Origin of the sequence: Desulfurococcus amylolyticus Z-533, assembly GCF_000513855.1 — an archaeon.
GTDB lineage: Archaea > Thermoproteota > Thermoprotei_A > Sulfolobales > Desulfurococcaceae > Desulfurococcus > Desulfurococcus amylolyticus.
This window is the reverse complement of sequence record NZ_KI911318.1, coordinates 225,876-283,046: the sequence shown is the minus strand read 5'-3', so window position 1 is coordinate 283,046 and position 57,171 is coordinate 225,876. Positions and strand designations below refer to the sequence as shown.

Below are 57,171 nucleotides of genomic sequence, written 5' to 3'. Positions count from 1 at the left end.
CTTGTCGTCTCGTTGCCGAGCCCCCGTCTCGGCTGTGGAGGTAACGGGGCAGAAGAGGGTGACCATATCGCTCCGCGGGTAGTACAGGCGTTTCACTCCTACAGCCGACTTCGATAAGTTGAGCCGGGCCCTCAAGTACTTACTCAAGTGTATGCCGGTGGAGGAGCTGAGAGCCCTCCTAAGGGCTGTGGAGGTCGGTGCGAGCGGGAAGGAGTACTACGTCGTGGTCGAGTCCGCTACACTGAGAGAGGTTTGCCGTAGCCTGGCCGGCGTCCTCAGCCCCTTACCCACTCTGTCCACGGTGTAGAGCAGGATGGCCTCCCCCACGAGATGGTGAACGCGAGGAGGGGTATGCTCAGGCACGTCACGGCGTAGCCCGTCACCGTTAGAGCCCACAGCGCGGCCGAGGAGCCTATGTAGGTTGCGAGGAGGCCGCTGAGGAACCTGAGCAACGTCCCCACGAACTCGCCGAGGCCTATCAAGCTGACCATGACCTGCGGCGTCTTCAGCGACTCTAGGAAAGCCCCGCTGACGCTCCTGTCACCCTCATAGACCATGTTGGCCATTGGCGACACTAGGCTCGGCAAGATGAAGACCAGCAGAGTCCTCCTCAAAGCATGCCCTCCCCCCGCTTGTATTGTCCGCCCCAGTAAATAACGGTTAGCCCGGAAGTAAAGGGGGCTACTTGCCCAGGGCGGCCCTGGCCCTTTCTACGAGCTCTCTCATTAACTTACTGAAAAGGAACCCACGCGCTCTCTTGCGGGCGTTTCTCGACATCTCCTTCCACTTCTCCTCGTCTTTCAACAGCGCTTCTATAGCGCTCGCCGCGCCGTTCACGTCGTCGGGGCCGTTGACGTGTACACCGTCTACCCCGTTCCTCACTAACCACTTCTGCCCGTACACCGCCGAGGTCACCACTGGGACCCCGCCGTACATGAACTCGAGCTGTGTGAGACCGAAGTCCTCCATCAGCGACATTATGATGTTCAGGTACGAGGTCTTGACCAGCACCACCTTCTCATCGTCCCTCAACTCCCCTATCAACACAATGTTCCTCAGGCCTCTCACAGCCCTCTTCACCTCCTCCCACTGGTCTCCCAGTCTACCAGCTACCACGAAGAAGACGTCCCGCCTGTCCTTGAAATGCCTCGCGATCTTTGCAACGGCCAGGGGGTTCTTCCTGTACTCGACAGTCCCCAAGTAGGCGACTACTCTGGCGTCCTCGGGTATCCCGTACTTCTCCCTGAAAGACCTCGCATCAGCCCTGTCCACGAGCTCCGCGAAGTCGTCGAGGCCTCCTGGGAACAAGTGCATGAAGTCCGGTGAGGCGCCCATGGTGACCATCTCCTCAGCTTCAAGGGGGGTGAGAACTATGATCATCGAGCTGGCCTTGAAGATGGACGGTAGTGCTGTCGTGCTCCAGGCCATCCTGTAGGTCCTCTCTACGAGGGAGTACCTGAGAGAGTCGGAGGGCTGGTAGTGGCTCATGTGGCCCATGACTGTCGGGGGTATACTCTCGCCTAGGCTCTTCATGAGCTTCTTCCAGAGCTAGTGGAACCTAACTTCAGGATACTGGAGGATGAGAAGAAGCTTGGTTCCGGTCAAGCAGATATATATGGGGTAGATGGAAATGGCCGCCCAGTTATAGTCGAGTTAAAAAGGGTTCCCGCATCGAGGGAAGCTGTTCTCCAGCTATACGGTTACGTGAAATCATATGAGGCAAAATACGGTAGGAGGCCGAGGGGTATACTCGTCGCGCCATCATTCTCACCCTCAGCCATAGAGGCTTTGTAGAGACTACAGCTAGAGTATAAACTCATGGATCTCCGAGAACTATATAGGCTGGCTCTTAAGAAAGGATATAGAAAGAGCATCTTAGATTATGGTAGAAAACAGGTTTGAGGATTATGTGGGAGAAAATAAAGAACGATGCCATGCTACGTGATTCAGATATGAATAGAGGTTTAGATGATGTGGTGAAGTATAATGTAACAGCTTCATCATATGATGAACTATATCGCGGCGAGCAGTATAGTAAGTATAGTGTATTAGTTGAAATAGTTAATGGAAAACTAGATTCATCCCTGGTACTCGATGCAGGATGCGGTACAGGGCTATTACTAGAGTATCTCGGGGAGAATAACATCGATAAATATAGGAGATATATATGTTTAGACCCGAGCACCGGTATGATAGAGAGACTTGCTGAGAAAAACATTGATCACCGTGTAATACCAGTAGTAGGTTACGCTGAGGAGATACCGGTTAGGGATTCAAGCATCGATATAGTTGTCTCGATCACTACATGGGGCAATATAGCTGATAAGGAGAAGGCCGTTAATGAGTTTATTAGGGTGACCAAGGAAAACGGGTTAATAGTGGTCTCTAAACATTTAAAGCATAACACTATTCCTCCCTCATCGATAAACAAATGCTTCAAGGAGGTTGCTGTCCACATAGATGTATTCTACACGTGTAAACCAGTAAATAAGGCAAGCAGTGGATAATGGGCGTTATCTCCACTGGAAAATACTTTTAAAGACTACTAAGTTTATATACACCATTGTATTAAACTAGTAATACATGGTGTATATTCATGAGCAACGTGTCCAAGGGCTATAGACCGCCTTCACCTCTAAAGGTATTGAAGAGTGCTGAAGGACAAGTAGTGCTTGTAAGGATCAAAGGTGGCATCGAGTATGTTGGAACACTGGATTTAATAGATCCCACGATGAATATAGTGTTGAGTGACTGTACAGAGTATGGTGGTGATGGTAGACCAACTTCGAGATATGGTAAGATAATAATAAGAGGCAGTCACGTGGAGTTCATCAGCACCAATTATGGACAAGTGGCACCAGACAAGGTTACTCTGTGATTAAGGAAAGAATATTATGGAGAAATATTACAGCAGGATAGAGATTTTCATCCTAGCTAATGATTATGCTGAAATGACCAAGGGTTTTCTAGCACAGCATGGTGTCTCCTACTTCATCCGATCGTCACCAACACCCCGAGTATCTGGATCGTTGTCTTCTACCCCCACCGAGGACGTGCTACCAAGGGGTCACAGTAAACCCGCCCTCCGGGAACATTGTCACGTTCCCTCCGACTACTACCACGTTCACGGTCACGAAGACGACGACCGCCACAACCACATTGACATCCACGGTGACGTCGACCCTGACGCAGACCATCACGGTCAGGCACAACTCAACGCTCACGCAGACGATGACGGTGACCCAGACAAACACCGTTGAAAACCCTGTCATAGCGCAAGCCAGCAAGGCAGCCTCAACTCTCGTGAGCACCGGCTACATCTTCATCATAGGCTTCCTCGCGCTGACAACAGCTATAGCCGCATCGATGAGTATCCTAGCTCACAGGCCCCTCTTCAACACGATCAAGAGAATTGAGGAGCTAAGAAAGAGGATCCAGGACTTCCTCACAGCCTCGTAGCCGTTTGCCCCTAGATGTTCACTCCAATCATTTTATACGAGTCCGTGATCCCATCTAGGGACATCCGCCTCGCCCACAGGGCTCTGGGTACCCGTGTGGGTTCATTGGCGGCGGTCGAGCCCACCGCCCCGCGGGGCTCTGAGTAGGTTCCACACAGCTACCACGTCCCTGTGCCAGTACTCGCCGCCCCTAGTGCACCTCCCAACCCTAGACCCGTTCTCGTAGGCGATCTCCGAGCCGTGAACCGGGCGGAGCCTAAACGTGTTCCTCGGATTTACCGTGCCGCCTAGAGGCACCTTAATCTAAAATTAGTAATAGGTGCACGGAAATTTGAGACAGAGGTAGAACAATGCTTTTAAGGGGAAAAAGATAGTATGATAGGGGGTCCGCGTTTGAAAAAGCCGGCCGAGCACGTAGCGCTAACAGCAGCGTTGCTGATCTCCGTTCTCGTAATCGCCCCAGTACTTTACGGGTACCACGTTCAAACATTTAGTAGCGCGGTTGCTGGAGGGTCGCGGTCTTACGACTTGTTGGGGATAAACAGCCTAGTTAAGTTCTACGTTGTTGGAAGCATCCCGAGTAGTGTACAGCGACTCTTCAAGTCATTGGGCATACAGCTCACCTATATACCGCTAGAAGAGGGCTTAGCAAGAGCGACTAAGCTTGAGGACAACTCAGTCGTAGTAATCAATACGCGGGATGCGGGACTCAAGCCCCTAAACTACTACTACGTGCTTACAAGGCTGCTCGACAAAGCCTCCAACTACATAATCGTGCTCGTCAACAAGGATACAAAGGCGCGGGACCATTTAGTGCTAGACGCTCACGCCTCAGTCTTCAAAGTACTCTCACAGGTCTACGGCAAGACCTACCAACCGGTAATAGTGTGCGACCCAAGCGACGAGGCTCTATGGCAACCTAGAGAAGGCGAGAAGCCCGGTGGTTGCAGACTGCACCCAGCGGTAGTTAGCGCGGATGCCGTGGCCTACTACACGAGGCCCCCGGGCACTGTAATAATTGAAAACCTGGACGAAAACAACGCAGCCAGCGTGGTGATCTTCGTATTGAAGGCCTACTTACCCGACAGCGTGTTCACCAGGCTCGCGCCTCTCTTGCCTAGAGACCTTGTTCCATCAACGTCGATTAAGGAGGGGCCTAGCGGCATGGTTCCGCTGGGCACCGTTGGCTGGATCACAAACTACACGAGGGGGAGAGTGTGTGGAGAACTCACAGGCTACCAGTCATTTTACATCCGATATTACTACGGGAACTTTACGTCGGCCATCGGCACTCTGTACCACGTGTTTTACGCATATGCTGTTCACTCGGGTAAGGGTTACCAGACCACTTGTGGGCGGTCTACAATCAACCACTACCCAAGAGTATTTGAAACCGTAATACACTGGAAGACTGACGCCTATCCTGGTCAAGTGCTGGACGACTGGGGTAAGAACGTCGGCTCGCAGAGGGTAATAACCTACACCATCTCATCAGGCATAGGCTTTTCTGCTACTATTGAATACTCGACAGGTTTTACAGAGCCAAACGCGCCATACTATACGTGGATGGACTTAACAGACCCGTATTTAGGTATGGTCAGAGTGAGACACATAGTTGAAAGAGGGGGATGGCCTGAGGACCGGCTGAACGATGTGTTATTTACGGTCGTGCCGAGTAGCTTTGGATACTTAGACCCTAACAAGCCTTATGGATACCTGCCAATGGTGGTATATCACTCGATGTACATGGAGCTGAACACCGGCGACAGCACGAACGTCACGATGGCCGTCCTTTTGTGGAGCAATAGCTATAGCTGGTGGATCACGTCTTAGCTTTATCTGCTTTACAACCGAAAGCCCCGCCCTTTAGGGCGGGGAGGAGGTCAGGGAGATGATTTTGTAAGGATTCATATAGCTCTACAGATATCAATATGATGATTGTCCCCGTTGATCCAGTTCTAATTTAAAGCCGCTTAAAAGGTGTTCCGGTAGCGAGCAGCAGGCATCATATAATTCAGATTTATCGCTTATTAACTTGTGCACCGGGTTCGCGATTCTTTCAACCAATTCCTCTTCAACGGCAACTTTATCCAGATTATTTTTAACTGGGTGGGGCCTCATACATCCAAGATATATTTTCCCACCGAATACTTTCCTCGCATAGCGTAAGTTATTTATCAGCGTGTCCGTACTAGGTAGAGCAATATTCCTTGATTCAGGTATGTATACTAGTAGCGTGATCTCCCTTAATCCATACTCCTCAATAACTTTGATTTCCCTGGTGAATATATCTATCGTGAAACCTGGATGCCAGAGATATATATGTGGGACAACGTGTAACCCAGCCTCAATCATTTTATTTAGGGTTTCAATGTAACTGTCGCCACTGAGATTCAGCCCTCTAATGTATTTTATTATGTAATTGCTAAGCGTGAACTCGAAGTCTATTACATCTATTAGTCTCTTGAGTGAATTAAGGAGCTCAATGTTCTTCTGTAGCCCTAGGTGAGCATTATAGATGAAGCCATATTTCCTTTTACCATCCCTCAAATAGTCAACGTATCCCTCGATTGGTAAACGTCCTTCTCTGGTGAATCCCCCGCTTACCAATATACCTCTAACTCCTGACTCAAATAATTCTCTAAGTGTTTTCCCTGGATCGCCTTTACTTAGGTCAACCATGTTTTTAAGGTAGCGGCCCCTACAAAACCTACAGTTTAACATGCAGGCTGGGCCCGTTATAGATACGGTTGTAAATTTTCTTAAATGCATGAAATACTTCAAGCCTTAACACCTATGCTCTCCAACTCTCTCATTATTTCATTTCTGTGTTTTTCAAGGATTTTACGTGAGGGGAAGTTATATATTACTCTGGGTAGGTCTGTGTAAAACGGCCTATTACAACCGGGACATCCCCTTGTATATAATGCCTCATAGACGTCTATTCCTGGCTGTTGTTTAAACCTCATGGAGTCTAGATCAATGTACTCTAATGGGTCTTCCCCGTTTTCAATGAGCTCTACTGCTAACTGGATTATCCTATAGTATCTTTTATCAATACTCTTCATGTTACTTGAGTCAAAGTAGTTGAATAACGCGACCCGAGCCCCCTTCGAGTATATTTTTATAATGGTTTCAAGGGCTTCTCTGAGGCTCTCGCCCAGACCTACGATGATGTGTACATAAACATTCCCCTCTCCAAATACGTCGACGGCTTCCTCAATGAACCTCCAGTAGATCCTCCACGCGTAGGGTTTCCCCCATTTAGTAAACAATTCCTCTGTAACGGTGTCAAGGCCTACTCCAAGCTTATCTACACCTAGCTCCTTGAATTCCCTTAGAATACTCTTGGAGACAGGTGTTATAGCCAGTGATACAGGGAGATCGCTTACTCGGGTTATTTCACGTATAAAGACACGGGCTTCCTCGATAAATCCCTGCTTAATAATTGTCTGGAAGCACACGCGGTCGAAGACGTCCCGCCATGAATCCAATACAGTGGCTAACTCCACGGGTGGCCAAGTCACCTTGCCAAGCCAGTCTTTACCAGCTCTCGAGCTTCTCGACTGATTACAGAACCTGCATTTACCGAGGCATCCGTTTTCAGAGTATTGAAGAAAGTATGCTGTTCTAGGTTCATCAATAATCTTTATATCTGCTAACCCGAGCTTTGCAAGCGTACCTATTGATGCCCTGACCAACATTGCTATTTCACACCTTAAATTTAAAATTAAAATAACACTATAAATACAGATAACCATGTTACAAAGTAATGCCCGGGATAGCTGCCATGAGGCTTAGAGTAATAATCGATCTAGATGGCGGATCGGCATTTTTCAATATGGGAATGGATGAGGCATTGCTTAATCTTAGGATGCGGGAAGAGATACCTGATACGCTGAGGCTCTACGTCTTCGACCCCTCGGCTGTAACCATAGGGTATTTCCAGAAAATAGAGGAATCGGTGGATATGGATTATGCGTCATTACACGGGATAGATGTAACGAGGAGGATCAGTGGTGGGGGCTCGGTATACCATGATAGAAACGGTGAAGTAACATATAGTATTGTAACACCCGCTAGAGGAGTCTTCAGCGATGTACGTGAAAGCTATGAAGTAATATGCAAGGGATTAATCGAGGCATTAAAGCTATTCGGGGTTGAAGCATCATTCATGCCCATCAACGATATCGTGGTTAATGGAAGAAAGATATCGGGCAGCGCCCAGGCAAGGAGAAAAGGATACCTGCTACAACATGGAACACTAATGTATGCAACAGACCTGGACACCGTGTCGAAGGTGTTGAAAGCTCCCCCAGTTAAACTGGTTTCTAAGGGAGTGAAAAGCATTAGAGAAAGAGTCATCACGCTTCAAGAAGCATTATCTAGGAGGGTCAGCAAAGAGGAGGTTGCCGAGGCATTGTTAAAAGGGTTCTCGAAGGCATTAAACGCCGAGATATACATAGATGAATACAGTGAAAACGAGTTGAGGCTTACCGAGGAACTATCCCTTAAGTATAAGAGCAGGGAGTGGGTATTTAAGAGGTGATACCATATGAGGCTGACAAGAGTACTTAGAGGGGAGAAAACAGTAAGCATAGACATCGAGGTTGAAGAATGCGCAATAAGGATGATCATGTTCTCGGGTGATTTCTTCGCCTACCCCGAGGAGAACATAGAGAAACTAGAAGAATCCTTAAAAAACTGCAGAAACCTTGAGTGCGTTGATAACGCTTTCAAAACCGTTGAAAACACATTATTCATTGGTGTCGACTGGGAAACCTTAAAGAATGAAGTAGTAAACATGTGGAGGGCACTGTGTAAGTGAATCAGCCTAAGTAATACTCCAATAACAACGCAGTCACCACACCAAGAAGAACTCCTATGGTTGATTCCGAGAAATGCTCCCTATGGGTTTCAGGGATTACTTCATGGACTACAATAAAAACCATTGCACCACTACTGACACCAGCTAGGATAGTGTCTAAACCCTTGTATAAAGTCCCTATGTAGCCTGAAGCCAGGGCTGCACCTGCTTCTGCAGAGGCGGCGAGAAGTGATAATAGTAGGGCAGACATCCTTCTACCCATTATTATATAGGGTAGTCCAGCCATAAATCCTTCCACAATATCCTGTAATCCTATGGCTATAGTAGTGGAAAACCCGAGTGCTTGATCAATAATTGTTGATGAACCAACAGTCAGCCCCTCTGGTATATTATGGAGTATCATGGAGAACGCGATGAGCCAGGCCATTTTAAGTTTTTGCCTGAAAAAGACTGGCCCCTCATATCCCTTAATCATATGTTCGTGAGGTACTATGGCTTCAAGAATCCACATAACTGTGAACCCAACCCCAAAGAAGAGGGGTTGTAAAATACCCCCACCGGTCTCATAGATCATGTTGAATGAGACTGTTAGCATGACACCACCGGAGAAACCGAGGGTAGCGTCTATGCCACTATCGGTGAATCTAAACCCTACTAGAACTGGAATAATGCCCACTATTGATAAAGCAAAAATTACGAGCGTATTTACTAGTAATACATCACCAATCACTCTGATACCCTCTAAGACTACTTACTGAATCCCTGTGCTAATTCAGCTAGTGTAGCTAGTTTTCCACTTATTCCCTCAAGTAGTTTGGTGCAGGTGTTCCTTGGTTGATTAACGATACAATTCTTCCATATATGCGTGTAAGCGGTGTTTAAATCACTATAATATTTATGTGCCTCCATAGGCTTTGATTCAAGTAAAGTGGTTAACACGTTATCGACTAGGTTCACTAGTGCATATAAGTACCTGTATTCAGTCATGAACCCGGGGTTTTTGACTATGCTAGCCTCCCTAATAGTCCTTATCTTTACTGCAAGCCATATGTCACCATTCATTTCAATGAGTCTCTCCATGAAAAACGCTGATTCAAGTGGTGGCATGTTTTCAAAGGGGCCATCTATAATGTATTCAAGGAGTCTCACATACTGTCCACCCAGGTTCCCAACCTTTATTAACTTCGAGAGCAACTCATCAATAACCCTGTACACCTTATCGGCTAACCCTATCTCGCTCAATGTATCTAGGATCGATATACTGCACTCCAACTCATTGATACCATGTTGCAACCTAGACTTCACTAAGCCCCCTATACTCTCCAATAACTTATCTACCTCTAGTTTTCCCACTACTTTACTGAAGAACTCGTTGAATCCATCCCTATCCACCATCTGTTTCACCGTACACAAAGCATTCAGAATAGTAGATAGTGGCCCAGGATCCTCATCTCGTATAAGGGTTCTTGACAAGGCTTCCACGTATCCTTCCGATTCACATGCATTGATTCTAATACATGCTACAAGTTCCCGGATATTTATGGATTCAATCAAGGATATCCACCATATTATGGTCGATCATGAGATTGCTTTAATTTATACTAGATCCTAACTACTAATATATCTCATAACCTTTAATCTAGCTGTAATTCCGGCTTATAGGCCGTTGGGAGTTCCTCATATAGTGTAAGCATTAGATTCGTTGAGTGAAATAAGGGAACGGCCATATAATTAGCTATGTGTTCTGATCACCGAAAAATTTTTATTCACCTAATACAATCATGTTTATAATAGAGTGTTAGGATGACCTAACAGGTATCGAACATGACTACAACACTGGACAACGTTAAGCCAGGGTCTAGGGCCAGGATCATTAATATATTACATCGGGGAGGCTGGGTTTACAGAATGTACCAGCTCGGGGTATTTCCAGGGGTAGAAGTAGAAGTAGTATATAATGACGGAAGAGGCCCCATAGTGCTTAGGGTAGGCGACTCAGAGATAGCCGTGGGGAGAGGGATAGCTAGGAGAATAATTGTGGAGTATAGTGGGGGATCATGAAGTGAAGACGGTCAAGGTAGTGTTTATAGGGCAACCCAACGTCGGGAAATCATCCCTCTTCAACCTAGTGACTAAATCCCATGTCGAGGTAGGTAACTGGCCCGGGAAGACAGTTGTAGTGCATAAAGGCGAGATCACGTATGGAAGCTACCAGCTCATACTCTACGATCTCCCCGGGATCTATGGTTTCTCAACATTAACGCAGGAGGAGATTGTTGCAAGGGAAGCCATATTAGCTGAGAAACCGGACGTCATAATAGTTATAGCTGATTCAACTATTCCAGAGAGAACTATGAGTATTCTCATTCAGGTGCTGGAGTTAACCGGTAGGGTAGTCCTTGTTTTCTCGAAAACCGACCTCACACACAGTAAGGGCATACATATAGATTACAGAGGGATAGAGAAAGAGCTAGGGATACCTGTAGTTCCAGTATCAATAGCCTCGGACATGGAGATAGAGGACTTACTTAAAGCAATAATTGATGTTGCAGAGGGTAGAAAGGGCCGTAGAGAACCCTTGAGGATCGATTATAATGGATTAAATGAGTACATAGACTCTATCGAGGATGTATTATTGAAGGCCGGGCTACCGATTGATCTCCCATCCAGGTGGATCAGTATCAGGTTAATCGAGGGAGATAAGATACTTGAGGAGCAAGTCAAAGCCGTTATCGGGCCGGCCATGTGGAGTAGAATAGAGGATACGGTGAGAGAGGCCCATAGACTACTAGGTGATCCCGCAGCAAAGATCACGGAAGCCAGGTTCAAGCTTATAAGTGAGATCTCATCAAGACACATAGCCAAGGTAAAGATAAAACATGGCTCAACGGTTTCAATATTCTATAGACCTCTCCTCGGAACCATTATTTCCATAGGAATATACCTACTAGTATTCACACTAGTATTCACCATAAACACAGGTTTCCCGTTAAACATAATTTTTTCAGCACTCGGCTTAGATAGTATCGCATTACTCCTGGAAGAATACTCGTTTAGCAGCCTAGTTGAGAAAGCATTCACATTCGTAACTAGCTTAATACAACCCCTCTCCAGTAGCAACCCTATTCTATACGGTTTCATAGCCGATGGAATTCTAGGTGGCGTCGCATCTATACTAGTGTTTCTTCCATTAATCCTACTCATGGTTTTGATCCAGGTAATAATTGAAGACAGCGGATTAATGTCAAGGCTAGCAGTATCCTCTCATGCATTCCTCTCTAGGCTTGGATTAAGCGGGCATGCGTTCTTCTCATTCATGCTTGGATTCGGGTGTAATGTACCGGCCATACTAAGTACTAGAACCAACCCTAACTCTCTGGAGCGGTTGAGGCTGATACTAACACTCTCATTTATACCATGCCAGGCAAGGCTTGTTATACTCCTTGCATTCACATCAGCTACTACAAGATTCTCCATGGGATTACTCATCGCTCTCTCATACATCATAAGTATAATTGTATTCATGAGTGTCAACTACCTGCTTTACAGGTTCAGCAGTATGGATAAGAAAGAACCCCAGTTATTAATAGAGATTCCGGCTTACCATAGACCTCTAGCCAGGGTAGTGTATTGGAAAACTATTGCAACAGTAAAGCATTTCGTGAAGAAGGCTGGATCAATAATATTTACTGGTAGTATAATCATATGGCTGTTAACATCCTTCACACCAACCCTCTCGTACACCGACAACATTGGAGAAAGCATTGCAGCAGTTGTTTCAAAGAATATGCAATTCATTACTATTCCTCTCGGGATAACCGGTGAAAGTGCATGGATTATCTCTATGGCCATCATAACAGGGTTCATAGCTAAAGAACTAGTTGTATCAACAATCCTAGTAGCCACGGGCTGTGAGACCATGAGTAGCGCCATGAGGCTCCTAGGCCTCAATGATTTACAATTGCTTTCACTAACTGTCTTCACAACACTCTATATCCCATGCCTGGCAACGGTTTCAGCTGTATATGAGGAAACTAAGAGCATTAAGCTGGCTTTCTCAGTATTGCTTCTTACATCATCGACAGCGTATATCGTTGCATCCATGTTGTATCATATAGCCTCATTATTTATAGGATTCCACTAGCTTTCCCTCTTCGCATGCTGACTCCCTTAATTTCCTGCTTACAACTATATCGGTTACTACTTCGATAATATCCCTTAGATACGCTATCATACGTGTAAGGCTTATCAATGGGCCTGCATCAAGGGTCGACGACTTTATTTTCTCCTCAACCATTCTTAGCTCCGACAGTGTTTTCTCGATCGAGGGTATTTTACTCTGGTTCTCGAGTATGGCTAGGTAGCTGTTGAGTATCTTCTCCGTTATCGGTATAACTTCGTCTAGTAGTATAACAACGTTGTCGACTACCTCCTTTTTACCTCTAGCATTATTATACCATCTATGGAGTAACACTATGTGGTCTCCCATCCTCTCAAGTATCTTAAGTAGGTTGGCTATAGAAACCGCCTCTCCCATTGATTTTAAACCTGTTTTATCCAGTAGGAGCTTACCATGCAATACCATGTTTAGCTGCCTGATTGCGTATAGGTATAGCTTATCTATTAAGCTATCTCTCTCCTCCATATCAAGGAGAGTATTTGTCTCCATGTTCCTCTTTAAATCCCTTAGTAAAGCCGGTATCAGCATACTCATTTTTCTCAGAACCTCTGATAAGGGCAGGGATAATATGTCAACAAGACATGCAAGCATGATATAGTCTCTTCCCTCCTCGATGATTTCCAGCCCGATCACGTTTCTTTCGAGCACCCTATAGATACTCTCCTTGAATGTTTCACATTGATCTCCGCATACGACTTTAATGGAGTCAACACCGTTAACATAGAGCGAGATAAGCCTCATAATGGATTCGTTTACTGCTTCACCATCATATCTGAGAATCTGACAATTATAGCCTACATTACCCTTAATGAATGAAGGCCTCACCAGTAGTGTGTAATCCGGCAGTATCTCCACCTCTACTTCATCCCCTTGCTTCAAATTATAGTAGTGCAGCCACTTCTTTGGAAGAGATATACCTAGCGATGTAACACCCATCTTCTGGAGTTTCCGCTTATACATAAGTGCTCACTCTTCTAAATACGTATTAGTAAATACCGTAAATATAGTTTGTACACGCTTCTTACAGTAAGAACTGTAATAATATCCGTGCTTTAACCTGGATACATAGTAATCATTATCAGGGGAATATTATGAAGGAGCCATTACTGCAGTCAATGGCGATTATTATGACTGTTCTCGCGCTCACAATAGCATTATACTTTATAGTTCTAGCACCCGATACACGGTTAGAGGGATATCATGGAACCCTTGTTATAAATGGAGCCGGCTCAACGCTTATAGCCCCACAGATACTTGAATGGAGTAAAGAATTCACCGAGAAAACCGGCATAGTTATCGAGTACTCTCCCACTGGTAGTGGAGCCGGTAGAGCAATGTTCTTCAATAAGACAGTGGTATTCGCGGTTAGCGACCCCCCATTGGATAGGGAGACATATCTTGAATACCGGGGCAGGGTACTCCAGTTGCCCATAGTGTTAAGCGCTATAGTTATCACCTACAATATACCTGGAATACCACGCGATATACAATTAAACCTGACTGGTAGAATTCTCGCGTTGATATACAAGGGTGAGATCACTAGATGGAACGATGAGAGAATTAAGGAGGTCAATCCAGCAATCGCCGATCTACTACCCAATAAAGAAATAGTGGCTGTGCACAGGTCGGATTCTAGTGGGACAACACGTGTCTTCACCGCTTACCTCAACAAGGCTGCACCTGATATATGGGGGAGCGAGCTTGTTGGTTTTTCAATCGAGTGGCCAGTAGATAGAACCGGCAGAGGCCTCGGTGGGAAAGGTAATGAGGGGGTTGCAAACCTTGTAACATCAACTCCCTACTCTATAGGCTATATTGAGGCCAGCTACGCGTTATATGTTGGAATGCCAGTAGCTAGACTAGAGAATAAAGAAGGATATTTTGTTACAGCATCCAGGGAGAATGTTCTCTCAGCTGTAAAACATGTTCTGAATCAATTACCGGGTAGTCCACTGGAAGATTTTAGCATGGTACTTGACGCGTTACTAAACACGCCCGGCCCAGACTCATACCCTATTGTATCATTCTCATACATGTTTATTTACAGTGACTATAAAGATGTATATGTTACTGAGGCATTAAGCAGGTTCATAGAATATATTCTAATAGAGGGGCAGGATAGACTACTCCCCGGCTACTATCAGCTCCCCGATGAAGTCATCGAGATAGGTCTCAAAGCACTTGAAATTATCTCGAGGGGAAGCTATAATGGGTAAGAGCGAGTATACCTTCTACTTACTCCTCATCCCATCCCTACTCTCATTCTCTATTCTCACACTTATCCTCATACATGTTGTCACCCTATCCCTGCCAGCATTTATGAGTCATGGGTTAAGCCTTCTCCTTGAAGCACGGTGGAACCCCGTTCTCCAGAAGTATGGGTTGCTGCCTGCATTATTGGGTACTCTTTTAACAGGCCTTGTATCAATCCTTATAGTTACACCCATATCATTATCCCTCACCTTCTTTATCTGCGACTTACTGCCGGGTAAGGCCTCGAGAATTTTTCACCGCTTGATCGAGGTAATGGGGGCTCTCCCAACCGTGGTCTATGGTTTGTGGGGAGGCTTTATTCTCTCACAGTTTCTATATAGTTCCATATATATACAGCTCCACGATTACCTAGACTATGTACCCTTATTCTCATGTAAACCGCTTAGTGGTCAAAATATTTTGTCCGCCGGCATAGTCTTAGGGTTATCAATGATCCCATATGCATCGTCACTGCTTATAGAAGGGTATAAATCTATTCCATCCAGGTATATTGAGGCTGCATACTCGCTGGGCTTCTATAGGTTTGAAGTCTATAGATTAATAACTGGTATATTGAAGCCCCTGTTAATAGCTGCTATAATGCTCTCCCTAAGCCGGGCACTTGGTGAGACAACTATTGTTGCTTTAACAATTGGTAATGCATATATGGCATCTGCCTGCATGCTGAACCCGGGTACAACGATGTCTGCATGGATTGTAAGCCAGTTTGAGAGCTCTTTCCTATATCCTGGCGTCTCATCTATTCTATACGCTGGTGTATTGATTGTTATGATGCTCTCATTCGTATCCAGCTCTATTGGTATAATGCTGATCAATAGGTGGAGGAGTATAATCCATGGCTAGGGATGTAAGAAAGGTCATCAATATATTAGTGATCCTCATAATAATATTTTTAAGCGGGCTAGGTGTTCTCCCACTTCTCTGGCTTCTCTACAGCACTGTATTAAACGGGCTCCCTCCATTAATTATGAAGGGCCTATCATTCATTACAGGGCTTCCAGGGACACCCATGGATACCGATATAGGCGGCATCGCACCAGCGGTTGTGGGAACCCTTATCTCGTCTACGATAGCTACCTTAATGGCTGTTGCCCTAGCTGTTTTCTCCTCGATGTTTACACGTGAATACCCATACTCGTTGGTAAGCGGGTTCATTGAAACAGTGATTAGGGCTTTCAACGGGATACCCACTATAATAATCTCCATGTTCATCTACAGCATCATGGTTATACGAATGGGGAGGCCGAGTATACTGGCTGGTTCACTAGCCCTCTTCATAGCCGTTCTCCCCACTGCACACTATTATCTCTCATCAGCGTTTAGAAGCGTTGAGGAGAAATACAGGGAGGCAGCTTTCTCACTAGGTTTTAAAAGAGTGCATTTGCTGAGATACGTGTACCTTGGAATAGCGAGGAGGCAGGTCGCCTCAGGCATCTTAATGACCTTCATAAGGTCAGCTGGTGAGACAGCCCCTCTCTTATTCACAATAGGTTTTCTAACAAATTCTGTTTTCCAGGGTATTGATCAACCCGGTAACGCGGTTTCACTATTGATCTTCAACTATGCATTATCCCCTTACAATAACTATCATATGGCTGCCTGGGGGGCGAGCCTCCTATTATTACTATTGATCCTTGTACCCATCTTGTTCATCGAGTGGTTTGTGAAGGAGGTGAGGAAATAGTGTCCCATATAGTGGAGACAAGGGATCTAACTATTAGGCTCGGTGGTAAAACAATATTGAATAAAGTGAATATATCCATTAGATGTAACACAATATCAGTGATCATGGGGCCCAGCGGCTCAGGCAAGTCAACCCTGCTAAGGGTGTTTAACAGGTTAATAGAACTGAATCCAGAAGCAGAGGTATCCGGTGAAATAACCATCATGGGCAAGGATATCTACGAGTGGAATCCATATGAGCTGAGGAGGCATGTAGTACTAGTACAACAAGAGCCAACCCCCTTTCCGAATTTAAGCATATTCGAGAATATAGCGCTACCAGCCAGGCTGAATAAGGTTGCCAGGAGCAGGGAGGAACTTGAAAAACTAGTCAGATGGTCCCTTGAAAAAGTAATGCTATGGGATGAGGTTAAAGACAGGCTCTGGAAACCACCAACTAGTTTAAGTGGTGGACAGAAGCAGAGACTATGTATAGCCAGGGCTCTTGCCCTACGCCCCCACATACTCTTACTGGATGAGCCTACAGCAAACATAGATCCAGTCAATACCTTAAAAATCGAGGAAAGCTTAAAGGAGTTGAAAAACGATATAACAATGATCCTAGTGACCCACATGCCCCATCAAGCAGCGAGAATAGGGGACTATGTATATGTGTTATATAATGGAGGAATAGTTGAAGAAGGACCTGTAAACGACGTATTCATACATCCAAGACACGAGGTAACTATCAAACTACTCGAGAGGGTGTTCTAAGTGAATCCGGATCTACTTAGGTTGAGGAACCAGGTGGCAAAACTATATCTCGAAGCACTAGAAGTAATCAGGGACTTAATGAAGCTACTTGACTCAGATAAGGATAGTAGAGAAGTATTAGAGAAGGAGCTGAATGAAAAGATTGAAGTGATATCTATCTCGCGTATCGAGTTAATAAATAACATACTAGTCTTCATAGCTAGAAACCAGCCGCTAGGCTTAGAACTCGTTGAGGCAAGTAATCTACTATACCTGGTCTACGATATATACCGGTTCGGTAGATATGCTAGAGAGATATTCCTAACCGATAAGAAAGGCGTTAGACTATCAACACCGGAGTTAAGGGATCTAGTAGAGCCAGGGCTGAAAATAGCTGTTGAAGCAGTAGAGAAGTCTTACAAAGCATACTTTGAGAACTGTACTTGGTGTATTGAAGAGGTGAGGAGGCTCGGCGTGGAATCAGATAAACTATATATTAAGCAGTTAGAGAAGATATCAGCCAATAAAGTAATCAACAACGTTGATGCGATAGCATTACTTGTTTTAAGACATATAGAGAGAATAGTGGATCACGCTGAAAGAGTCTCAACACTTTCAACGAATATATAGGAATCCACTCTTAACACTTGAAACCGTATACCTTATCAACAGGCAACCGAGCTCCTCCAGGGCTTTACAGTCGATAACACTCGTTGAACTGGTTCGCGGGTACTAGATAGACTTATAGCATCTTAGCCTTAAAATATATTAATATAAGCCGCTAATGACTAACCAAGAATTCTACCATGCGATTAATGCACTATCATGCTGTATGGATAGCACTGCAGAGAAGGTCTGGCAGGAGAGGGAACTCGTGGGAAACCTAGTTAACAGTATCTGTAAAAGAATAAGTTTCCCAGATCAATGGACTACCCCGGTTTCATGGCTCTAGCCGGCTTTAATCCATTTAGTACTCTATATACTTCCCTTATCAGCTTGATTACCTCTTCTGCTTCCGCTTTCACGTAGTTTTCAATCTCTTCATATTTATTCTCAACATAGAGACTAGGTATATCTCTACCAGTTATCTTTGTTTTCTCGTACACTCTGTCTTTAACTGGTTTAGATAGCTCTTTAAACTCAAAATCGTTCATTATTACCAGTATCGGCTTTAAGTCTATGAATGGCTTGTTATATATAAATTCCTCAAATGTAATTTTAACAAGCTCTGGGTTTAGGAGCTTAGTCCTGTAGTATAGAAACATGAGGTCGAAGAATATGTTTAAGCCTATGGGTATAAATTCAAAGGTTTCTATTAATAACCTGCTATAACTTAGGAAATTCCTTATAATACCCTCCTCTCCATTAACCCACTCCCTAAGTATTTCAAGGTCTCCAATTGGAGTTAAATCCGGCTTGCTTAGACACTGATACTGGATTGTTATAATCTTATGTAGGAATGGATTGTTACCGGTTGTCTCAATATCAAAGTAGCATAGAGTCAACAATATCGCCCTTTATCCTTTGAATAGATCCCAGAACTACCTAAACATATCTTTATTGGGGATGGCGCCCCCCTATAATATGGGTCACCGAAACCGTTCTCCATCTTCAGTACTCAAACCTTGAGGGTCATCAAGGATCTTTACAATTGAAAGTCTCGCCTCTTTGATGCGGGGATGAAGATTTGTGGGCTCTGTATCCTTGTATACTGTTTTGGTGATGGGTTTCGTGTTTTTGAGTCTCGGGAACTACTCTCAAGCAATGTGTGATGGGTGTGTGGGATTGAATATCTGTGTTCCCGGGCAATGATACTCAGCATTCATAGCCCCGAGCCCCGCGTTAAGCTGGGTAGGGGTAACGCGCCCGAGACCGGGCGCGGGGCTAAACCAGGTAAGAGCCTGGAATGAAGCCCCAAACCACCCTGCAAGAATCCCCGCCCTTTAGGGCGGGGAGGAGGTTGGACGTCTCCATGAAATATTTTCAGCCAACTGATCCCCGGGATAACTGTTACATCCCTAGCCTGTTAGTCTAACATCAGGAACAGGAATAGGAATAATTTTAAGTTTAAAACTCCCTGCTTTTAATCTATGTATTCTTGAGGGAGCCGGGTCGTCTAGCGGCCAAGGATGCGGGGCTTTGGTCCCACACGGGAGGAAACCCCGTGACCGGGGTTCGAATCCCCGCCCGGCTACCTTTTATTACTCATCATTTAGTAATAATGGTTGGGGTTGATACGTTTTGACTGAGCTTGTGTATCAGGGCGACCCGTATTTGAAAGAATATATGGCCACTATTAAAGCCATTAAGGGAAGCAGGGTATTCCTTGATAAGACAATATTCCATCCACGCAGTGGAGGCGTTGAAAACGATACTGGTTACATGGTTTTCAATGAGGGGATGGTGAGGGTTGTAAATGTATATTATGATAAGGAGTCCGGGGATGTAGCCCACGAGGTTGACAATGCATCGCTACTTCCTCAACCTGGATCAAGCGTTAAACTAGTTTTAGATTGGGAAAGGAGGTATAGGCTTATGAGGCTTCATACGGCTGCCCATATATTATCCGCTATAATGTATACTAATTACAATGCATTAATCACAGGCGGGAACATCACGCCTGAATACGGGTACGATGATTACAGTTTAACAGAGTTCAGTCGTGAAATATTCGAGGAAGCCGTGAAGAAGGCGAACGAAGTGGTAGCAAGAAATATTGAGGTCAAAATATATTGGTTACCCAGAGAGGAGGCCCTGAGAATACCGGGAGTTGTTAAGCTAGCTAGTAAAATGCCCCCTGAAGTAGAGAAGCTAAGAATCGTTGAAATACCGGGAGTAGATATACAAGCTGATGGAGGACCACATGTCAAGTCGACTGGTGAAATTGGCGTGATCAAATTACTTAGAGTCGAGAACAAGGGTAAGAATAAGAAGAGGCTATACTTCAGTGTTGAACCGTGATCATGATTCTGGTTTCCAAGCCGACTCTAACTCAAAGACCCTGGGAACCATGCTTCCTCTTACAGTAGTCAAGTATTCCCCCCACATCCACTCCTTTTAATTCAGCATTCTCCCTAATGGATTCACATATTTCCCATGGAAATATAATCCATTCATCCACGATTTCACTATAATAGTCGGGCATTATAGTGCTCCACGGCTTCACATAGAGTGTGGCGAATTTCATATCTCTATATTTAAATCTACTTAACACATCAGCGGCTACTTGTAGGGTCCTGCCGGTATCAACTATATCGTCTAGAATGATGATTCTCTTATTATCTAGCTGGGGAAGGGCTGTGAAGGTAACATATGGTTTCTCACGTGTTTCCGCTATCCCCCTGTAAAATTTAACCTCTATAAAGCCCATTTCATCTATTCCAAGCAGATCCACGAGGATCCTGGCCGGTATCAACCCGCCCTTCGCTATCGCTATAATAGTGTCTGCAGTGTATTCGCTACTTATTTTCTCAGCTAGGTTCTTCAGCGATTCATGCAGCATGCTCCAGGATATATACCTAGTCTTAACCTTCTGAGGCACCATCTATCCCCCTGTTAATTAAATATTTTTAAGCCATGTATTTATTATGTTGAAGCGGGCACCATGGTTAAATACGTCTTTGTAACTGGAGGAGTACTATCCGGGCTTGGAAAAGGCATCGTGGCAGCATCAACAGGTCTACTCTTAAAGTCTATGGGCTACAGGGTTACAGCTATAAAGATAGACCCCTACTTAAACGTGGATGCTGGAACAATGAACCCCTATATGCATGGCGAGGTATTTGTCACCGAGGATGGCGGGGAGACTGATCTAGATATAGGGCACTACGAGAGGTTCCTGGGTATAGAGTTATCTAGGAAAAATAATATTACATCGGGACAGATATACTATAGCGTAATATCTAAGGAGAGGAAAGGAGAGTATCTGGGGCAATGCGTCCAGATAATACCCCATGTAACCAATGAGATCAAGGAGAGAATACGGGAGGTTACGAAGGAGCAGGGCGCTGATATAGCAATAGTCGAGATAGGGGGTACCGTGGGAGATATAGAAGGACTGCCGTTCCTAGAAGCAGCTAGACAAATGAGGTTTGAGGAGGGGGCCTCGAACACGCTTTACATGCATGTTGCCCTGGCACCTGTGTTATCAAGCGGTGAGATCAAGACCAAACCTATTCAACACAGTATACAGGAGCTTAGACGTATAGGTATACAGCCAGATATCGTGGTGGCTAGATCCACCAGACCCCTGGACCCAGAGGCGAGATACAAGATCGCGTTATTCGGCAACATACCCGTCGAAGCCGTCTTCAGCAACCCGGATGTGGACCTAGTATATAGGGTTCCACTGGTCTTGCATAGCGAGGGTTTATCAAGATACCTTGCCTCAAGGCTTGGATTAGAATATAGGGAACCGGATCTAACCCGATGGGTTGAGATCGTGGAAAAATATTCAAATGCTTCACACGTAGCTAGGATAGCTATGGTTGGCAAATACACTAAGATAAGGGATAGCTATATAAGCATTGTTGAGGCTTTACGGCATGCAGGCATATGGAGCAACACGAGGATTGAGCTCCAGTGGTTTGAAGCCTCAGAGATAGAGGCAGGCAAGGTGTCAGTTGAGGAGATATTGAAGGCTGATGGGGCTGTGATACTCCCCGGCTTCGGGCGCCGTGGAAGCGAGGGCAAGATACGTGTCATCAAGGCATTCCGTGAAGCCGGTAAGCCGCTTCTAGGAATATGCTTCGGTATGCAGTTGATGGTCGTGGAGGCCGCTAGAAACATGGCTGGATTGGAGAACGCTAACAGTAGCGAGCTAGATCCTTCCACACCCCACCCTGTAATAGATATCCTCCCGGAGCAAAGGAACCTGAACCAGTTTGGTGGAACACTGAGGCTTGGCAGTAGAAAAATAGTGATCGAGCCAGGTAGCCTGGCCTGGAAGATCTACGGTGTTAGAGAAGTGTTTGAGAGGCATAGACACCGCTACGGGTTAAACCAGAAATATATCGATATGCTCGAGAAAACCGGGCTAAGAATAACTGGTTGGAGTGAGGAGGGATATGCTGAGATAATAGAGTTAAAAGACAGTAATGTATTCTACTATGGGACGCAAGCCCATCCAGAGTTCAAGAGCAACCCATTAAAGCCGAGTCCAGTGTATAAATATTTCGTGGAATCCACAAGCCATTAGTCATTAAAAATAAGCCTCCTTAACTATATATAATAATGCCCCGATGAAAACCCGTCGGGAGACTACCCTCTGAGAGATGAAGAGTCCCCTGGCTACGAGGGGCATCCGGCATCCGGTTTCAATGAAATTTAAACCCTCTTTAACTATATTTTTCTAATGGTGCCGGGGTGCCCGAGCGGTCTAAGGGGGTGGGCTCGAGACCTTTCCGGCTACACGTGGGAGACCCACTGCCCCTTCACGGGGCGCGCGGGTTCAAATCCCGCCCCCGGCGTCTTCAAACAGGAGTGGATAAGTAGTTTAAATCAAGCCCCGATAATTATATTACCCTGATAAACCACTTACATATCTGGATAAGGAAAGAAGGGAATTCGTGATAAAAATTATTCAATCGATTCAAACATAAGGGTACCAGGTCTTGTAATAGTCACACATCTCTACGAATCAATTAATGGCTTAGAGATCGATGAGGAACTACTGCTTGAAAAAGACTACTCGCATTAGATCATTAAGTCCCGTTCCAGCATCTATGAACAGATTTAAAACCGTGTCACGAATAATTGTGAAATAATGGTGCGGGGGTGCCCGAGCTTGGCCAAAGGGGTCGGGCTTAGGACCCGATGGCGTAGGCCTGCGTGGGTTCAAATCCCACCCCCCGCACTCCCTCGAAGTAGTGGATGGTGTTAAATAATATTATTAGGTGAAATGTTTCCCCTTCATCAGGATTTTCAACCTTAACTCTTTATAAATGGGTTCGATGAAGGGTTTTTTAAGTCTACCGCAAGATTTATAAAGGTATATTCATAAGGAATATTTGTATGCACCTTAATGGGTGTTTTAACAATGTTTATAGATTCCACTGCATCATCTCCTGAGTCATCCATGGATAGTGAGTCAAAGAAGCCTAAGTGTCCTCAGGACAAGATAGTATATGATACAACACACGGGGAATACGTGTGCCACGACACCGGCGAGGTAATAGAGGAGAAAGTGATAGATGAGAGGCCTGAATGGAGGGCTTTTACATCAGAGGAGAGGGGTAGACGCGCGAGGACAGGTGGCCCGGTCACAGCTACAGTCCATGACATGGGGTTTACGACAACGATTGATTACACAGATAGGGATGCGGCGGGTAGAAGACTGACAGAGAAAAAACATGAGCTGGTTAAGCTAAGGAAGTGGCAGGCAAGAACGAGGATAACAACTAGTGTTGAAAGGAACCTAGCACAAGCAATGAACGAGCTGGATCGGTTATCAGATATATTGAATCTGCCCTCGTACGTTAAGGAAGAGGCAGCTAGAATATATCGTAATGCAGTTGAAAAAGGAATAGTTAGAGGCAGAAGTATTGAGAGTATAATAGCCGCTACAATATATCTTGCATGCAGAGAAATGAAGGTACCACGTTCACTTGATGAGATAACAAGACATACCAGGGTGAACAGGAAGGAGATAGCCAGATGCTATAGGCTCCTATTAAGGGAGCTACGTATAAAAGTTACTACAACCGATCCAGTGGACTACGTCCCTAGGATTGTACATGGATTAGGGCTTCCCGGACAAGCAGTTAAAATAGCTATCGAGATAATTAATAAGGCGAAGGAACAAGGTGTCACGGGTGGAAAGGACCCAGCCGGATTAGCAGCTGCAGCAGTATACATCGCTGCTGAACAGCTGGGAGAGAAGAGAACTCAGAAAGAGATAGCACATGTGGCAGGGGTGACAGAGGTAACTGTAAGGAACAGGTATAAGGAACTCGCGAAAATACTCGGACTAGAGTATGAATAAACCACAGATATTTCTCAGGCTACTGTGGATTTATAGATAACTTTAATATCTCTAGAAAACTGAATTATTAAGTGGTGGATAACGTAGGGTGGGTTAAAAATAGTTTGTTCAGTATTTCAACCCTAGTCTATAACCAATATGTTTTCAGGAGGTATCCCGAATTCCTCTATCAGGATCTGTTTTACTCGATGCCTGTGATCTCCCTGGAGCTCTATCCTCCCCTCTTTGAATGTGCCGCCAGTAGCTAGCTTCGTCTTCAATGCTTTCGCAACTTGCTTGAGGAATTCCTTATCGTTTGGTAATCCATCTATAATGGTTACTGCCTTACCGAATTTTCTCGTATCAAGCCTTATCTTGACAAGCGACTGCTCTATTCCTGATTGCTCACAGAGCTCTGGTGGTAGCCCACCGCATATTGATTCATCTATCTTCTCATCCATTGCCTACTCCATCACCAACTCAAAGATTCCAATTAGAAAATATGTAGAGGGAGGTTTTAAAGTCTTTGAACATTATACTGGTGTATGGTGGGCTGGCATGGTTAAATATAAGTGTGGTAGATGCGGGTATGTATTCGACGAGGAGGAGATGAGGAGGATCTTCGGTAAACAAGTTAAATGCCCTAACTGCACGTATGAGATAGTATACAAGGTTGCAAGACCATACAGAATCATTAAAGCTACTTAGCCTCGGTATGCTGTTTCCGCTTTCATATAGGTTTACTAGGGTTTACTATCAAAATTCTTTTATTGAAGAATGTAATCGCATGTATGAATCTATTCCTGAAGCACTCTGCAAGCCCAAGCAGGATGCAGGAGGAACAAAAACGAGGGGATGAAACAAGCTTATATAAACCTATATGAGGCCTGAACTCCCTAGTAGACCCCAATAGGTCTATCTCCCACCCCTGGCTAATGCAGCTAGCTCAAATACTAGTTTACCAGCCAGTATACTTGTAACATCGTTTACATCGACCAGCGGGTTTACTTCAACTATATCAAATCCTACCAGGCGGCTCGACGACCCCACTATTTTCTTTAATAGTCCAAGTAATTGTAGAGGGGTTAACCCGAAGGGCTCCGGGTTCCCCACGCCAGGCGCATATGATGGATCAATAACGTCCATATCTATGCTTATATATACCCTCCCTAACTCCACCGCTTCTACTGTTTTTTCAAGAACGTCTAGAACTGAGTATACCTTGATATTTTCCAAGGTTTTCAAGTACTCCAACTCCTCACCACTGTAGGCCCTGGAGCCTATATGTATAACTCTCACACCTTTCTCAACAAGTCTTCTAAGGAATGATGCGTGATTCAATCTTGAGCCGAGGTATTCATCCCTTAGATCGAGATGCGCATCAAAAACCACTAGGGTGTCAATGCCGTCCATTAGCCCGCTTACAATTGGGTAGGTGATTAAGTGTTCCCCTCCTAAGAAACCGAGGGGTATCCCCTGGTACTCCCTCCAAGCCCCCTTGGCAACACTTTGTATTATTGATAAGGATTTCTCTACATCTCCAGGTGGCAGGATAATGTTTCCCAAGTCGATGAAACCCTCGCTCTCCATGATTCTCCTAGTTGACAAACTATAGAACTCAATGTTACATGATGCGTTCCTTATATAGTCCGGCGCGAATCTTGAACCAGGCTTATATGTTGATGTGTAATCCATGGGCACACCGATTAATACCCCTATATTACTGCTGGACTCCATACAGGCAAACTTCACTGATCCCTGTAGTAGTAGCCTCCAATTCATGTTCACCACCACTTAAACGAATATTTAAGGTGAACGCGTTATTTAAAATTCAAGTACAAGGGGATCGAGTTGAGTAATGGAGAAGATATATATGGTAACATAATGGAATTAGCAAAGAAACGCGGTATATTCTGGGGAAGCTTCGATATATATGGTGGGTTAGCAGGCTTCTATGATTTCGGTCCGGTTGGAGTACTCCTCAAGAGGAATTTAATCAACCTATGGTTGAAGACATTCGTATACTCTAACGACCTAGTTGTGGAGATTGAAACACCGGTGATTAACCCCAGGATAGTATTTAAGGCAAGCGGACATGAGGAAAGCTTCATGGATCCTGTTGTAGAATGCCTTAAATGCGGTAGAGTATACAGGGCTGATCACCTGGTTAAGGAGGCAGCAGGCATAGATGTAGAGGGTTTAAGCCCCGAGGAAATACACAGTGTTATCCTGAGAAACAATATCAAGTGCCCCGAGTGCGGTGGTGATCTAGGTAAACCCTTCTATACCCTCCTATTGTTTAAAACAGAGATAGGCCCATACAAGGGGGAAATAGGCTACCTCAGGCCCGAGAACGCTCAAGGGATGTTCATAAATTTCGCGAATATTCTCAGAGTAGCTAGAAACAGGCTTCCACTAGGCATAGCACAGGTCGGCAAGGTTGCTAGAAACGAGATATCGCCACGCCAAGGGTTACTCAGGCTCAGGGAGTTCACTATAATGGAGCTCGAGTTCTTCTTCGATCCAGAAGAGGTGGAAGAGGCAAGTGGATACATTAATAGCATCGCAGATGTAAAAGTAAGAGTGCTCACTAGTGAAGCTAGAGTGAGGGGTGTAGAAGAACCAGTTGAATATACTATTAGAGAACTAGTTGAGAAACAGATAGTTAAAACCCCATGGCTTGCCTACTGGATTGGTTTAGGAGAGGTGTTTGCGAGAAGACTTGGAATACCACATGAAAAAATCAGGTTCATCGAGAAGCTACCTCATGAAAGAGCCCATTACTCCCAGCAGACATTCGACCAGGAAGTATACACCGAGAAATATGGATGGATAGAGATAGCTGGATACGCTTATAGAACGACATACGATTTAAGCAGACATATACAGTATAGTAAAGCGGACCTAACGTTCTTTAAACACTATGAGAAACCAGTTGAAAGAATTATCCCAAAAGCATATCCTGATCCAGGTAAAATAAAAGACCTCTATGGCGGGGAAATGGGAAGAATAATGGAAAGACTCGCTCAGAAAACTCCTGAGGAGATCTATAGAGAGCTGGCTGAAAAAGGATATGTCGAAATAGAGGGGCTTAAGATGCCTAGTGAAGCCTTCATAGTAAAGCAGGAAAGGGAGAAAATACATGGAGAGAAAATCATTCCACACGTCGTAGAACCATCATTCGGGGTTGAGAGGCTCCTATATATAGTCCTTGAATACTCGTACACGGTGAGGGATGGTAAGACAGTTCTAAAACTACCAGTATACCTAGCCCCCTACCACGTAGCAGTATTCCCATTAGTAACGGGCAAAAAGCAAGAGCATGCGAGGATAATTGAAATAGCTAGAAACATATATAGAAGACTCATTGCAAGAGGATTCAGAGTTATCTACGATGATGATGGAAGCATCGGTAGGAGGTATGCCAGGGTCGATGAGATAGGCATCCCATACGCTGTAACAGTAGACTACCAGACCCTGGAAGACGACACAGTAACTGTGAGAGATAGAGATAGCACTCTCCAGGAGAGAGTAAAGATCGATGAGCTCGAGAAATACCTGCTTATGAAATACGGGTTCCAGCCCGACCTACTTACTCCTTAACCAGCATTCGTGTTTTTAAGGTTGAACACGGTATATCTCAATATAATGGTGATTGAATGGAGCAGTCTACTAGTGGAGGAGAAAAGGAAACAGGTACACAACAGAAAATCGACGTCTCCAAGTTGGTCTCAATAATTCCACCAGCCTCCGAATTAAAGAAAAAAGAAAAGAAGCTGACTGAGAAAAGGGTTAGGATAAGGTTTGATCGGACACTAAACGAGCCAATAGCTAAAATACCCTCGGCTCTTGCATCAATGCTGGACATAAAGAATGATGAGCGGGTTGAAGTAGTAGTGGCCGGTAGGAAGAGATTCGAGTTTAAGGCACTAGTCTTCGAGTCCACTGATGAAAATGTTGTCTACGTATATCCAGGGGAAATAGAGAAAAATGGTGTTGCAGATAATAGTATTGCAACGATAAGGAAAGTCTGCTGAGATGATAATCTAAATGCATTTAAATGAATTAGCCTCATTAATAAGAACCCTTGTCGATGACTATGAGAAGCTCATAGACCAAGGGAAGATCCTTAAAAGCCTACATGATAAGGAACAGGTTGACTTATTCATCTCAGAAGCCAGCAAACTACTTGATTCCTCGGCACGTATCCTGCCAGAGGCTAAATTAGTTGTAAGTACCCATAGCTTGGGAGATCCTATAGTTAAACATATATCAGTGTACTATAGGATGTTAAAACTTATCAGTATAAGATACATTGTGGATCTCCTAGAGGAAGCCTTACCAGTCTACCAGGGGATGCCAGAGGTATTAAGCGAGCTTCAGAGGCTTTTAGCCGGGTTCAAGAAGCTGGAGGACACTCTTTAATCTTCACGATCCTACCCTTCACATATCTATACCGTGTTCCAGTCACCTCAACTATCACTAAACAACCATCCAGACCCCTCCTGGCTATCCGACCTAGAAATATCACTGGTCCATGTTTAACTGGATATCCATAGACCCTGCCATTACTTTCAATTATGAAGGCCTCTACATGCTTACCCAGGATTTCCTTTTTCTGCATAGTGTTATACCTTCTTACGACGGCTTTCAACCTGGCTATCCATTCCTCCACGCCACGTTCTTCGGATGGTATTTTTTCAAAGGCCGTATATGGGAGGGGAGTATACTTGTAGAGGGTTATTTTTTCAACACCTGCCTCACCTAGTTCGTTAACGGTTTTGAGCGTCTCCTCATATATCTTCCTGCTGGCGAAGGGTAGGCTATGCATCAGGTATACGTAGGGTCTAAGCGAGTTCTTCTTTAAGAGCCTCACCGCGTTCACTACGTCAGCTACTTTTATGGGTTTCCCTAATACCTTGTCATTATATATATCACTACCGGTTTCAAGCCCTATATGTACTGTTGTCCCAGGCAGGTATTTTCCCAGTATTTTAGCTACTTCATCGTTGACCAGGCATGCCTTGATATTCTCAATCATGACTACAACTCTACCCTGGGACACTGGTTTCAACGCGTTAAGACGTGATAGCAACTCCTCGATAGCTTCGGTGTTCGCTGGTGGGTTACACGGATTAGTTAAAGGCCCATTTACGAGTAAATCCCTCCCATAGTCTAGGATGTCCGGGGCGCTTAACACTATCCTACGTGCACCATGCTCGATTAACTCCTCTACTTCTTTCACTATACTATCAACACTCCTCGACCTAGCTGGGCCAAACATTGAGGGAACACTGCAAAAACCGCAACCAGGCGGGATATTGGCTGGGCAGTTAACTCGTTCCTCATTCTTACTGCTTCTACAGTTTCCGCAGAATATACAACCTATGCTCCCCACCATAGGGCGCATGAAATTACTGCATCCCCGCACGGCTTCCACATATACCCTGTAAACCTGTGGATAGTCGAACATTTCATCTATCCGTGCCCAGGGTTTGATAGAGGATAAAACATCGCTGGGAGTGTGTATGTGCCTAGTCGTTAAGGTGACTGCCCCATTATCTCTAAAACCTAGCGCCGGAACCTCGTGTTTACTACACCTATCCTCAACTATGCATTCCATGAATCTTTGAAGAGGTATCTCGGCTTCACCAACTATAACGTAGTCGATATCGAACCTCTTCAATAACTCACCGTATTCAAAGCCAACCGGCCCTCCCACGGTAATTACTGCTGAGGGATTAACTCTTCTAATATACCCTACGACTCTACCCAGAGCTCCCTTATCACTACTCATCGCTGATAGAAAGATGTGGGTAACACTTCTGACAACGTCCTTACTACCCATGGCTTTTTCGTATGGCATGAGCAATGTGTCGTATTTTTCAGAAAGCATGCCAGCTACCACTCGTGGACCCGCACCCACGACATCATATGTTGAGTACCTTTTACCCGTGGACCTGGCAAGTACATCGATAACCAGCATCCTCATTTTTCCAGCCTCGCCTAGATAATATTTTTGGATATAGAGCATTATAGCGGTGCACTATCCTCGGAAAAGTTCCCCACTGCTTGATCTATATACATACCGATGTCATTGACTCCCAAATTACTTAAATACCCTTTATACTAATGATTTATCTTGACCGGGATGAAAGGGGGTTAGTGGTGAGCGAGAGCCCTGAGAGAGGTTCGCTTGCTGAGTTAACAGCTATAGAGTACCTAGGTAACATGATGTCTATTGTGAGTGATCAGGTCTCAGTGTTAACGGCCCTAATGAACCAGTATTCTCCAAGCCCTGACATCGAGAAGATGTATGAGAGGGTAAGGTCTATTAAGCATCGTGGAGAGGAGATGAAAATAATGTTGATGGAGTACCTGGTTAAGAATAGCGAGGTAATGATGTATTCGAGGAGCTATATAGAGATGGTTAGAACCATAGATAGATTCATACAACACGTGGACAGCGTAGCGTACAGGATACTCATAGCATCTAAAAACAATATCAGTATAAACAACGACCTGATTACCACGCTTCAAACAATGATAGGGAAGGTTAGACAACAGGTTAACCTAATACAGGATTCGCTACAAAAGCTGTCAACGCATCCAAGAAAATCCATGGAGCATGTTGACGAGGTGTTGAAACTAGAGGATGAAGTGGACAACATATTTAGGGAGTCTATATTCAAAGTATATGAGACCTACTCTAGCTCTGTAGCTGGATTAATGGTTTTAAAGGATTTAATAGAATATATTGAAGAGCTCAGCGACCTACTCAAGAACCTCGGTGAGGAAATACGTTATCTAGCACTAGTGAGAACAGTAACGAGGTAAATGGGGTAGAGGAGTGCCAGGGATATTTACTACATAACAGGGTTATAATTCCCGATCCCAAATGCGCTTCTAAGATATACTGGGATGGATATTATGGTTCCTTTCTCGGCGTATCCAAGCCGAAGGATAGAAGCATAAGTGCCCCTCTAGAGCTCTCCCTGATAGAAGCTCTCTATCTTCTCAAGAGGGGCAGAATAAGGGTTTTCCAAGGCGACTCCTCACTAAATGCAGGGGATTTATATAGTATAGCTGTGGGAAAGATACCGAGGTTCGAGGAATTATACACAGTGTATAACGACCTACGTAGCCATGGCTTGATACCGAGAAGAGGGTTGAAATTTGGCTGCGACTACTTAGTATATAGGCATGGACCCGGCATAGATCACGCGCCCTTCGGGCTTCAAGTTTTCAGGGCCGACGAGATCATAGATCCAGTGGAATTAGTAAGGATGGGTAGATTACTCCACTCAGTAAGAAAGAAACTCATCATAGCAATCTATACTGGGAATAACATAGTGTACCACCTACTCGATTGGTGGAAACCATAGCTAAACCGAATCCCAGTTATGGCCAACCGTTCTCCGTCCACGGAGACGTAAAAACCATAGACGGGAAACGGTACCAGCGAACCACTTCTGAACATATATCTGGTGAGATAAGCACGAGTCTAAGTCTGTGTGAGCCTTAAAAACATTTTTCAACATTAAATGTTAACGAGAGATAGTGTAGCTGATAATAGTAAATCATGGGGTGTGCCTAGTTGAATAACACTAGTAGTGAGCGATGGAGGAATGAAGACCGGCGCCACTACGAGGGTAGAGGAGCCAGGTATGAGAAAACAGGGCATCATGGTAGTTATGCATCAACCCGTTTCCAACACCTCGAGGAGAAGAGGCTGGAGCCGCAGCCTATAGGTGATAAATGTAATCCTCTATGCCCATTTTTCACCTGCAACAAGAACGCCTTAATGATAACCTCCAAGCCTGTAAGGGGAAAAATGATCCGCGTTGCACAATGTAGATTAATAGGCGGAGATTGTATCAGCGGTGAGTGCCAATATGCATCGTGCAGGTTGAATTCACTACTACCAGATGGTAGATGTGCCAAGGCATTGGAGAGAAAGATTAAGCAGAGCAGCGATGAAGAAATGTTCAAGCAAATGAAGCAGTTCGAAGACTATGATGTAAGCGACTTCATAAGGTGATAAGACTGGTTAAAAATGCCCTCCTTGAACGCTAAATAATCTAATGTCAACGAGTGAACGGATATCATAGAGGTTGAAACTGCCTTGGCTTTTTTAAGGGTTAACTAATGCCCCATCTCTTATAGAGATTATGCTCTACATGTAATGCGTCGAGTATCTTCCCAACTATGAAATCGATGGTATCCTCTATACTTTTAGGCTTAATATAAAAGCCCGGTGAGGCAGGCATTACTACCGCGCCAGCCGTTGCCAGCCTATATAGGTTGAATAAATCTATGCTGGAAAGCGGGGTTTCCCTAAAGACTAACACTAGTTTATTCCTTAAACGCAATACTGCACTAGCTGTTCTCGTGACTAGATTATCTTGGATACCATTAGCTATCTTGGCAATCGTGTTCATCGAGGCAGGCACTATAACCATGTCTGCAAACACTAGATTACTACTGCTGGCTAGCTCCGATGAAAAATCATTTTCAGGGTAAACTGCCTTAACACCATTTAAGCCCTTGAGAAACTCCAAAAGATCTATGCCTTCCTCATATAAAGCCACTTTAACAGCGTTAAAGGTGTAAACCACGTAGACCTCACTATACTTGTTTTTAAACACATTTATTTTCTTAAGCAGACTCAACCCGTACGAGATACCGCTTGCCCCAGTTAAGGCGATAATAAGTGAGGAGCCCACCATTATTCATCAATCCTGCGCGGGGTCATCACATACTCAGACCTTTCGAGCCCTATCATCTAATTATGTTGATTACGTGGTTCATGCTTATTAAGTTGACTCATAATGTATAACGGTTATCTATAACAATAACATAAACATACCATTCACCCGAGAGCGGTTGTTTAGAATCTCTGTCGTTTGTCCCCCCGGGTTCATTATGGTCTTCCCGGGCTTCATCACCATAGTTCCTCCCCGGATCTCGGGAACTAGGGTCACTAAATAGATTCCTGGTCTTTAAGAATTATAATCTTGCCTCGGTATGCTGTTCCTGCTTTCATATAGGTTTGCTATTGAATTCTTTTATTGAAGTAATGTAATCGCATGCATGAATCTATTCCTGAAGCACTCAAGATGTGGTGTCACCCTGAACGCCCTCCAGCCATATGCAAGCCAAAAAAGGGATGCAGGGGAACAAGAACGAAGGGATAAAACTAATTTATATCAAACCTATATGAGACCTGAACCCCCAAGCATACAGCACATTCTGCCTGCAGCCCTAAAAACCATAAACACTGCTTCTGCCACAACCTTCTAGCTTCTCAGCTAAACGGTCTACATGCTGTAGGAGTGATGGTTTTTAAGGGAGTCATTATCGCAGTTATTAAGCGGGGTTAAATTGAGGATCATACTTATAATCGGTAGAAACGGGCTCTCGGAAATAATTGCTGAAACACTGCTTCAAGCGGTTAAAGCAGTGGAGCTCTCAACCAGTATGAAACTAGATGTGGAAATTATGCAAGAGGAGGAAGTAGTGTACCCTGTTATAAAAATCAATGATCTAAGCCCTATAGTAGTTAAGAGCCTACCCGATATCAGGGATCTGGTAAGGATTATTAGGGCCAACGTTGAGATCCGTGAACTGGTTCAGGATGCTGAAATACCTAGTACTCCCCGTGACAAAGCTATAAGCAAGGCCGTTCCTAACTCGATGAATGCATTTGAATACTTTTGATTGCTTCTGAATACTTTCTATTCGCTACCTTGGAAGTAGATGATGACTCATCATTGGTACTACCGGGTAATACTTGGAATACGGTGGCAGCTTGCTCTACTCCTGTATTGCAATGTATCTACGCGTCTTCAACACTTTATCAGGGTATACGACTACGCCTTTATCCGTTATCTCCATTATATGTCTCTTCATACTGTGACTTGTTCCACGCATCTTCCAAACTATTATGCTCCTAACTAGTTCTCCATCTATTTCATCAAGGTCTAGTCTCACTATTCCATCAGCCGCGTGCTCAACACCCGGGCCCCCGAATCCCCTCTCTGTCACTGATACCTGTGAAACGAGAAGGCTTGTGGTCCCCATTCCAGATAATACTTTCTTTAATTGAAGCACCACGTTTCTGGCTATTGAGGGCTTTAACAGATATAATGTTGAAACACTGTCAACCACAACTCTCTGGGCATTAATCTCCCTGATCGCTGTCCTCAATACATCGATCAACTCCTCAATGCTATCAGTATCCTTCACTACATATTTCTCCCGCTTAGCTGCTTCACCAACCCCACCGGTAAAGGCATCTATCACAGCGAACTTGCCCTCCTGCTCGTATTGGCGGACATCCCATCCAAAATTCTTCATGTTGATGCGTACCTGAACAGGATGCTCCTCAAGTGCAACATATATGCCTGGCTCACCGAGTTGTAGTCCATTCCAGAGGAATTGTGAAGCAAGTATTGTTTTCCCTGTACCCGGTCCCCCGCTTAATAGCACTATATTTCTCTTTGGTATACCTCCATTAAGGATGTCATCCAAGCCAGGTATCCCTGTTTTAACTCTCTCCACCATAATTATCGCCGTTACTATATTATTCTTCAACACTTATATATTGTTTTAATAGCTGTTGAGATATAAAATTATATTATAATCAGGGATTCAAGATGAGTAGTCAGAAGAGAAGCGAAAAAGGGATTAAGCTAAGGGTTGGTGAGGCAAGGCAGAGAGATGTGGGTAGAAAAATCGCGCGGATCGATAGGGAAACCATGGATAAACTGGGTGTTTCACCAGGAGACTTCATCGAGGTCATCGGCCCAAAGGGTAGTGATGTAGTGAAGGTTTGGCAGGCTTACCCTGAAGATGAGGGTACAGGGCTGATACGAATAGATGGAATGGTTAGAAAGAAACTGGGTGTTTCACCAGGAGACTATGTTACTGTTAGACCGATATCTGTAGAACCAGCGGTAAAGGTGACTATTGCACCTATTGGCGAACTACCGGTGTACGGTGATTTATCCGGCTATATTAAGAGACAAATAATAGGGAACCCGGTTAAGAGAGGGGATATAATCGAGGTACCATTATACGGTATGCTACTCAGGTTTGCCGTGATAAGTACTCAACCCTCTACCATAGTATACATAACTGAACACACATATATCGAAGTTAGGACCGAGCCGGTGAGGCCCGAGGTACTTGGCGAGGGCATTCCGAAAGTAACATGGGAGGACATCGGAGACTTAGATGAGGTTAAGCAGAAGATAAGGGAGATCGTCGAGCTACCTTTAAAATACCCAGAGCTCTTCGAGCATCTGGGTATAGAGCCACCTAAGGGGATATTGCTCTATGGTCCACCGGGCACAGGTAAGACGCTGCTGGCTAAGGCTTTAGCTAACGAGATAGGGGCTTACTTTGTAACTATTAATGGACCGGAGATAATGAGTAAATTCTACGGTGAATCCGAGGAGAGGCTAAGGAAGATATTCGAGGAAGCCCAGGCCAACGCGCCAGCCGTCATATTCATTGATGAGATAGATAGCATTGCTCCTAAGCGTGAGGAGGTAACTGGTGAAGTGGAGAAAAGAGTGGTGGCGCAGCTTCTCACGTTGATGGATGGTTTGAAGGAGAGGGGTAAAGTAATAGTTATCGGTGCAACAAACCGACCAGATGCATTAGATCCCGCTCTCAGGAGACCTGGGAGATTTGACAGGGAAATCGAGATACCTCCACCAGATAAGAGGGCAAGGAGGGAGATCCTGGCTGTACATACTAGGAACATGCCTCTAGCCGAGGATGTAGACCTCGATAAGATAGCTGATATGACTCATGGATACACCGGGGCCGATATAGCGGCGCTTGTGAAAGAAGCCGCAATGAATGCCTTAAGGAGATTCATGAAGGAGGAGGGTATAGAGATAGAAAAGGGGCAACCAATACCAGCAGAGAAGCTGGAGAAGCTGAAGGTTACAATGGATGATTTTCTCACAGCAATGAAGAATGTGCAGCCCTCATTAATCAGGGAAGTATTCGTAGAAGTACCAAGCGTGCATTGGGATGATATAGGTGGGTTAGAGGATGTTAAACAAGAATTAAGAGAAGCCATTGAGTGGCCGATGAAGTATCCACATGTATTCGAGAAGATGGGTTTAGAGCCGCCTAAAGGAATACTGTTGTTTGGTCCCCCCGGAACAGGTAAGACCCTGCTTGCGAAGGCTGTTGCAACCGAGAGCGGGGCAAACTTTATAACTGTAAGGGGACCAGAAGTGCTCAGTAAATGGGTTGGAGAATCTGAGAAGGCTATTAGACAGATATTTAGAAGGGCTAGAATGGTTGCACCAGCCGTTGTATTCTTTGATGAGATAGACAGTATAGCTGGTATCAGGGGAAGCGATCCCAGCGGTGTAATAGATAGAATAGTCAACCAGTTATTAACGGAGCTCGACGGTATTCAGCCTTTGAGAAGGGTTGTGACAATCGCCGCCACGAATAGGCCTGACCTCCTGGATCCAGCCCTCCTGAGGCCGGGTAGATTCGATCGCCTCGTATACGTGCCGCCTCCAGACTATAATGCGAGGCTCCAAATATTCAAGGTCCATACAAGGAAGCTACCTCTAGCCGAAGACGTGAACCTGGATGAACTAGCAAGGAGGACAGAGGGTTACACGGGTGCTGATATAGCGGCTGTATGCAGGGAGGCATCACTAATAGCTCTAAGGGAGAGGTATAGGAGCACTGGGACTCTGGATGTAGTTAAGGTGGGGATGGAGCATTTCATTAAGGCTTTAGAGAAGGTGCCTCCCTCACTGAGTAAAAGCGATATAGAGATGTATGAGAGGCTTGCAAAGGAATTAAAGAGGGTTAGCGGCAGCGGCTCCTTTAGAAGGGTTTCACTACCCTACGGCTAGTTTTTACTCGTACTCCACGGCTTTCATGTAGTGAAGCATTCGGTATATTTGGTGATTAGATATGAATAGTTCTATCCCGGCTTCATTCTTAAAGTTTTTAACGCAGTGTGGAAGGACTTCAGAGAAGCTGGCGAGATACCGTATAAGAGGCATGGTTATAATCTCTGGCTCGAACCCCGTTAAAATGGCGTCTCTAACGTATAGGCTAATATATTACTATGTTAAGAAATGGCGTAGAGTGATTAAGGATAAGAAAGAGTTCACAGGGCTATATATCTACCACGACGAGTTCGACGATGCAGTCTCAATGCGTAGTGAGTTTGAAAAACAGATAGGAAAGTTGGGGGACATAGATTTCCAATTCACGGTCTACGAGAAAAGCGATAAATACCTGGGTATAACGGTCTCAATCCTCGTTATGGATTTAACACGTGATTTAAAGCCTAACGACCTGGGGAGGTTGATCGGTATAGTTGAGGGGGGCGGCCTAATTGTATTACTGACGCCACCGTGGGATAAATGGGACGAATTCAAGACGATATTCAAGATGAACCTAACGGTTCCCCAATACCCTGAGCCACGTCATGTGTTTATTAAATGGGTTAAAAAACACCTATTGGAATTCGATGGAATAGGCATCTATGATGCTGACAATAATAGAATTATAAAGAGGCTTGAACTAAGAAACGAGTATAAGCCTTACGAGAGAAAAATAGACATACCGAAAAACACGTTGTTCCCGAGCGGGGTTTACGAGCACGCCTTAACCATGGATCAAGTCAACGTGTTGAAAATCATCGAGGAATTCTATGAGAAGCCACCTCCCGGTAAGAAGAAAGTACTCGTACTTACAGCGGATAGGGGAAGGGGGAAGAGTTGTGCAGTGGGCATAGGCGCTGTTGGATTAATACACTTACTTAGAAAAGTAAAGCCTAAGCCACGAGTCCTTGTCACAGCACCGGAGCCAAGCAATATCCAATCCTTAATGATGCTCGCCATGAAGGTCCTTGATAAACTAGGGTATAAGTATGATGTAATCAGGAGAGATGGAAATGTAATAGAGTTGAGAAGCGATAGGTTCAGCATAGAATACTGGGAGCCATTAAACATCCCGAAAATCAATGGTGATGTAGTCATAGTGGATGAAGCGGCCGGTATCCACGTTCCATTATTATACAAGATCCTGGAGTCGCATAAACGGATAATCTTTTCGAGCACTATACATGGCTACGAGGGTGCCGGTAGAGGGTTCTCGGTGAGGTTCCTTAAGAGGATAAAGAATAGTAAAGATATTATCTTATACGAGTATGAGATGACTGAGCCAATACGTTACAATTACAATGACCCCATAGAAAACTGGCAGTTTAAAACACTTCTCCTTGATGCTGAGCCAGCCGAGTTGAGCGAGGAGGACTTGAAGGATATAGAGTCAGGCAACCTCGTGTATGTAGAATATGCTCCAGAGGAATTATTTAATAATGAGAATGAGCTGAGACAGCTATTTGGAATATACGTCCTGGCACACTACCGTAACGAGCCAGATGATCTCGGAATGATAGCCGATGCCCCCCATCACCTTGTAAGGGCTGCAAAGACGAGGAATGGTAAAATAGTTTGCGCTGTTCAGATAGCCTACGAGGGACCAATAGATGAGGCAACAGCCACAGAACTACTTAAAGGATCGAAGATACCCGGAAACATTATTCCGGATAGGTTTCTTAAGCACCTGAGATATGTGGACTTCGCTAAGACCAAGGGGTGGCGTATAGTAAGAATAGCAACGCATCCAGCTGTACAGGGTAAGGGGATTGGAAGCTGGATACTTAATAGAATAAGAGAGGAGGCCGTTCGACTGGGATTGGACTGGATTGGCTCTGGATTTGGTGTAAACGAGCAATTATTGAGGTTCTGGCTTAGAAATGGGTTTATCCCTGTACACATCAGCCCGGATAGAAATCCTGTAAGCGGGGAGTATACAATACTGGTGATACAGCCGATAAGTGAGGTAGCGAGGAGACTGGTTGAGAAGGCTGCAGGCGAGTTTAAATCCAAGATACTTAATAGTATACCGGTTAACTACAGGGAGATGGAGCCCGAGATAGCCCTACTTATTCTTGATAGCGAGCCATACGTATACCGTGATAAACCAATACACATGTTCACTCCTGTGGCAATAGATCGCCTATGGACGTACTGCCAGGGACCTATGACTTTCGAGGCTGCTGCAGATATAATGTTCAAGATTGCTAGAATACATTGGTTGCTCCACCCAGATGTAAGGCCTAAGCTGACCCGTCTCCAGGAAATAGTATTGCTCACTAAGTCTCTTCAAGCACTCACATGGGACGAAGTTCATGAGATAACCCATGTACCGGTTAAAGAGCTTCAGAAGGAAGGGCATGAGATAGCCTGTATATACTTTAACTACTTGACTAGCTTAGAGCCAGATAAATACGTGCCCGGTGTACGGGATTATATGTATGAATTCCATGAGTCCAATATTTAGCCCTCATACTCTAATTTATCAAAGCCGCTCTCAATAATTCTCGCTACTACATCTGGTGGGAGTGCTAAATCCCATCTAGAGGCCTTCACGGGTCCAGCTATTCGGACTCCTAAGCCATCCACTATCTCTACTTCGAACACATGTTGATCATGATTAGTCTGCCTCATCTTCTCGATGACTAGGAAACGTTTGAGAACTCCTTTTACAACGCTTTTACGGAGCCTTATTACTCCATCGGCAACATGCTCGATGCCGAAGCCAAAGCCCAGTTGAGTTGTTACCGCGTATTGGCTTGTAGCAAGTATTGTGAATCCCCATTTACTCAAAACCCGTTTAACCTGGTAACTGTATTTCCTAGCCATGACCGGCTTCTCAAGCCAGAATGCACTCATAGAGTCTATGACTAATCTAGCATGGCCTGGACCGAGGTACTTCTTTGCCTCGATGATGATAGAGATTAATTCATCTACGTCTAGTTCTTTAAGACTCCATAGATCCCCGTATTCACCCATTAACGCGTCTATCACAACTAGCTTTCCATCATCAATATATGGTTTTAGATCAACTCCAAACCGTTTAGACTGGGAAATAATGCTCTCCCTAGACTCCTCTGTTGTAACATATATGGCCTTATCGCCTTCCAGCAGCCCCTTTGATATGAACTGTATCGACATAGCTGTCTTACCGGTACCTGGTTCACCTACAAGAGCAACCATGAAACCCCTTGGTATACCCCCCTCTATGAGCTCGTCTAGCCCTGGTATCCCAGAGGGTATTCTCCCCATGTTCAAGAAGACATCAACCCTTACATATCGTAATAATTCATAAGTTTAAACAGGATTATAATCATTGTTAAATAGTTAGGCAGGAAATCGGTGGGGGTTGTGACACTTATTTTAAGAACTGATCCACTTAATCCCAGTAGGGAGCTCCTGATCCAAGCCGCAAGAATATTGTTGAATAAGGGTATAGTAGCCTTTCCAACCGAGACAGTGTATGGGCTCGGTGCAGTCATATATTACGAGGATGCTGTTGAGAAGATATTTAAGGCCAAGATGAGGCCTCCCGACAACCCCTTAATCATACATATATCTACTCTAGACATGCTTGAAGAAGTCACATTGAATATACCTGAAGACGCATATAATTTGATAAATAGATTCTGGCCAGGCCCCTTAACGCTGATACTACCGAGAAACCCCAGGGTACCTAAGATAGTTACAGGAGGATTAGACACTATAGCTGTAAGAATGCCGGGTCATCCAACAGCTCTTGAGTTAATCAACGTGGTTGGCTACCCGATAGCCGCTCCAAGCGCTAATCTCTCCGGTAGACCAAGCCCTGTAACGGCTGAACATGTGATAAGGGATCTCATGGGCAGAATTGATGCGATTATAGATGCAGGAGAGACGTTTTTCGGGGTGGAATCAACGGTTGTGAATATACTTGAGGACCCGCCCACCTTACTCAGGCCTGGTGCCTACCCAGTGGAGGAGATCGAGAAGGTACTTGGAAGAAAAATAGCTATACCTGATTTCGCCAGGGGCCTCAAATACTCGGAGGTGGCTCTAGCACCCGGAATGAAGTATAGGCATTACTCTCCGGAGGCAAAGTTAATCCTAGTTGAGTCTGTGACAAATGATTACAGCGTAATTGCTAATAAAATCATCGAGGCGGCTAGAGATATTAGTGTATCCACTAATAGCGATATATGCATAGTTTCATCTATTGAAACAAGTAGTTATTACAGGAAGCTGGAGAAAGTGAAAGCCGTATTAATCATTGGCTCTAGGAGAAACCTGTATGAAGTAGCCAAAAACCTCTTCAAAATACTGAGAGACGTTGATAATATAGGGTGTAAAACAGTATTTGTGGAGGGATTCCCTGAAACAGGTATCGGGTTAGCAGTTATGAACAGGCTTAGAAAGGCGTCTTCAAGCATTATACGTGTCTAATACATTCTTGACTTCGACTTCTCTAACCACATATCCCGGTAGGTAGATACTCATTATCTCTTTAACAATACTCCTTATCTTCGAGTTTATGAGGGGATCCCCGCTGATAAGTCTAAGCACTGCTTCGTTGAATCCTGGATAAAGATGTAGTGAAGCAGCGAATCTATTATTATACATTATTCTCAGGCTGTAGGAATGCCTCTCAGCCCATAAGCCTTTCAGCCTAAACGCTTCAACCATGTTATTTAATACTTTAACCGGGATCCCCTTAATGAAATATGTGCTCATAACGCATTACCCCGTGGACAATACGCACAGCTAGATGGATTGAAACACTATTTATGTTTTATGGTTGTTTTAATTCTTTCAGGTTGCTAGGTAGGTTGAAGCTACGTTCTCGGGTGCGTAAACTCCAGGTATTATTATGTAGCAAAAAGCTTATAAACAAGCTCCAAGCCTTGATAGACGGGGCCTCATGAAGTGGTGAATGCTGCTCCTGGAGGATTGCTGATCACGGATATTATTTGTTCTCTCTGAAGAATAATTATCGATCACAAGAGCAGGGATGATTTTAAACCCTGATATATAGAGTAATAATATATGGTGGGAAAATGGGTGAAATCAATCCTACCGGAGAAGCCACCAATATAGGTACTAGTGGATCCGGAGATGTCTTAATCGATTTGTCAAACATACCTTTGAAGCCGCTTGGCAAACGCGAGATAAGCCAGCTTGAAATGGCCCTGATAATAGGCACGCTCTACAGGCCTGAAATCCTTGAATTAATACATGATCCTGTAGAGAGGTCTACATGGGTTGACAGCCTGGCGGTGGCGGCTGGAGCATATGCCAGAATGAAGGCTGGACTGCCCGTCAGCCAGATAGCTGAGGAACTAGGAAGAAGTGAGACCACTATAAGGAGCCATTTAAACATGAAGACAAAGGCTGGTAAACTAATCCATGAAACATACGAGAAACTCAAGAAAGGGGAGTTAAAGCTACTCATACCATTCATCAAGGCCCCTGCTGCAGGCTTTGAAGACCAAATCAAGGTGCTTAAGGAGGAAATTGAGAAACAAAGGGAGAAAAACAAACAGCTCGAGGCCAGGGTCAATGAGTTAACAGAGTTGTTGAAGCATAGGGAGAATGAGGTACAAGCACTCAAAGAAGAGGTTAATAGGCTTCAAAACGAGCTGGAGGCGAAGAATAAGGAGTTAAATACATGCATAGATAACAATAGATTACTTAAGGATAGAATAGATGGGTTCATGAAAAACCTTTATAAAGTACTCGAGGAACTACAGAGCACTATTAACACGGGGTAACAATAAGCCCCCTCTTTTAAAAAAGGTGCCTCCCTGATCCACCGATAGGGGGTTGAATGAGCTTTATACTTGTAAAGATGGATGAGGATGGCAGAGTACTCGACTATAGCACGAACGCTGTTAAAATGAGTGAGAGAAAGTTTCATACATTACTGAATAGAGCGGTGGATCTAGCTAGGGTGGAGATACTCGCATTCAGGAGCCTGGGATTAAGCGATTTTAAGAGTGCTAGTATAAATACACTCGATTTCTCGGTTACAATTACCCGTAATATAAACGGCAACCTCGTATTAGTGGTATTCAAGGATGAAGCATCCGCCTCTACTTAGAGCCAACGATTTTTAAGTAGTTCCTCCATATTTTCTCCTCTATCTCTCCAACACTACTACCTGTTATAGACGCTAAATACTCTATTGAGCCCGGTATTAGATCGGGCATTAGTTTCAAACCATGGTACTCATATGGGGCATCGCTCTCTGTTAATACATTTTCCACTGGTACCCGTGTAATAATCTCCCTATGTTTAACCTGGATCCTCCACGCAGGGTTTAATCCTACATAGTAGCCTGCTTCAACTATGCTACTCAGTAGGTCCTGGGGACCGGTGTACCAGTGAAAGAATGCCTTTTCAATACCTCCTCTATATACTTCATCAAATACTTCCTTCCAAGCACCAGCTGCGTGTATATTGAGTATTAAACCATACTCTCTGGCGTAAACCACGGCTTCCCTTAAGAACTCCAACTGCTTATTAAAGGTTTCCGGTGTGAAACGTTTATCAAGCCCTATCTCCCCCAGGCATTTGATATTGTTTTCCACTGCTGTATTTAATATGTTCTTTAAATCATTGATACTATACTCCCTAATGCTCCATGGATGAATACCGACACAGGGCGTTATATCGGGGTATGCTTCAGCAAGTCTCATAGTCTTCATACTCGACAATGGATCGTCTGAGACACACACCAATTTGTATCTCCCAAGATACTCCTTTATCGTATCAGGGCTTAATTCATGGCAGTGAATATGCATGTCGATTAACAATACTTACACCCCGAATCAATGAATATTAAGAATATTATTTCCTAGTAGCAATAGTATCTTTCCCCTGTTTAATTCATCGCTAAATATATGAATAGCATTGATAAGTGTGGAGGCTATGCTGGCATCCTCTACCAATAGCGGGATATAATCTTTGGTTTTCAATACTAGTATTAGAAACTCGCTAAGACCGGTGGGCTTTACCCTCTGTATCTTACCTGGTTCCTTGAGATATACATAGTAGTTGCCGTGATCCTCTAAAACACCACCTGAAGCAATAACACATTTACCCCCTGGTTTAACCCCCCATATAGTGTATTTCTCACTCACCCAGGTAAACACCTGCATGAAATAACCCTCACAGAATACTCTTGTATCCGGGTCATGCTTGAATAATATAAGAGGGTGCTCTCCCTCGAAATAAATCACGCTGTCTTTGATAACATACTCCACCCGCTCACATCCACCATTGGAGAGGGGTTTGCACGCCTCTATGTTAACCATTAATAACCCCTTTCAACAATAGCTCTATATTGATGATGAATTTGCCGAATACCGTATTAAAGATGAGGTATCTCCCGAATACCTGATCCTGTGTAGCGTCTCCCCACCCGCGGTACTTTTAATTGGTTTCAATTACTTTTAATTCCGTGGGTGGGGTTGACCCTTGGTGCGGGTTCACTAGCTTCACCCGCACCTCATGGGATCCCGTCGAGCCCAACGCCACGGGGCTCCCATCTGTGGATAGGTGCTTCAATCCTATGTTTATGGCTCCGATGACGTCCCTGTCTAGGGTCAGCCCGTTGCTCAGCCCGGCCAGCCTTAGGGTGATCTTGGCTACTTTCACCCTCCTCCCTCTCACCGCAGCGCGGATCACAGAGGGGGTGCAATTTTCAATGGGCTCTCCACTAAAGGGATCCCTCGAGGAGGAGTACGCCTCCGACACCTCGACGACGTGTATGGGCTTGTTATCCAGTACCTCCACCAGCTTCGAGATGCTCCACTGGTGGATCCTGTGCCTGAGGCTACCGCTCCCTGCTCTGCTAGCGAGCCTTCTCTTACCCTTGCGGACGTCCCCGACGACCACGACTGCGCTGTTCGCGTAGGCCAGCCCCTCGATGAACCTAGCGACCTTGTAGATAATGTCCATCTTCCTCCCCCTCTCCCTCAGCCTCCTCAGCGCCCCCCTCACACCCCTGTCCTTTGTCGACCTCCCCTCCGCGATCCTCCTTCTCCTCTCGGAGTATGCGATGACCATTTTGCCTAGGCTGGTCTCGACCCTATAGACTTCGTACAGCGCTCTATTCTTGAAGACAGCCAATGTGACGTTATTCTCATTAACATCAACAGCAATGACATTGTTAGGGTTGTAGGAGACCTCGAAGTCTTTCTTAAAGGTCAAGTAGAGCAATACCCTCTTTCCATCAAGCTTGACCCTAAGCTCGCTTGAGAGACTCCAGCCGCTGTAGAGGTACCTGCGCAGTTGCTTGTGACCCCTGTAATGGATCAATATCCAGCCGTTGTGCGTCCTCAGCTCGACGACCCCGCTCCCCAACCTCCAGTCCTGAAGGTCAGAGTAGGCCACCGTGATGTTCTTCACTACCGGCTTGTCGCTCCGCGCGAGCCCCCTCTTCTTCAGCCTCAGGAAGCTCCTAGCCCTCCTGACCGCGTCGCGGTAGCAACCCTTGATCACTCTTGTCGGTAGCCAAGGGTACTCCTCCCTGAACTTGTGGTAGAAGATCCTGTGCAGAGTGACCTGCGAGGCGTTGCGCTCGACCGCGTATTCGACCATCTCTTGGAGCATGGTTCTGTATGCTTCAAAGACTTCCCTAAGCGCTCGCCTGCCAGCACTATTAGTCCAGCCTTCCAACACTACTGTCCTCTTAAGGGTCTTTGACAGCTTGCTCAACGACCTCCACCACCTTCCTGTACTTGTGGCTACGCTTGCCGTAGATTTTGCTGGCGAAGCTGGTGACGATCGCTATTAGGTCCTCGACTAGCTCCTGGTAGTAGTCTTTGGGCTCTTGGTCGAAAACGACTACTACTCTCACACCGTATGCCTCGAAGAGCTTCTCGAGATAGGTGAAGCCAAACCTAGTCAGTCTATCCCTGTAAGCCACCACCACAGCGTCTATCTGCCTCTTCCTAGCCATTTCAATGAGCTTCCCTAAACCGCGCCTGTCCTCCTTAAGACCGCTAGCGACGTCTCTAACAACCACGTACTCGGCTTGTGGAAACTGTTTTCTAACATAGTCTTCCAGCGAAGCAACCTGCCTCTCCAGGTCATCCCTTTGCGTACCACCGCTGACCCTAGCATAGATAGCGACTCTCTTCAAATCAGCGTAGAACCCCTTGGTTAATCTTTCAATCTCAGACTCCGGGATATACCACCTGCCGTGGATGTTGACAGCCCTAACCCTCCCAGTCCTAATCCACTTTATCACCGCGCTACGGCTCACGCCGAGAATCCTAGCGAACTCGCTGAGCTTGTACAGCTTCTCCATCTTCATCAAGTAATTAGAAGTAATCAAAACTATTTAAATTTATCGTTTAATCGGGTACAGCCTCTCGGCTTAAATAAGCTTTTTATTTTTAACATGGTTCTCATTTTGAGTAGCGCTGTCAACACATTGAGTATAAGATACTAGGGAAGGGTGGATTTATTGAATATCAGACTGGTGCTACTGGACTATGATTTAACAATGGTATATAATGTATTTGATTTCTACGAAGCCTATTCAAACGCTCTTAAACACTATGGAGGCGGCTTTATATCATTTGAAGAATTCCTGACATTGTTAAACCAGGATAAGCTATCTACTCGTATCCCTGAAGACGTAAGTGAGACTGATTTCTGGGTTTTATTTAGGAGACTATATGTCTCAAGGCATCCATTACCGATGGATGGCGTCAGAGATCTCCTGAGGCTCCTTAAAGGCCTCTCCGTGAAGGCGGTTGTGGTATCGGGTCGTGAGACTAGTAACGAGTATATATGGAGGGATCTTAGGATGCTTGGGTTAAGCGAGTACATAGATGAAGTATACACCGTATGCGACCTTAAGAGGCTTAACGGCTTCGAAGAATACCTCTTCGATAAATCATGGCTTATATCATACATCCTTAGAAAACACTGGGTAAGCCCCTGCAACGCGTTATGCATTGGTGATTTTACAACGGATCTACTCAGCTGTAAGAAGCTCGGTATACCATTCATCGGGGTGAACAAGGATGATTATAGAGGTGAATTATTAAGGAGGAAGGGGGCTGAGATAGTAGTTAAAAACCTCTTCGAGGTCATTGAATGGATACCTGAAATAGATAAAAGGGCTAGTTGCTGACGTATCTTCCATCATTAGTTATATAGGCTTCACCACGGTCTAGTAGAGAGTTGAGTGCCCTTCTGATTTTGTCCTCACTCGCGATACCTGATAGTATTATATGTATTTCACGTAGGTTCATTGGTTTATAGCTTATCAACTCCTTTATAATGGATTCCAATTGCTCCTCATTAGGGGCTGTCATGAGAACTACTTCCTCATCCTCATGTAATATCTTTAATCTCACTCTCCTAGCTAATTCCTCGATCTCATCCTGGGTTAAATTAGCCATTGATATCGCCTCACTAGTTCCATAGGCTAAACATTTATTACTGGAGTATAATTTTGGTTTAAAGATGCTTTAAATATATCTCCAGATAAGTACCCGGAATAGGAGTACCCGGTATGAGTGTAAGGCTGATTCTACGGTATGATAAAACGGTGAGGTATAGCTTAAACCCGCTTATCGCTGTAGCTGATAAAATACCCGGTGTAAGAGTAGTGTTAGCCGAGGACACTGGCGAGCTCTACGCAGCTGTCAACGAGGCTTTAATGAATAATGAGAAATGTGTTGTGGGATACAGTATTCTAACAACCATGTTAGTGAATGACGCATTCCTTAGTGAATTAAAAAGCATCCTCAAATACCTCGAGGAGAAAAACTGTATTACGATAGCGGGCGGTCCCCACGCCACAGGAGATCCGCTGGGAACTCTATTCAGCCTCGGCTTCAAAGTAGCCTTCATAGGTGAAGCCGAGGGAAGCCTCGATGAGTTCCTACGTCACCTGGTTAACGACACGGATCCATTTACCACCAAGGGAATAGTCTTCCGTGAGGAAGACAAGGTGATAGCCACAGGTAGGGCGAGACCCATAGACCTCGATAAACACGATCCCTTCCCATACTGGAGGAGAATAATTAATCCATTAGAGATAACACGGGGATGCCCATATGGATGCCTTTACTGCCAGGTAAGCTATATACATGGAATGAGCTATAGGCATAGAAGCATTGAAAAAATAGTGTTCTATGTTAAGGAAATGGCTAGGATCGGTGTAAGGGATTATAGGTTTATAACGCCGGATAGCCTATCATACGGGCTTACTAAAATAAGTCGTGAGCCCGACACCGGTTTAATCGAGGAGCTTCTCTCATCGATACACAGTGCCCTGAGAAGTATTGGTGGGCGCATATTCTACGGCTCCTTCCCTAGTGAAGTAAGACCGGAACACGTGAACAAGGATGTAGTAAGAGTACTAAGGAAATACGTGAACAACCGGGAGATCATTGTAGGAGCTCAATCAGGAAGTAACCGGGTACTTAGATTAATAAGGAGGGGACATAGTGTCGAGGATGTTTTAAACGCTGTAAAGGAGATCTCAGAGAATGGTTTCACACCAAGCGTTGACATAATTCTCGGGATACCAGGTGAAACACGGGAGGACCAGGAGCTAACTCTAGAACTTATAGATGAAGTAATAAGAAATAATGGCAGGATACACATACATTACTATCTACCATTACCGGGTTCACCACTAGGGCTTCATCCTCCAGCAAGGATACCTAACGATATAGAGGTGAAGATAAGCCGGTTAATAGGTTCTGGGAAGGCTTATGGATCCTGGTTTAGTCAGAAAGAGTTATCTGAAAAAATAATAAAGCTACATGAGAGAGGTGTGATAGCGCCTTCCATATATAAAGGCCCTACTATGAAAACGTTTTAACAATCCTTATTCAAATACCTTGAGTCCTGGATTCGCTTCTAGGGCTGATTAAACTGCCATGAGTTCCAGCTTTTCTCCTCAGATAGTCTGTGAGCCATTGGCACGAAGCGGGATCGTAGTAGCCTCCCTCATAACACTTATATATATATGGACATTTAATGCATGGGATATCCGCCACATCGTTGAATATTTCTTCTAGTGAATAAGGATCTATACCCGCCTCCTCCATGATTCTAATTAGTTTCTCCCTCACTGGTTTAACTAGAAATGTCCTACGACCGCCATGCGTAATAGAGATTCTTTCCACTGAACCGAGTTCCTCGAGTTTTATGAGGATTTTTGAAATGATCCTCGGGTCAAGGTTCAAGTCCTTGCTTAACTGACTTTGATATATCTCCTGGCCCGAATGCCTTACCAGATATTTTAATATCTGTACCTCATTTTCTGAGAACTCTCTGCCACCCATTGTTGTTCACCACAGGTTTCACGTGGTTTGTATGGTAAGCACCCTGCCTAATTAGATATTCTGGTGAAGAATCTAATATATTTGACACCAACAGATACATTCCTGAATACTAGGGCTTCAAGTTTTTCCAGGTGCACATATATACGCGTTTTTCGTGTTAAGAATAAGCATCCGAGTGTCTTCAACAAGCCTGGATGCTACATCCACCTTATGTCTTAACCCTGGCGTGAGGGCATCCGGGTAATCTAGTTTCCTCAGGCTTATGTATATCTCCTCCATGAGATTAAAGTATTTAACCGCCTCATCTATTAATCCTTTGTCAAGTAGTTTAATAATATATCTCCTGAGTTCCCCGATGAGATCCCCTAGTCCCTGTAAATATGGAACATATGGTACGTCTAGGCGTCTCCACGATGAGACATTGTTTTTAACTATCACTTCATAGAATAATGCTGCCTCAACATACTCGCTTAACCCATTGTAAACCATGCCACTATAGTATATGTCGGGGTGTTCCCTCATTAGCCCGTTTATCTTTTTAACAATACCTTCAGCAATGCTGAGCCTTTTCTCAGCATCACCGATGAGCCCCCTGTGGATCAGTGTTACAACGTCGCTAGAGTTCCTTGTAAGTTCCCTGACAAGCCTGTATACCTCTTCACGTACAGAGTCCTTAAGGCTTAGAATCCCATCGATCTCATCGATACTATTCCTGATGACGTTGAGTATTTCCTCTATGTTCTCCATATCTCCCCCTAGTTGAAAACTATATAAGACCCTGCCATAATTAAAATTGCTGATGGGAGTCCCGCCGTAGCTCAGCGGCAGAGCGCCCGGCTGTAGTGAGGGCATAGACACCGGGTGGCCGGGGGTTCAAATCCCCCCGGCGGGATTTCCCCTATAGTATTTCAACCCTTTATCTCTTCCCAGACGTGATCGGGTATTCTTCTATTAAGGATATAATAGATTAGATCACTCGATATAAACGGCTTCTCCTCTACCAGCGGGTATCTGAATGGTAAATGAATTATTCTATCACCATCCCTGATTGATACTCCATCCACGTATTTATAGCCGTTCATTCCCTTATTTGAGTGCATGTAGTATATGTAGTAGACTGCCCCATCTATACTGTATTGCCCATCCCCTATGTTATAGGATTCAATTGATTTAAGTCTGCTACTTATAAGCTCCCGGGTCCTCTTCTTAGGTGGGTGATCTCCTAGTATACCTCCAACTACCACGTACTTGGTTCTAGATAGGATTTCATAGGTTAGCTCCCTGGGACTGGCTGGATCAAGTATTATCACCTCGCCGGGCTTGATGATACCGCTGTTAACGATCTCAATAATGCTCTCCTTAACCGGTATCCCATACCTGCCCAATATTCTATGGTATTTCCCAGGGATATTTGCGAATACCACACAGTTCGAGCCGTAGAAACCAGAGAGATGCCTGTATTCGAGGAGTATCCATGGACTCAATCCATCTTCCAAGTGCTCTATTACAACAACTGGCTTACTACATCCACTGGGAATCATGGTGATGACTTCACCGGGATCAAATCGTATAATATGAAGACGGTTGATAACCATGCTGTGTAAAAAGAAAGCAGTCCCCTGAGATACAAGTGCATCCTTTTAGTAGGCCTATACCTTACCGCAACGAAGATTATGGTTGTATAGTACACTATAGGTGAAAGAGTCCAGGTTACAACACTGGTTTGCAGGGGACCCATGAAATACAGCAGAATAAACGTGATGACGCCATATACTACCCCTGAGGCAAGCCTAATAAGCCATATACTGTCTTCAGTGTTCATTCGCCTGCACCACATGATAATAATCTCGTTAAAACTAATTTTAAATAAATGGTGAAGAGATTGCTTAAGAAGGCCATGGATATATTGGATATCTATTCATGGGTAAACAAGTATAGTAGCGTGGTCACGGGCTGCCTTATAGATAACGCATACCATTATAAATCATACTGGATCCTCAAGCTAAGATGTCGCGAGGGAGTATACATCGTTAAAATAGAGCCCGGGGTAAGGATGCATCTCTCACAAAGCCATCCCGAGGAAAAGGATATTGATGGCTTTACCAGGTTTCTTCGAAGCAGGATAAGGGACTCCAGGATCACGTCTATTAAACAGCCATGGTGGGAGCGAATAATATTGTTTGAGACAAGCATTCATGATAAAATCCTGAGACACTATGTGGAATTACTCCCAAGGGGACAATGGATCATAACGGATCAAAGCGATAAAATAGTATATGCATCAAGGTTCATGAAGTACAGGGATAGAAGTATAAAGCCCTCTGAAGTATATAGTCCACCCCCATTGAAGAACCTGTCTCCATCAGACAAGGATGCTCTATTAAATGTAGTTAAGGGCGGAAGGGACCTAGTTAGAACCATTATCTCAGCATGGGGTATTCCAGGCCATATAGCTGAAGAAGCGATACATCGCGCTGGGCTATACGGAGTTAAAAACAAAGGTGTCTCGGAAATACCCTACCAGGATCTCGAGAAGCTTGTGGATGAATACAGAAGAATAGTGGAAGAGGTATTAAATGGTAAGGGATACCTGGTGTATGGCGATGAAAACAAGCTTGAAATATACACCTCTTATGAACCAAGACTATTCAGCGAGGTATACGACAAAACCGTGAAGCCTCTTGACGACATCAACACAGCTATAGATGTCTACTTCACTGAATACGAAGCATACCTGGATTACCAGACGAGAATGGAGGAAGTAACGGAAAAACTCAGGGAGATCGAAGCGAGGATCAAGCGGCAAGAGGAGATAATAGCCGAGTATAATAATGAGATAGAGAACATAGAGTCCATTCTTCAAACCATATACAGTAACTACCATGTAGCCGAGGAGATACTTGAATGTGCTCGTGAAACCAGGGAGAAGAAAGGCTGGGAACACATAGCCGAGGAATGCAATGGTGTCATCGAGATATGTAAGGATAAAGGAATGATCGTGGTCAAGCTCGGTGAGAAAACGCTCGAGCTATCGATACGCGAAGACCTGAGCAGACAGGTAATAGAGCTGGAGAGAAAACATGGCGAACTAGTAAGGAAGACTGAATCAGCCAAGAAAGTACTCGAGGAAATGCATCAACAATTAAACACTATATCTATAAGTATGAATACCGAGGAGAAGACTATTAGAAAACCCTCCCCCACATTTTGGTATGAGAGATTCCACTGGTTGTTCACCAGAAATGGTTTTCTAGCCATCGGCGGCAGGGATCAATCTCAAAACGAGTTGGTGGTACGTAAGTATCTCGGTGAAAACGATGTATTCATACATGCAGACATACATGGAGGCTCAGCCGTGGTCTTAAAAAGTGGGGGTGCACACAGTCTGGAAGACGTGGTCGATGCTTCCTATCTAGCAGCATGCTATTCGAAAGCGTGGAAGGCCGGTTTCAGCTACATAGAGGTCTACTGGGTACCAGGTCGACAGGTCTCGAAGACTCCCCCACCAGGTGAGTACCTACCTAGAGGGGCGTTCATGGTTTACGGCTCGAAAAACTATCTCCAAGTACCGTTAAGACTTGGAATAGGGATCAGGGAATACGTTGATGATATCTACGGCGAGTATTTAAAGATAGTGGTAGGCCCCCAAGAATTAGTTAGAAGCCAGGCTATAGCATACGTGGTTATCATCCCAGGTGATAAAAAGCCGCAGGATATATCCAAAGAAATTGCTGGATACCTGGAGGGGATTATTCTAAGACAGAGAGGTGTTAAGTATAAGATCCCTCTAAGTGAGATCGAGTCAAAGATACCTGGACCCTCAGATATAATGCTAGTCTCCACCCCTTAACAAAATTGGAAATCCCTCCCCTAGAACACTATTTTCACCAATGCTGGTCTTCAACAAGCATAATACCTAGGGAAATAATTTATAACTGAAACCCTCATCCTTTAGGGCGGGGAGGAGGTCGTAAACTCCACCCCTCTAATGAGGACCGAACCCTAGCTGATGCTCCTGGGAATTGTAACCTATTATAGTTAAACTTATATTCTATATTAGACCTTCTTTAATCCTAGGTACATGTTAAAGCCAGTAAGGGGGATAATTGTGGGAGGAAGCAGAAATATAGAAATAGAACTTTTAAGAATGACTAGTGTAAGCAGGATGAAGGTTGAACTAGTCGAGAGAAAAGGAGTAGGACACCCGGACTATATAGCTGACTCGGCAAGCGAGGCTGCTTCAAGAGCTCTTTCAAAGTACTATTTAAAAGAGTTTGGCACAATATTGCATCACAACCTCGATAAAACACTACTTGTCGGAGGACAGTCGAACCCCAGATTCGGCGGCGGCACACTCTTGGAGCCTATATACATAGTAGTTGCAGGCAGGGCTACTACAGAGGTAAGAGTTGAGGATGGCATAGTTAAAGTACCCTTCGGTAAAATAATTATAGATGCCGTTAAAGACTGGATTAAGAGGAACATGAGATACCTGGATCCGGAGAGACACGTAATAGTGGACTATATGGTTAGAAAGGGTAGTACAGACCTCGTAACAGTATTTGATGCAGGGAGATCGTCCGTACCCCTTGCAAACGATACAAGTATCGGTGTAGGCTACGCCCCGCTTTCCACACTGGAAAAACTAGTACTACAGAGTGAGCGATTATTGAACAGTCCAGAGTTTAAATCCAGGGTACCAGCTGTAGGCGAAGACGTGAAAGTAATGGGTCTGAGAAGGAATAAGGATATAGTGTTAACAATAGCGGCTGCAATAGTCGACAGCGAGGTAAGAGATAAATATGAATATCTGAAGGTTAAAGAAGACATAGTAAACGTTGTCTCAGACCTGGCTGGTAGAATAGCTCCAGATTATAATATTAAAATACATGTAAACACGGCTGATATACCGGAGAAGAATAGCTTCTACCTAACAGTCACAGGCACCTCTGCCGAGCATGGAGACGATGGCGCAACCGGACGGGGCAATCGTGCCAATGGATTAATCCCCCCTATGAGGCCTATAAGCCTTGAGGCGACTGCTGGGAAGAACCCTGTAAACCACGTGGGCAAGATATACAATGTGGTTGCTAGAAGGATAGCTGAGAGAGTCTATGAAGTATACAACGGCATATTCTCTGATGTATACGTGGAGCTATTGAGCCAGATCGGTAAGCCGATAGATCAACCGCTTGTCGCAAGCGTGAAATTGATTCCAAGTGATCTATCGATGAACGATATCCCCTCACACATCATGAGCGAGATCCGTGGTATAGCAGATGAAGAACTCACTAATATAAAGAGGGTCACCGAGATGGTTCTAAACGATCAAGTAACACTGTACTAAGCTAGCTGTTTTTCCTAGACCTCTGATACTCTTCTATCATTCTCAATATTCTCTCATGTCTCTCCAACTCGATTAACTCATCTATTTTACGCCAGAGCTCGTTAGCCTTCTCAATGACCTCTTTTTCAACTATAACGTAGTCACCTAAGTCATATATGATCTCCGGTTTCACCACCGGGATCCTCTCCTTTAACGGATCGACTGCCACCGCGGGTGAAACAATGAAGCCCCTTCCACTGGTTAAGATGTTCTTCAACTCGCTTGATATCTCTAATACCCTCTCCATGTAAACACCGCGATTAACTAGTCCCCCCTCTCTCCGCACGGTACTCACTTTTGGTATCATTACCAGGTCTCCGCGACCCAGCTTAACTACATGTTCCTCCAGTTGCAACAGCTTTTCATATAGTTCCCTAATAACATTGTCCTTGTCCTCTATTTTCCTCCTTAAGGCTTCCAATTCGTTTTGTAAAGCATTTATCTTTCTCTCGTAATCCTCTATCCCTGGCTTCCTAGAGCGCGTGAGTTTCAACTCTAATTCTAGATCTTTTATATACAGGTCTTTTCTCTCTATTTCATCGAGTAGTTTCCGGACTAGTGCCTCCAACGTGTTCACTTTCTCACTTAGCTTCTCGCATACAGGTGTAGTGGTTGGTTTCATTTTCTCCTCTACTACTGGGGGGATCTTGGGAATACTTCTTTTAAAGTGTTCCTCGAGAACCTCTGAGAAGGGTTTACCCCTGATTATCTCGGCTATAAGCTGGTACCTATCTACTTTTTTCATGTTAGCGAGCTTCGATTTCACTTCTTCAATAGTGGCTTTATAATTATTATACGCCTTTACAGCAGCTGCCAAGGCATCCCTAGTATGTGAGTCAGGTATGTTGACCACGTATTTCTCCGAGTATTCCCTAGCTATCCTGTTTTTCTCATCGATAGTTATATCTTGCTCGGGAACGTAAAGCACCGCGTTAAGCATTGATGCAAGCTTCACAACTGTTTCAGGCGGTTTTGAAACATCCGTCGCAACCACTACAGGTTTGCCAATCCTGCTTATCAAGTTGACTATTTCATCCCTATCAGGGCTCTTCATACTGGTTATGAGTACTGGTTCTCCATCTAGCGTAAGAACTGAGACACCTATACTCATCCCTGGATCCACGCCAACTATCACAGGTTTCCTGGCTTGATCGCTTACTGGCTCTATCGACTTCCTGCTCGCATACGGCTTAATAATTATCTTAACATTCTTGTACTTTAAAGGCTTTATTAAACCGTATAGGCTTTCCCTTGGAGCATAAACTATGAACACGCTTTTCTCAAGGCCTCCCTTGCTTCTCTTTATCACCATATCATAGTCGAGCTTGTTCTCATTCAGGATACTCTTTATCTCCTTTGTTGCTTGAGCGATACTGGCCCTTATACACCTCAGGAATCTATCCCGGCTCATACCACCCTGTGTTACACTTCTCCCCTTCGTAACAACTATCCTAGTTTTCTCAGCAAATAACCTGACCTCATAACCTATACCCCTATAGGCTGCCAATGCATTTATATAGGCTGTCTTCAACGGTGTCTCAATCACCGTATCTATCCCTAGCTCCCTTGCCACACTATTTACATCTCTTGCATCATTTGGCGGTCCTGTCACCTGGACCACTTTAACGTTTCCAGGGAGCAACTCAAATATCCTTCTCAACTCATTCTCAGAGGGGGCTAATTCATATATGTTGTCAACAGCTATAATATCAACATGATACTCCAATACTAGTCTAAGCAATCTATATAACTCGACGTCCTCGAAGGATGCAATGATCTCTCCATTCCTTAGCACCACGGCTGAATAGAGGGGTTGCCTTCTACTATTCGGTGATGAACCAGGTTGTATATCCACGCCGATTACTGTGATGACTATGGTATCACCTAGGTAGTTACTTAGCTTAAAACATCTATTTATACCCGATCCCACGGGACTCAGGTCTGATATTAAGTTTATGTTGGCTGTGTTGTCCCTTCATCTGGCTTAGGGGTGTTGAGGGGTATTCTGAGACCCTGTATCCCGGGTTTCTTTTGGAGGTGTCCTCAGCCCTCACCTTATTATAATAAACTCTTCACAACAGCAAACAACACCAACCAATACAAGCCCATATAAAAACCAAAACAACAGCCAAAAGCTCCCGTAGATCTCCTCACTTAACCAGCTGACACTATTCTATTATAGATCGTCATATGATCAATGTTCAACCCATATACCTTATTGAAGAACTTCACCACGTATTCAACATCCCTCCTCAACAACTGTAACGCGTTGGGTTCCTCCCTGTAGATGTATTGAGGCCAGTCTATTACATAGGGTTTCTCATCGCTTACCGTTACGATTATATTATACTCGCTTAAATCCCCGTGTACAATACCGGCTTCCCTATATGCTTTACTAATAGTATCAATGATATACTCGAGAACCTGTTCTGGTT

The 57,171-nt window shown here is 44.6% G+C and carries 61 protein-coding genes, 4 tRNA genes and 1 pseudogene (1 of these 66 cut by a window edge); 38 read left to right on the top strand and 28 right to left on the bottom strand.

The features are described 5' to 3' along the window. Positions 1-275 precede the first annotated feature (275 nt). Positions 276-614: an MFS transporter gene (locus SPHMEL_RS01630; protein WP_156915409.1), complete on the bottom strand. Its 339-nt coding sequence runs from the start codon at positions 612-614 to the stop codon at positions 276-278. Positions 615-681: 67 nt separating this feature from the next. After that, positions 682-1,533 (bottom strand): glycosyltransferase family 4 protein, encoded by an 852-nt coding sequence (locus SPHMEL_RS01625; protein WP_232216711.1) that lies wholly within the window; start codon positions 1,531-1,533, stop codon positions 682-684. A gap of 18 nt (positions 1,534-1,551) precedes the next feature. Between SPHMEL_RS01625 and SPHMEL_RS01620 the strand changes: the two genes are divergently transcribed. From SPHMEL_RS01620 to SPHMEL_RS01610, 3 genes are all read left to right on the top strand, one after another. Then, positions 1,552-1,794, top strand: a complete 243-nt coding sequence (locus SPHMEL_RS01620) for an endonuclease NucS domain-containing protein (RefSeq protein WP_232216710.1) — start codon at positions 1,552-1,554, stop codon at positions 1,792-1,794. Positions 1,795-1,907: 113 nt separating this feature from the next. Continuing rightward, a complete protein-coding gene (locus SPHMEL_RS01615; protein ID WP_042667898.1) occupies positions 1,908-2,507 on the top strand; it encodes a class I SAM-dependent methyltransferase in 600 nt (199 codons plus the stop codon). 89 nt (positions 2,508-2,596) lie between these two features. Beyond that, complete coding sequence (locus SPHMEL_RS01610) at positions 2,597-2,878, top strand: LSM domain-containing protein (protein ID WP_012607765.1); 282 nt, start codon at positions 2,597-2,599, stop codon at positions 2,876-2,878. 178 nt (positions 2,879-3,056) lie between these two features. Here SPHMEL_RS01610 and SPHMEL_RS07265 read toward each other — a convergent pair whose 3' ends face one another. After that, a complete protein-coding gene (locus SPHMEL_RS07265) occupies positions 3,057-3,254 on the bottom strand; it encodes a hypothetical protein (RefSeq protein ID WP_156915408.1) in 198 nt (65 codons plus the stop codon). Here SPHMEL_RS07265 and SPHMEL_RS01605 point away from each other — a divergent pair. Continuing rightward, positions 3,238-3,459 (top strand): hypothetical protein, encoded by a 222-nt coding sequence (locus tag SPHMEL_RS01605; protein ID WP_042667004.1) that lies wholly within the window; start codon positions 3,238-3,240, stop codon positions 3,457-3,459. The two genes, SPHMEL_RS07265 and SPHMEL_RS01605, sit on opposite strands and share 17 nt — an antisense overlap. Positions 3,460-3,851: 392 nt before the next feature. Then, entirely contained in the window at positions 3,852-5,291 is a 1,440-nt protein-coding gene (locus SPHMEL_RS01600; RefSeq protein WP_042667002.1) for a hypothetical protein, read from the top strand. Positions 5,292-5,384: 93 nt separating this feature from the next. Here SPHMEL_RS01600 and SPHMEL_RS01595 read toward each other — a convergent pair whose 3' ends face one another. Both SPHMEL_RS01595 and SPHMEL_RS01590 read right to left on the bottom strand, forming a co-directional pair. Further along, on the bottom strand, positions 5,385-6,242 hold the full coding sequence (locus SPHMEL_RS01595; RefSeq protein WP_042667000.1) for a LipS1 family lipoyl synthase: 858 nt from the start codon (positions 6,240-6,242) through the stop codon (positions 5,385-5,387). Continuing rightward, positions 6,239-7,162 (bottom strand): LipS2 family lipoyl synthase, encoded by a 924-nt coding sequence (locus SPHMEL_RS01590; RefSeq protein WP_042666998.1) that lies wholly within the window; start codon positions 7,160-7,162, stop codon positions 6,239-6,241. The genes SPHMEL_RS01595 and SPHMEL_RS01590 overlap by 4 nt, the downstream gene beginning before the upstream one ends. 68 nt (positions 7,163-7,230) lie before the next feature. On the opposite strand from SPHMEL_RS01590, the gene SPHMEL_RS01585 reads away from it, so the two are divergent. Together SPHMEL_RS01585 and SPHMEL_RS01580 are read left to right on the top strand one after the other, a co-directional pair. Next, positions 7,231-8,007 carry a lipoate--protein ligase family protein gene (locus SPHMEL_RS01585; protein ID WP_232216708.1) on the top strand — a complete coding sequence of 259 codons (777 nt, stop codon included), beginning with the start codon at positions 7,231-7,233 and terminating at the stop codon, positions 8,005-8,007. A 6-nt stretch (positions 8,008-8,013) separates the two neighbouring features. Continuing rightward, entirely contained in the window at positions 8,014-8,286 is a 273-nt protein-coding gene (locus SPHMEL_RS01580) for a lipoate protein ligase C-terminal domain-containing protein (protein WP_042666995.1), read from the top strand. A 1-nt stretch (position 8,287) separates the two neighbouring features. Here the strand turns inward: SPHMEL_RS01580 and SPHMEL_RS01575 are convergent, their stop codons facing one another. Both SPHMEL_RS01575 and SPHMEL_RS01570 read right to left on the bottom strand, forming a co-directional pair. Continuing rightward, positions 8,288-9,016, bottom strand: coding sequence for a ZIP family metal transporter (locus tag SPHMEL_RS01575; protein WP_042666993.1), 729 nt, complete (start codon positions 9,014-9,016; stop codon positions 8,288-8,290). A gap of 17 nt (positions 9,017-9,033) precedes the next feature. Then, positions 9,034-9,840, bottom strand: a complete 807-nt coding sequence (locus SPHMEL_RS01570) for a hypothetical protein (protein WP_232216707.1) — start codon at positions 9,838-9,840, stop codon at positions 9,034-9,036. Positions 9,841-10,110: 270 nt separating this feature from the next. Here SPHMEL_RS01570 and SPHMEL_RS01565 point away from each other — a divergent pair, with 270 nt between their 5' ends. Together SPHMEL_RS01565 and feoB are read left to right on the top strand one after the other, a co-directional pair. Then, on the top strand, positions 10,111-10,347 hold the full coding sequence (locus SPHMEL_RS01565) for a FeoA family protein (protein WP_042666990.1): 237 nt from the start codon (positions 10,111-10,113) through the stop codon (positions 10,345-10,347). Between the two features lies 1 nt (position 10,348). Next, positions 10,349-12,430 carry a ferrous iron transport protein B gene (gene feoB, locus SPHMEL_RS01560; RefSeq protein ID WP_232216706.1) on the top strand — a complete coding sequence of 694 codons (2,082 nt, stop codon included), beginning with the start codon at positions 10,349-10,351 and terminating at the stop codon, positions 12,428-12,430. Here feoB and SPHMEL_RS01555 read toward each other — a convergent pair. Continuing rightward, complete coding sequence (locus SPHMEL_RS01555; protein ID WP_042666989.1) at positions 12,410-13,426, bottom strand: AbrB/MazE/SpoVT family DNA-binding domain-containing protein; 1,017 nt, start codon at positions 13,424-13,426, stop codon at positions 12,410-12,412. The two genes, feoB and SPHMEL_RS01555, sit on opposite strands and share 21 nt — an antisense overlap. 131 nt (positions 13,427-13,557) lie before the next feature. On the opposite strand from SPHMEL_RS01555, the gene pstS reads away from it, so the two are divergent. From pstS to SPHMEL_RS01530, 5 genes are read left to right on the top strand one after another with little or no spacing between them, the layout of a single operon-like run. Continuing rightward, entirely contained in the window at positions 13,558-14,682 is a 1,125-nt protein-coding gene (gene pstS, locus SPHMEL_RS01550; protein ID WP_042666988.1) for a phosphate ABC transporter substrate-binding protein PstS, read from the top strand. Further along, positions 14,675-15,583, top strand: coding sequence for a PstC family ABC transporter permease (locus SPHMEL_RS01545; protein WP_042666986.1), 909 nt, complete (start codon positions 14,675-14,677; stop codon positions 15,581-15,583). The genes pstS and SPHMEL_RS01545 overlap by 8 nt, the downstream gene beginning before the upstream one ends. After that, positions 15,576-16,424, top strand: coding sequence for a PstA family ABC transporter permease (locus SPHMEL_RS01540; protein ID WP_042666985.1), 849 nt, complete (start codon positions 15,576-15,578; stop codon positions 16,422-16,424). The genes SPHMEL_RS01545 and SPHMEL_RS01540 overlap by 8 nt, the downstream gene beginning before the upstream one ends. Further along, positions 16,424-17,176 (top strand): phosphate ABC transporter ATP-binding protein, encoded by a 753-nt coding sequence (locus SPHMEL_RS01535; RefSeq protein ID WP_042666983.1) that lies wholly within the window; start codon positions 16,424-16,426, stop codon positions 17,174-17,176. Before SPHMEL_RS01540 ends, SPHMEL_RS01535 begins: the two co-directional genes overlap by 1 nt. After that, positions 17,177-17,785, top strand: a complete 609-nt coding sequence (locus SPHMEL_RS01530) for a PhoU domain-containing protein (RefSeq protein WP_012607734.1) — start codon at positions 17,177-17,179, stop codon at positions 17,783-17,785. Between the two features lie 299 nt (positions 17,786-18,084). On the opposite strand, the gene SPHMEL_RS01525 is transcribed toward SPHMEL_RS01530, so the two are convergent. Next, positions 18,085-18,660 carry a hypothetical protein gene (locus tag SPHMEL_RS01525; RefSeq protein WP_042666981.1) on the bottom strand — a complete coding sequence of 192 codons (576 nt, stop codon included), beginning with the start codon at positions 18,658-18,660 and terminating at the stop codon, positions 18,085-18,087. A 600-nt stretch (positions 18,661-19,260) separates the two neighbouring features. Here SPHMEL_RS01525 and SPHMEL_RS01520 point away from each other — a divergent pair. Together SPHMEL_RS01520 and alaXM are read left to right on the top strand one after the other, a co-directional pair. After that, a tRNA-Gln gene (locus tag SPHMEL_RS01520) sits at positions 19,261-19,349 on the top strand. 47 nt (positions 19,350-19,396) lie between these two features. Further along, a complete protein-coding gene (gene alaXM / locus SPHMEL_RS01515; protein ID WP_042666979.1) occupies positions 19,397-20,116 on the top strand; it encodes an alanyl-tRNA editing protein AlaXM in 720 nt (239 codons plus the stop codon). 31 nt (positions 20,117-20,147) lie between these two features. On the opposite strand, the gene SPHMEL_RS01510 is transcribed toward alaXM, so the two are convergent. Next, positions 20,148-20,699, bottom strand: coding sequence for a phosphoribosyltransferase (locus SPHMEL_RS01510; protein ID WP_042666977.1), 552 nt, complete (start codon positions 20,697-20,699; stop codon positions 20,148-20,150). Between the two features lie 60 nt (positions 20,700-20,759). Here SPHMEL_RS01510 and SPHMEL_RS01505 point away from each other — a divergent pair, with 60 nt between their 5' ends. The 4 genes from SPHMEL_RS01505 to SPHMEL_RS01490 all read left to right on the top strand — a co-directional run bounded on the left by SPHMEL_RS01505 (position 20,760) and on the right by SPHMEL_RS01490 (position 24,137). Continuing rightward, on the top strand, positions 20,760-22,352 hold the full coding sequence (locus tag SPHMEL_RS01505) for a CTP synthase (protein ID WP_042666974.1): 1,593 nt from the start codon (positions 20,760-20,762) through the stop codon (positions 22,350-22,352). Between the two features lie 161 nt (positions 22,353-22,513). Next, positions 22,514-22,623, top strand: a tRNA-Ser gene (locus tag SPHMEL_RS01500). A gap of 301 nt (positions 22,624-22,924) precedes the next feature. Further along, positions 22,925-23,009 (top strand) — tRNA-Leu (locus SPHMEL_RS01495). A 168-nt stretch (positions 23,010-23,177) separates the two neighbouring features. After that, complete coding sequence (locus tag SPHMEL_RS01490; protein ID WP_051400976.1) at positions 23,178-24,137, top strand: transcription initiation factor IIB; 960 nt, start codon at positions 23,178-23,180, stop codon at positions 24,135-24,137. A gap of 122 nt (positions 24,138-24,259) precedes the next feature. Here the strand turns inward: SPHMEL_RS01490 and yciH are convergent, their stop codons facing one another. Beyond that, positions 24,260-24,577 carry a stress response translation initiation inhibitor YciH gene (yciH, locus tag SPHMEL_RS01485; protein WP_012607726.1) on the bottom strand — a complete coding sequence of 106 codons (318 nt, stop codon included), beginning with the start codon at positions 24,575-24,577 and terminating at the stop codon, positions 24,260-24,262. Between the two features lie 97 nt (positions 24,578-24,674). Between yciH and SPHMEL_RS01480 the strand changes: the two genes are divergently transcribed. After that, positions 24,675-24,824, top strand: a complete 150-nt coding sequence (locus tag SPHMEL_RS01480; protein WP_042666969.1) for a TFIIB-type zinc ribbon-containing protein — start codon at positions 24,675-24,677, stop codon at positions 24,822-24,824. Positions 24,825-25,031: 207 nt separating this feature from the next. On the opposite strand, the gene speB is transcribed toward SPHMEL_RS01480, so the two are convergent. Next, positions 25,032-25,898: an agmatinase gene (gene speB / locus SPHMEL_RS01475; RefSeq protein ID WP_042666967.1), complete on the bottom strand. Its 867-nt coding sequence runs from the start codon at positions 25,896-25,898 to the stop codon at positions 25,032-25,034. Between the two features lie 69 nt (positions 25,899-25,967). Here speB and glyS point away from each other — a divergent pair, with 69 nt between their 5' ends. Genes glyS through SPHMEL_RS01460 form a run of 3 tightly spaced genes read left to right on the top strand, consistent with a single transcriptional unit; the run spans position 25,968 to position 28,541 of the window. After that, positions 25,968-27,719, top strand: coding sequence for a glycine--tRNA ligase (glyS, locus tag SPHMEL_RS01470; RefSeq protein WP_042666965.1), 1,752 nt, complete (start codon positions 25,968-25,970; stop codon positions 27,717-27,719). A 56-nt stretch (positions 27,720-27,775) separates the two neighbouring features. Continuing rightward, positions 27,776-28,153, top strand: coding sequence for a hypothetical protein (locus SPHMEL_RS01465; RefSeq protein WP_042666964.1), 378 nt, complete (start codon positions 27,776-27,778; stop codon positions 28,151-28,153). Positions 28,154-28,166: 13 nt separating this feature from the next. Then, the gene (locus SPHMEL_RS01460) at positions 28,167-28,541 is read left to right on the top strand and encodes a hypothetical protein (RefSeq protein WP_012607721.1); all 375 of its coding nucleotides are present in this window, start codon (positions 28,167-28,169) and stop codon (positions 28,539-28,541) included. Here the strand turns inward: SPHMEL_RS01460 and SPHMEL_RS01455 are convergent. Beyond that, the gene (locus tag SPHMEL_RS01455) at positions 28,516-30,150 is read right to left on the bottom strand and encodes a B12-binding domain-containing radical SAM protein (protein WP_084322066.1); all 1,635 of its coding nucleotides are present in this window, start codon (positions 30,148-30,150) and stop codon (positions 28,516-28,518) included. The two genes, SPHMEL_RS01460 and SPHMEL_RS01455, sit on opposite strands and share 26 nt — an antisense overlap. A 134-nt stretch (positions 30,151-30,284) precedes the next feature. On the opposite strand from SPHMEL_RS01455, the gene SPHMEL_RS01450 reads away from it, so the two are divergent. The 3 genes and pseudogenes from SPHMEL_RS01450 (at position 30,285) to SPHMEL_RS01440 (ending at position 32,157) form a co-directional block, all read left to right on the top strand. Next, entirely contained in the window at positions 30,285-30,953 is a 669-nt protein-coding gene (locus SPHMEL_RS01450) for a DUF47 domain-containing protein (RefSeq protein ID WP_042666962.1), read from the top strand. A 29-nt stretch (positions 30,954-30,982) separates the two neighbouring features. Continuing rightward, positions 30,983-31,501 (top strand): annotated as a pseudogene (endA, locus tag SPHMEL_RS01445) (tRNA-intron lyase); the annotation flags it as partial. Positions 31,502-31,713: 212 nt separating this feature from the next. Then, complete coding sequence (locus SPHMEL_RS01440; protein ID WP_042666959.1) at positions 31,714-32,157, top strand: hypothetical protein; 444 nt, start codon at positions 31,714-31,716, stop codon at positions 32,155-32,157. Between the two features lie 100 nt (positions 32,158-32,257). Here SPHMEL_RS01440 and SPHMEL_RS01435 read toward each other — a convergent pair whose 3' ends face one another. Beyond that, positions 32,258-32,845: a UbiX family flavin prenyltransferase gene (locus tag SPHMEL_RS01435; protein WP_042666958.1), complete on the bottom strand. Its 588-nt coding sequence runs from the start codon at positions 32,843-32,845 to the stop codon at positions 32,258-32,260. Positions 32,846-33,500: 655 nt separating this feature from the next. On the opposite strand from SPHMEL_RS01435, the gene SPHMEL_RS01430 reads away from it, so the two are divergent. Continuing rightward, on the top strand, positions 33,501-33,836 hold the full coding sequence (locus SPHMEL_RS01430; protein WP_012607715.1) for a hypothetical protein: 336 nt from the start codon (positions 33,501-33,503) through the stop codon (positions 33,834-33,836). A gap of 96 nt (positions 33,837-33,932) precedes the next feature. On the opposite strand, the gene SPHMEL_RS01425 is transcribed toward SPHMEL_RS01430, so the two are convergent. Then, positions 33,933-34,682, bottom strand: coding sequence for a KaiC domain-containing protein (locus SPHMEL_RS01425; RefSeq protein WP_042666957.1), 750 nt, complete (start codon positions 34,680-34,682; stop codon positions 33,933-33,935). A gap of 92 nt (positions 34,683-34,774) precedes the next feature. Here SPHMEL_RS01425 and SPHMEL_RS01420 point away from each other — a divergent pair, with 92 nt between their 5' ends. Continuing rightward, positions 34,775-37,015 (top strand): CDC48 family AAA ATPase, encoded by a 2,241-nt coding sequence (locus tag SPHMEL_RS01420; protein ID WP_042666955.1) that lies wholly within the window; start codon positions 34,775-34,777, stop codon positions 37,013-37,015. 61 nt (positions 37,016-37,076) lie between these two features. After that, on the top strand, positions 37,077-39,521 hold the full coding sequence (locus SPHMEL_RS01415) for a tRNA(Met) cytidine acetyltransferase TmcA (protein WP_042666953.1): 2,445 nt from the start codon (positions 37,077-37,079) through the stop codon (positions 39,519-39,521). Here SPHMEL_RS01415 and SPHMEL_RS01410 read toward each other — a convergent pair. Then, positions 39,518-40,306, bottom strand: coding sequence for a KaiC domain-containing protein (locus tag SPHMEL_RS01410; RefSeq protein WP_042667895.1), 789 nt, complete (start codon positions 40,304-40,306; stop codon positions 39,518-39,520). The two genes, SPHMEL_RS01415 and SPHMEL_RS01410, sit on opposite strands and share 4 nt — an antisense overlap. 90 nt (positions 40,307-40,396) lie before the next feature. On the opposite strand from SPHMEL_RS01410, the gene SPHMEL_RS01405 reads away from it, so the two are divergent. Further along, complete coding sequence (locus SPHMEL_RS01405; RefSeq protein ID WP_084322064.1) at positions 40,397-41,476, top strand: L-threonylcarbamoyladenylate synthase; 1,080 nt, start codon at positions 40,397-40,399, stop codon at positions 41,474-41,476. Here SPHMEL_RS01405 and SPHMEL_RS01400 read toward each other — a convergent pair. Beyond that, on the bottom strand, positions 41,456-41,764 hold the full coding sequence (locus SPHMEL_RS01400; RefSeq protein WP_042666949.1) for a hypothetical protein: 309 nt from the start codon (positions 41,762-41,764) through the stop codon (positions 41,456-41,458). The two genes, SPHMEL_RS01405 and SPHMEL_RS01400, sit on opposite strands and share 21 nt — an antisense overlap. 323 nt (positions 41,765-42,087) lie before the next feature. On the opposite strand from SPHMEL_RS01400, the gene SPHMEL_RS01395 reads away from it, so the two are divergent. Both SPHMEL_RS01395 and SPHMEL_RS01390 read left to right on the top strand, forming a co-directional pair. Then, on the top strand, positions 42,088-42,801 hold the full coding sequence (locus SPHMEL_RS01395) for a transcriptional regulator (RefSeq protein ID WP_042666946.1): 714 nt from the start codon (positions 42,088-42,090) through the stop codon (positions 42,799-42,801). A gap of 56 nt (positions 42,802-42,857) precedes the next feature. After that, positions 42,858-43,130: a hypothetical protein gene (locus SPHMEL_RS01390; RefSeq protein ID WP_042666944.1), complete on the top strand. Its 273-nt coding sequence runs from the start codon at positions 42,858-42,860 to the stop codon at positions 43,128-43,130. Here SPHMEL_RS01390 and SPHMEL_RS01385 read toward each other — a convergent pair. The 4 genes from SPHMEL_RS01385 to SPHMEL_RS01370 all read right to left on the bottom strand — a co-directional run bounded on the left by SPHMEL_RS01385 (position 43,123) and on the right by SPHMEL_RS01370 (position 46,346). Beyond that, entirely contained in the window at positions 43,123-43,845 is a 723-nt protein-coding gene (locus tag SPHMEL_RS01385; protein WP_232216705.1) for a TatD family hydrolase, read from the bottom strand. The two genes, SPHMEL_RS01390 and SPHMEL_RS01385, sit on opposite strands and share 8 nt — an antisense overlap. Positions 43,846-43,860: 15 nt before the next feature. After that, positions 43,861-44,346, bottom strand: coding sequence for a hypothetical protein (locus SPHMEL_RS01380; RefSeq protein ID WP_042666943.1), 486 nt, complete (start codon positions 44,344-44,346; stop codon positions 43,861-43,863). A 118-nt stretch (positions 44,347-44,464) separates the two neighbouring features. Continuing rightward, positions 44,465-45,751: an IS200/IS605 family accessory protein TnpB-related protein gene (locus tag SPHMEL_RS01375; RefSeq protein ID WP_084322063.1), complete on the bottom strand. Its 1,287-nt coding sequence runs from the start codon at positions 45,749-45,751 to the stop codon at positions 44,465-44,467. Continuing rightward, on the bottom strand, positions 45,726-46,346 hold the full coding sequence (locus SPHMEL_RS01370) for an IS607 family transposase (protein WP_042666942.1): 621 nt from the start codon (positions 46,344-46,346) through the stop codon (positions 45,726-45,728). The genes SPHMEL_RS01375 and SPHMEL_RS01370 overlap by 26 nt, the downstream gene beginning before the upstream one ends. Positions 46,347-46,496: 150 nt before the next feature. On the opposite strand from SPHMEL_RS01370, the gene SPHMEL_RS01365 reads away from it, so the two are divergent. Next, a complete protein-coding gene (locus SPHMEL_RS01365) occupies positions 46,497-47,180 on the top strand; it encodes an HAD family hydrolase (protein ID WP_232216704.1) in 684 nt (227 codons plus the stop codon). On the opposite strand, the gene SPHMEL_RS01360 is transcribed toward SPHMEL_RS01365, so the two are convergent. Next, positions 47,170-47,451: a hypothetical protein gene (locus SPHMEL_RS01360; protein WP_042666938.1), complete on the bottom strand. Its 282-nt coding sequence runs from the start codon at positions 47,449-47,451 to the stop codon at positions 47,170-47,172. The two genes, SPHMEL_RS01365 and SPHMEL_RS01360, sit on opposite strands and share 11 nt — an antisense overlap. A 113-nt stretch (positions 47,452-47,564) precedes the next feature. Here SPHMEL_RS01360 and SPHMEL_RS01355 point away from each other — a divergent pair, with 113 nt between their 5' ends. Then, on the top strand, positions 47,565-48,884 hold the full coding sequence (locus SPHMEL_RS01355; protein WP_042666936.1) for a TIGR04013 family B12-binding domain/radical SAM domain-containing protein: 1,320 nt from the start codon (positions 47,565-47,567) through the stop codon (positions 48,882-48,884). 10 nt (positions 48,885-48,894) lie between these two features. On the opposite strand, the gene SPHMEL_RS01350 is transcribed toward SPHMEL_RS01355, so the two are convergent. Both SPHMEL_RS01350 and SPHMEL_RS01345 read right to left on the bottom strand, forming a co-directional pair. Then, positions 48,895-49,350, bottom strand: a complete 456-nt coding sequence (locus tag SPHMEL_RS01350) for a helix-turn-helix transcriptional regulator (protein WP_042666935.1) — start codon at positions 49,348-49,350, stop codon at positions 48,895-48,897. 117 nt (positions 49,351-49,467) lie between these two features. After that, complete coding sequence (locus SPHMEL_RS01345) at positions 49,468-50,097, bottom strand: translin family protein (protein WP_042666934.1); 630 nt, start codon at positions 50,095-50,097, stop codon at positions 49,468-49,470. 60 nt (positions 50,098-50,157) lie between these two features. Between SPHMEL_RS01345 and SPHMEL_RS01340 the strand changes: the two genes are divergently transcribed. Beyond that, positions 50,158-50,242: transfer RNA gene (locus SPHMEL_RS01340), tRNA-Tyr, on the top strand. A 16-nt stretch (positions 50,243-50,258) separates the two neighbouring features. Here the strand turns inward: SPHMEL_RS01340 and SPHMEL_RS01335 are convergent. Both SPHMEL_RS01335 and SPHMEL_RS01330 read right to left on the bottom strand, forming a co-directional pair. After that, positions 50,259-50,891 (bottom strand): RNA methyltransferase, encoded by a 633-nt coding sequence (locus tag SPHMEL_RS01335; protein WP_042666933.1) that lies wholly within the window; start codon positions 50,889-50,891, stop codon positions 50,259-50,261. Beyond that, on the bottom strand, positions 50,888-51,172 hold the full coding sequence (locus tag SPHMEL_RS01330) for a hypothetical protein (RefSeq protein WP_012607697.1): 285 nt from the start codon (positions 51,170-51,172) through the stop codon (positions 50,888-50,890). Before SPHMEL_RS01330 ends, SPHMEL_RS01335 begins: the two co-directional genes overlap by 4 nt. Before the next feature lie 51 nt (positions 51,173-51,223). On the opposite strand from SPHMEL_RS01330, the gene rqcH reads away from it, so the two are divergent. Further along, positions 51,224-53,200, top strand: coding sequence for a ribosome rescue protein RqcH (rqcH, locus tag SPHMEL_RS01325; RefSeq protein WP_232216799.1), 1,977 nt, complete (start codon positions 51,224-51,226; stop codon positions 53,198-53,200). Between the two features lie 231 nt (positions 53,201-53,431). Further along, positions 53,432-54,697 (top strand): methionine adenosyltransferase, encoded by a 1,266-nt coding sequence (locus SPHMEL_RS01320; RefSeq protein WP_051400974.1) that lies wholly within the window; start codon positions 53,432-53,434, stop codon positions 54,695-54,697. Position 54,698: 1 nt separating this feature from the next. On the opposite strand, the gene SPHMEL_RS01315 is transcribed toward SPHMEL_RS01320, so the two are convergent. Both SPHMEL_RS01315 and SPHMEL_RS01310 read right to left on the bottom strand, forming a co-directional pair. Next, entirely contained in the window at positions 54,699-56,666 is a 1,968-nt protein-coding gene (locus tag SPHMEL_RS01315) for a DUF460 domain-containing protein (RefSeq protein WP_232216703.1), read from the bottom strand. A gap of 224 nt (positions 56,667-56,890) precedes the next feature. Then, a protein-coding gene (locus SPHMEL_RS01310; RefSeq protein WP_042666928.1) for an RIO1 family regulatory kinase/ATPase domain-containing protein crosses the window boundary here: on the bottom strand, positions 56,891-57,171 show its 3' end. Its footprint extends 607 nt past the window's final position; only the last 281 of its 888 coding nucleotides appear in the window; the start codon falls outside the window, past its right edge; the stop codon is at positions 56,891-56,893.

Bases quoted from the DNA above. Each gene is read 5' to 3' on its own strand.
- SPHMEL_RS01585 (WP_232216708.1), top strand. From the start codon at position 7,231: ATGCCCGGGATAGCTGCCATGAGGCTTAGAGTAATAATCGATCTAGAT.
- SPHMEL_RS01390 (WP_042666944.1), top strand. From the start codon at position 42,858: ATGAGCTTTATACTTGTAAAGATGGATGAGGATGGCAGAGTACTCGAC.
- SPHMEL_RS01480 (WP_042666969.1), top strand. From the start codon at position 24,675: ATGGTTAAATATAAGTGTGGTAGATGCGGGTATGTATTCGACGAGGAG.
- SPHMEL_RS01580 (WP_042666995.1), top strand. From the start codon at position 8,014: ATGAGGCTGACAAGAGTACTTAGAGGGGAGAAAACAGTAAGCATAGAC.
- SPHMEL_RS01465 (WP_042666964.1), top strand. From the start codon at position 27,776: ATGGAGCAGTCTACTAGTGGAGGAGAAAAGGAAACAGGTACACAACAG.
- SPHMEL_RS01360 (WP_042666938.1), bottom strand. From the start codon at position 47,451: ATGGCTAATTTAACCCAGGATGAGATCGAGGAATTAGCTAGGAGAGTG.
- SPHMEL_RS01320 (WP_051400974.1), top strand. From the start codon at position 53,432: ATGTTAAAGCCAGTAAGGGGGATAATTGTGGGAGGAAGCAGAAATATA.
- SPHMEL_RS01345 (WP_042666934.1), bottom strand. From the start codon at position 50,097: ATGGAGAACATAGAGGAAATACTCAACGTCATCAGGAATAGTATCGAT.
- SPHMEL_RS01565 (WP_042666990.1), top strand. From the start codon at position 10,111: ATGACTACAACACTGGACAACGTTAAGCCAGGGTCTAGGGCCAGGATC.
- SPHMEL_RS01420 (WP_042666955.1), top strand. From the start codon at position 34,775: ATGAGTAGTCAGAAGAGAAGCGAAAAAGGGATTAAGCTAAGGGTTGGT.
- SPHMEL_RS01355 (WP_042666936.1), top strand. From the start codon at position 47,565: ATGAGTGTAAGGCTGATTCTACGGTATGATAAAACGGTGAGGTATAGC.
- SPHMEL_RS01380 (WP_042666943.1), bottom strand. From the start codon at position 44,346: ATGGTTAACATAGAGGCGTGCAAACCCCTCTCCAATGGTGGATGTGAG.
- SPHMEL_RS01395 (WP_042666946.1), top strand. From the start codon at position 42,088: ATGGGTGAAATCAATCCTACCGGAGAAGCCACCAATATAGGTACTAGT.
- SPHMEL_RS01625 (WP_232216711.1), bottom strand. From the start codon at position 1,533: ATGAAGAGCCTAGGCGAGAGTATACCCCCGACAGTCATGGGCCACATG.
- SPHMEL_RS01510 (WP_042666977.1), bottom strand. From the start codon at position 20,699: ATGGTGCCTCAGAAGGTTAAGACTAGGTATATATCCTGGAGCATGCTG.
- SPHMEL_RS01435 (WP_042666958.1), bottom strand. From the start codon at position 32,845: ATGGTGGGCTCCTCACTTATTATCGCCTTAACTGGGGCAAGCGGTATC.
- speB (WP_042666967.1), bottom strand. From the start codon at position 25,898: ATGAATTGGAGGCTACTACTACAGGGATCAGTGAAGTTTGCCTGTATG.
- SPHMEL_RS01490 (WP_051400976.1), top strand. From the start codon at position 23,178: ATGGGTGTTTTAACAATGTTTATAGATTCCACTGCATCATCTCCTGAG.
- SPHMEL_RS01505 (WP_042666974.1), top strand. From the start codon at position 20,760: ATGGTTAAATACGTCTTTGTAACTGGAGGAGTACTATCCGGGCTTGGA.
- SPHMEL_RS01350 (WP_042666935.1), bottom strand. From the start codon at position 49,350: ATGGGTGGCAGAGAGTTCTCAGAAAATGAGGTACAGATATTAAAATAT.
- SPHMEL_RS01415 (WP_042666953.1), top strand. From the start codon at position 37,077: ATGAATAGTTCTATCCCGGCTTCATTCTTAAAGTTTTTAACGCAGTGT.
- SPHMEL_RS01540 (WP_042666985.1), top strand. From the start codon at position 15,576: ATGGCTAGGGATGTAAGAAAGGTCATCAATATATTAGTGATCCTCATA.
- SPHMEL_RS01330 (WP_012607697.1), bottom strand. From the start codon at position 51,172: ATGAACACTGAAGACAGTATATGGCTTATTAGGCTTGCCTCAGGGGTA.
- SPHMEL_RS01400 (WP_042666949.1), bottom strand. From the start codon at position 41,764: ATGAGCACATATTTCATTAAGGGGATCCCGGTTAAAGTATTAAATAAC.
- SPHMEL_RS01555 (WP_042666989.1), bottom strand. From the start codon at position 13,426: ATGTATAAGCGGAAACTCCAGAAGATGGGTGTTACATCGCTAGGTATA.
- SPHMEL_RS01425 (WP_042666957.1), bottom strand. From the start codon at position 34,682: ATGGTGGAGAGAGTTAAAACAGGGATACCTGGCTTGGATGACATCCTT.
- yciH (WP_012607726.1), bottom strand. From the start codon at position 24,577: ATGGATGAGAAGATAGATGAATCAATATGCGGTGGGCTACCACCAGAG.
- SPHMEL_RS01545 (WP_042666986.1), top strand. From the start codon at position 14,675: ATGGGTAAGAGCGAGTATACCTTCTACTTACTCCTCATCCCATCCCTA.
- SPHMEL_RS01410 (WP_042667895.1), bottom strand. From the start codon at position 40,306: ATGGGGAGAATACCCTCTGGGATACCAGGGCTAGACGAGCTCATAGAG.
- SPHMEL_RS01335 (WP_042666933.1), bottom strand. From the start codon at position 50,891: ATGATTCCCAGTGGATGTAGTAAGCCAGTTGTTGTAATAGAGCACTTG.
- SPHMEL_RS01370 (WP_042666942.1), bottom strand. From the start codon at position 46,346: ATGGAGAAGCTGTACAAGCTCAGCGAGTTCGCTAGGATTCTCGGCGTG.
- SPHMEL_RS01610 (WP_012607765.1), top strand. From the start codon at position 2,597: ATGAGCAACGTGTCCAAGGGCTATAGACCGCCTTCACCTCTAAAGGTA.
- SPHMEL_RS01455 (WP_084322066.1), bottom strand. From the start codon at position 30,150: ATGCTCTATATCCAAAAATATTATCTAGGCGAGGCTGGAAAAATGAGG.
- SPHMEL_RS01615 (WP_042667898.1), top strand. From the start codon at position 1,908: ATGTGGGAGAAAATAAAGAACGATGCCATGCTACGTGATTCAGATATG.
- SPHMEL_RS01590 (WP_042666998.1), bottom strand. From the start codon at position 7,162: ATGTTGGTCAGGGCATCAATAGGTACGCTTGCAAAGCTCGGGTTAGCA.
- pstS (WP_042666988.1), top strand. From the start codon at position 13,558: ATGAAGGAGCCATTACTGCAGTCAATGGCGATTATTATGACTGTTCTC.
- SPHMEL_RS01460 (WP_012607721.1), top strand. From the start codon at position 28,167: ATGCATTTAAATGAATTAGCCTCATTAATAAGAACCCTTGTCGATGAC.